Here is a 57159-nt window from a genome sequence, read left to right on the forward strand (position 1 = left end):
GGTTCATCAAACGCGGTTTCCAACAGGTCGACCCGGAATGGCTGCCTGAGGAACGCAAGCGCAAATACAACTGGGATCGGCGCTCGCTGGTGCTGGTCAAACGATTCAACTAAGCCCTCGCCGAGGGCTGCCAATAAGGCCGCGCGCTAAAGTGCCGGCCGTCTTCTTTTCTCGCGTCCGTAGGAGTCCCGCCATGCCCCGCACCGTTCAATGTGCCTATCTGAAGAAGGAAGCCGAAGGCCTGGACTTCCCGCCCTATCCCGCCCACACCGAACTCGGCAAAAAGGTCTGGGAAACCGTCAGCAAGGAAGCCTGGGCGGCCTGGATGAAGCACCAGACCATGCTCGTCAATGAAAACCGCCTCAACCTCGCCGACCTGCGTGCCCGCCAATACCTGATGCGCCAGGCTGAACAGTTTTTCTTCGGCACCGGTGCCGAAGCGGTGGCGGGCTATGTCCCGCCGACGCCCTGAACGACGTCCCGCGTAAAAACTGCGGGCGGCCGCCCGCCATGAATATCGAAGGGCCGGGGCGGAAGTCGCCGGCCCTTTCAGTATCTACAGCGGCACCAAGGACATCCCCTTGGATCGGGCCGGCCCCGGCCGGGCAAATAGGCAATTAGTGCGACGCAAATGGAAACTCGTCGCTGCCCGCCAACGAAAACTCTTGCGCTTAACCCCATTCCCGCGATTTAATCTGAGCACGGAGATACTCATGGGCATCAAGCCCCAAGGCTCCGAGGCCGCAGCGGTCAACGTCGCGAGTCTCAACGCTCAAATCGCAAGAGGAATAGCAGCATGTCCAGTCTCAAAGATCTCCTGGCCCAACGCGCCGCGCTGGATGAACAGATCAGCCAAACCAAGGATCGCGAGCGCAGCGAAGCGATCTCCAAGGTAAAAACCCTGATGAGCGAATATGGCCTGTCGGTGGCCGACCTCAGCGTCCGCACCCCCAAGCCGGTCAAGGTCTCCAAGGTCGCTGCAAAGTATCGCAATCAAGCTACCGGGGAAACCTGGAGCGGCCGCGGCCTGCAGCCCAAATGGCTGAAAGCGGCAGTTGCCGGCGGCGCCAAGCTGACCGATTTCTCGGTTTAGTCCTTCCATCGGGATTCGGCGCCCGTTCATCGGGCGCCCCCGCGAATCAAGGGCCATCTACGGGATGGCCCTTTTCATTTGCGCGACGCTGCGCCCTAAACTCGTGCGCATGTCTTTCGTCACGCCGTCTGCAGCCTCAGGCCCCGGGTTTTGCCCAGGCCTGGCAGGCCACGCATGCGACGAGATTCGCGCCATGCCCGCCGCCCATGCCTCCTACCCGTCTTGCCCACGTCGTTTCGCGGCGCGCAAGCCGGTGCGACGTTGAGTCATGGACCGGAACTCCAGCATTGGCGATGCACTCGACTCCCACAGCTCCAGCGGGTCGGTGGCCGAGCCGCCACCGGCAACCACGCCACCCCTCGGCCCCCGCCGCATCCATGACCGCCGTGGCTGGCGCCGGCTGCGCCGCGTCGGCCTGGCCGCGCTGACCGGCCTCGCGGGCGGCCTGGTGGTCGCCTGGGTGCTGGCAGCCCCCTTGCTGCTGCCGTTGCTGCGCCTGCCCCAACCGGCATCGGCCATCCCCGCGGCCGACCTTTTCATTCCCATGATGCTGACGGCGCTCGGCCTCACGGTGCTGTGGCGGCTCGGCGCCTGGGTGCTGCCGCTGGTCATAGCCGGCTTGCTGCTGGGTTGCGGCCTGCCCTTGCTGCTGGAGCCCGCCACCGACCCGCTGGCGCTGCTCACCAGCAGGCCGCTGCTCAGCGTGCTGGCCCTGCTGCCGCTGGCCGCGCTGCTGAACCGCACGCGGCTGCGCCGCCTGGGCCTGACTGGCCGGCTGGTCACCCGACACGAGATGCTCCGCTTCGGCCTGCTCGCCGGCCTGGCGGCACCGATGCTGGCCGGCCTGGCCTGCTGGGCCCTCCTGCTCGCCACCGGCATGACACGCGGCGGCGCCCTCCTCGCCACGCTGGCCCTGGCCGGCCCGTGGGCGCTTGCGCTGCTGAGCGCCGGCACCGCCCTGCAGGCCGGCATCCAGCGGCCGCGGCGCATCGGGCGCTGGACAGGCCCGCTGATCGGCATCGCCGCCGTCGCCGCCCAGGTCGCCGTGGGTTGGCTGCCGCAGGCCGGCGCCCTGCTGCTGACGCCGCATCTGCTGCTGTGCCTGCATGCGCTGCAGGTCTCGCCGCGCCACAACGCCCGCCTCGGCGTGTTGCTGCTAGCGCTATGGGCCCTGGGCGCGCCGGCCACGCCTCTTGCCTACGCCGCGGGGGCGCTGCTGGCCCTGCTGCCGCTGGCCGTCATCACGCTCAGCCAGCATCAGGTCCGCGACCGCGACGGCTGGCGCAGCGCCCTGGACGCCCAGGGTCTGGCACTGGCTGAATGGCGCTTCCCCGAGGGCCGCCGGCATGCCTCGGCCCGCTGGCTGGCGCTGACCAGCCCGGTCGACCCGAACGCCACCGCCGGGAGCGCCCCGCTGGACTGGGTGCGCGCCGCCCACCCCCGCGACCGCGAGCCGGTACGCCGTGCGCTGCGCGAACTGCTCGCCGCGCCGGGCGAGCAACGACTCGGCCTGTCGCTGCGCCTGGCCGCCGACGGCGGCGACTGGCGCTGGCACGAACTGCAGGCCCATGTGCCGCACCGTGACCGCAAGGGCCGCGCGCGCAACCTCATCCTGATGCTGGCCGACATGAGCTGGCGCCACGCTGCCGAGGAGCGCGAGCGCATGTCCGCGACCCTCTTCCAGCACGCCACCGAGGGCCTGGCCGTCGTCGACCTGCAATGGCGCATCGTCGAGGTCAACCCGGCGTATTGCGACATCCTGCATGCGCCGCGCGAGGCCCTGGTGGGCCGCCTGGCCACGCCGCTGAACACGGCCAACCTGCAGCGCAGCGGCCAGGAGCCGGCCGAACTGCAGCGGCAGTTGAACGCCGGCCAGAGCTGGAGCGGCCAACTGCAGGCCGAGCTGGATGACGGCGGTCGCCACATCTTCGCTGCCCGCTTGAGCCCCGTGCCCGAGCCTGTCGGCGCCAACCCGCGCTGGCGGCTGCTCAGCTTGACCGACCTCGGCGAGAGCCTGCGCCAGCAGGAGCTGCTGCGCCGAAGCCTGCGCTACGACGTCGCCACCGGCCTGCCCAACCGCGACGAGTTCATGCGCCTGATGCACCAGGCCATGTCGGCGGCCAACCGCGACAACTTCAAGCTGGTCATCGCCGTCATCGACCTGGACGACTTCGCCCGCGTCAACGCCGTGCACGGCCAGTTGGTGGCAGACGCGGTGCTGCTGCAGCTCAGCGGCCGGCTGCAGGCCACGCTGCGTGGCGCCCGCGGCGCCTGGCCCGACACCGCCGACCAGCTCGCGCGCCTGCATGGCGACGAATTCGCCGTGCTGCTGCGCGTGCAGACGCCCGAGGAGGCCCAGCGCGCCGTCGACCGCCTGCTGGGCCTGCTGTCCACGCCGGTCGCCATCCGCGAGAGCCGCATCGGCGACGGCCTGGCGCTGGAGATCGGCGCCAGCATGGGCGCGACGCTCTACCCGCTGGACGACGCCGACCCAGAGACCCTGCTGCGTCACGCCGGCCACGCCCTCTACCGCGCCAAGCACGCCGGCCGCAGCGTCGTGCAGTTCCACGACCCGACGCTGGACCAGCGCGACGAAGCCGGCCTCATCGCCCTGGCCCGCCTGCAGCGCGCGCTGGACGGCGGCGAGTTGCTGCTGCACTACCAGCCCCAGATCGACCTGCGCAACGGCCAGGTCATGGGCGTCGAGGCCCTGCTGCGTTGGCAGCACCCCGAGCGCGGTCTGCTCACGCCGGCCCATTTCCTGCCGCTGCTCGAGACTTCGGGGCTGGCCGTGCAGGTCGGCGACTGGGTCATCGAGCAGGCGCTGGCGCAGGCGGCGGCCTGGCGGCGCGACGGCATCAACGGCGGCCGCGGCCTGCCCGTCAGCGTCAACGTCGGCGCGCGCCAACTGAGCCATCCGGACTTCCCCCAGCGCCTCCAGGAGCTGCTGCAGCGCCAGCCGCCCGACGTCGCCGCGCTGCTGCACCTGGATGTCCTCGAGTCCGACGCGCTGGCCGAAACGCCGGCCACCCAGGCCCTCATCCAGCGTTGCATGGCCCTGGGCGTGGGCGTCGCGCTGGACGACTTCGGCGCCGGCTACTCGCACCTGGCCTCGCTGAAGCGCCTGACCGTGGACACCCTCAAGCTGGACCGCAGCTATGTGCAGGGCATGCTGGGCGACGCCCAGGACCTGTCGCTGGTGGAGAGCGTCATCGGCCTGGCCCGCAACATCGGCTGCGCCGTGCTGGCCAAGGGTATCGAGAGCCGCGCGCATTCCCGCGAGCTGCTGCGCCTGGGTTGCCGCCTGGGCCAGGGCAACGGCATTGCCGCGGCCATGCCCCCCGGCAGCCTGCCGGCCTGGATGGACAGCTTCGCCACCAGCAACTGGGCGGCGGGTCAAGTCAAGCTGCCGTCTCAGGCGCATCTTTAAACTGCCGGGGTGATCCCACCTGGCTTTATCCATGACCTGCTGGCCCGCGTCGACGTCGTCGAGGTGGTGGGCCGCCATGTCGAGCTGAAGAAAGCCGGCATCAACCACAAGGGGCTGTGCCCCTTCCACGGCGAAAAGTCGCCCAGCTTCATCGTCAGCCCCAGCCGCCAGACTTACCACTGCTTCGGCTGCGGCGTGCACGGCAACGCCATCGGTTTCCTGATGGAACACACCGCCGCCACCTTCGTCGAGGCCGTGGAAGACTTGGCGCAGCAGGTCGGCATGCAGGTGCCGCAGGACGAGCGATCGCCCGAGCAGCGCGAGCGCGCCAAGGCCGAGAAGGAAAAACAGCACAGCCTGACCGATGTGCTGGCCCGCGCGGCCGACTTCTACAAGGAGAAATTGCGCAAGTCGCCCCGCGCCGTCGAATACCTGAAGGGCCGCGGCCTGACCGGCCAGATCGCCGCCCGCTTTGGCCTCGGCTACTCGCCCGAAGGCTGGCGGTCGCTGGCCAGCGGTTTCCCGGCCTACGACGACCCGCAGCTGGTCGAATCCGGCTTGGTCATCAGCCCGGACGTCGAGCCGGGCGAGGACGCAAAGCGCTACGACCGCTTCCGCGACCGCATCATGTTCCCGATCCGCAACGTGCAGGGCGAGGTCATAGGCTTCGGCGGCCGCGTGCTGGACAAGGGCGAGCCCAAGTATCTGAACTCGCCAGAGACGCCGGTTTTCAGCAAGGGCCGCGAGCTGTACGGCCTGTTCGAAGGCCGCCAGGCGATGCGCCAGCGCGGCTACGCGTTGGTTGTCGAGGGCTATATGGACGTGGTCGCGCTCGCCCAGCACGAATTCGGCAACGCCGTGGCCACGCTGGGCACGGCCTGCACCGCCGAGCACGTCCACAAGCTGTTCCGCTTCACAGAATCGGTCGTTTTCAGCTTCGACGGCGACGCCGCCGGCCGCCGCGCCGCCGTGCGCGCGCTGGAAGCCGCCCTGCCCCACGCGACCGAGACGCGCACCGTCAAGTTCCTCTTCCTGCCGACCGAGCACGACCCGGATTCGTATGTGCGCGAACTCGGCGCCGAGGCCTTCGAGCGCTGCGTCGAGACCGCCGTGCCGCTGTCGCGCCAGCTCTCCACGGTCGCCGCCGACGGCTGCGACCTGAGCACGCCCGAGGGCCGCGCCCGCATGCTCAAACAGGCCCACCCGCTGTGGAACCTGCTGCCCGACGGCCTGCTGCGCCGCCAATTGCTGGGCGAACTGGCCCGCCAGGGTCAGCTGCCCGAAGCCGAGTTGCAATCGCTGTGGCTGGGCGAACCAGCTGCCGCGCCAGCCGCTGCCCCGGCGCCCGCCGAGCGCCCGCGCTGGCAGCCCAAGGCGGAGTGGAAAGCCGGCAAGGGTGACTGGAAAGGCAAGCGGCGCGAGGAAGAGCCTCGCCCCGCCGGCCCGCGCGCAACGCCGACGACCCCCACCGACAACGCCGTGCGTCTGCTGCTCCAGCACAGCGAACTGTGGGAAACACTCACCGACGAAGACCGCGCGCAGCTGCACGATCTGCCCGGCGTGCACGGCGACCTCATCCACTGGTTGGAGCGCCATCTGACCCATCACGGCAGCAGCCCCTGGGCGGCGATACAGGCCGGTTTGGCGGCCGACGGCTTCGGCGACGCACTCAAGCGCCTGGTGAGCCCGCTCCAGGCCCTGGGCATAGACGAACTGGACGCGACCGGAGACCTGGCACGAGCCATCACCGGCCTGCGTTCCCAGGCGTCGACGCCGCTGCCGGCCGGCAGCGGCGCGACCGATGACGAACGTCGGCGCGCGCTGGAAGCCCTGGCGCGGACGCGCGAGCGCCACGGCATTGCGCCGGTCAAACCACCGGAGTTTTGAACTCTGGATGAATTTCGCGGATAATCTCGTGTTTTCCGCGCGCGTCAACAAGAGTGACGGCAGAGAGATGCCGGACCCGGCCACCCAGCGACACTGGGCAACTCATCAAAGAGTTTTGATGGCCAAAATATCCGCCAGCTCTGCACTCCAAACGATCACGCCAGCTTGTTCGCGGCACGCCAGGGTCCCTCGGCCGAATTCCGGTTGATACCTCGGTGACGAAAGCCACCGCCCCCGCCCCGCCGGTTTTGATGACCAGCCCGGGCAGGCCGCGGTGGCTGCTGCATTTCCGAAACTGAATCTAGAACGCCCGCGCCACCCCGCCGAAGGACCTGCATGACCGCCAAGAAGACCGCCGCGACCAAGGCCAGCCCCGCTCCCGCCGAAGAGCTGAAGAAGAAGCCCGCTGCCAAAACGGCCGCTGCCGAGGCACCCGCCAAGGCGACCAAGGCCGCCGCCAAGCCGGCCGCCAAGGCCGCAGCAGCGACCGACGACGACAAGCCCAAGCGCGGTCGCAAGCCCAAGGCGGAGACCGAGTCGAAGAAGGCCGGCGGCAAAAAGGAACTCGAGGAAGACGTGGACCTGTCCGACGTCGACGCCGAGCTCGAGGGCGAGGTGGAAGCCGAGGTCGAGGAAGTCACCGCCGTGGCGGAAGACACGCCCAAGGCCAAGCCGCTGCGCATGAAGGTCAGCCGCGCCAAGGAGCGCGCGCTGATGCGTGAGTTCGGCCTCGAAGAGACCGCGCTGACCGAAGAGGAAGCCCTCAAGCGCCGCAGCGAGCTGAAGACCCTCATCAAGATGGGCAAGACGCGTGGTTTCCTGACGCACCAGGAAATCAACGACCACTTGCCTGAGAAGCTGGTCAGCGAGGAAATCCTCGAAGCCATCGTGTCCATGCTCAACGACATGGGCATCGCCGTCTACGAGCAGGCGCCCGACGCCGCCACGCTGCTGATCCAGGGCAACACGACGGCCACGTCGACCGAAGAAGAAGCCGAAGAAGCCGCCGAAGCCGCGCTGTCGACGGTGGACTCCGAGTTCGGCCGCACGACCGACCCGGTGCGCATGTACATGCGCGAAATGGGCACGGTCGAGCTGCTGACGCGTGAAGGCGAAATCGAGATCGCCAAGCGCATCGAAGGCGGCCTGCAGGCCATGATGCTGGCGATCTCGGCGTCGCCGACGACCATCGCCCACATCCTCGAGTTCTCGACCAAGATCCGCGCCGGCGAGATGCAGATCTCTGAAGTGGTGGACGGCTTCGTCGCCGCGGACGAGGCGGACGACTATGTGGCCGAAGAAGACTTCGACGAGTTCGACGAGGAAGACGACGATGACGGCAATGGCGGCTCCAAGGCGCTGACCAAGAAGCTCGAAGAGCTGAAGAACGCCGCACTGGTAAAGCTGGACACGATGTCCGCCGCCTTCGACAAGATGCGCAAGGCCTTCGAGAAGGACGGCTACAAGTCGGCCCCGTACAACAAGGCCCAGCAGGCCATCAGCGCCGAGCTGATGACCATCCGCTTCACGGTCAAGACCATCGAGAAGCTGTGCGACATCCTGCGCAGTCAGGTCGACGACGTGCGCCGCTACGAGCGCGAACTGCGCAAGATCGTGGTGGACAAGTGCGGCATGCCGCAAGAGCACTTCATCAAGACCTTCCCGCCCAACGCGCTGAACCTGAAGTGGGCCGAGAAGGAAGTCGCCAGCGGCAAGCCCTACGCGGTGATCCTGGCGCGCAACCTGCCGCCCGTGCAGGAACTGCAGCAGAAGCTGACGGACATCCAGGCCAAGGCCGTGGTGCCGCTGGACGACCTGAAGGACATCAACAAGAAGATGAACGAGGGCGAGAAGGCCTCTCGTGATGCGAAGAAGGAAATGATCGAGGCGAACCTGCGCCTCGTGATCTCCATCGCCAAGAAGTACACCAACCGCGGCCTGCAGTTCCTGGACCTGATCCAGGAAGGCAATATCGGCCTGATGAAGGCGGTGGACAAGTTCGAATACCGCCGCGGCTACAAGTTCTCGACGTATGCAACGTGGTGGATCCGCCAGGCCATCACAAGGAGCATTGCCGACCAGGCCCGCACCATCCGCATCCCGGTTCACATGATCGAGACGATCAACAAGATGAACCGCATCTCGCGTCAGCATTTGCAGGAGTTCGGCTTCGAGCCGGACGCGCCGACGCTGGCTGAGAAGATGGAGATCCCGGAAGACAAGATCCGCAAGATCATGAAGATCGCCAAGGAGCCGATCTCCATGGAGACGCCGATCGGCGACGACGACGACAGCCACCTGGGCGACTTCATCGAGGACACTAACAACACCGCGCCCATCGAGGCGGCCATGCAGGCCGGCCTGCGCGACGTGGTGAAGGACATCCTCGACAGCCTGACGCCGCGCGAAGCCAAGGTGCTGCGCATGCGCTTCGGCATCGAGATGCAGAGCGACCACACGCTGGAGGAAGTCGGCAAGCAGTTCGACGTGACGCGTGAGCGCATCCGCCAGATCGAGGCCAAGGCGATTCGCAAGCTGAAGCACCCGAGCCGGTCGGACAAGTTGCGCACGTATCTGGACAATCTGTAAAGGTTGGCTGGAGACGTGGTTCGCGCCAGCGAACTGCCGCGCAGCGGCAACGCAACTTGCGCCCTGACTCGCACCGCGAGACAGGGCACAAGCTGCGCGCGACGCCACAGGCCGGCTTCCCCCGGCCTTTTTTGCGCCTATAAACTTCTGACATGACAGCGATCCGCGAGCGCACTGTCCTCTTCGCCGACCTGCGCGGCAGTACCGGGCTGTACGAATCCCTAGGCAACGCCGAAGCGAGCGGCATGGTCACGCAGACCGTCGGCCAGATCAGCGAGGCCGTGCTGGAAAGCGGCGGCCAGCTCATCAAGACGCTCGGCGACGGCTTGATGGCCGCCTTCGAGACGCCGCGCGATGGCGTGCGCGCAGCCCAGCGCATGCAGGAGATGCTGGATCGCACCGTGCAGCGTGCGCGCCGCCTGAACAACCCGGCGATGCTGGCCCTGCGCCTGCAGGTGGCGTTGGCGCGCGGCGAGGTGGTGGAACTGAACGGCGACTGCTTCGGTGACGCCGTCAATGTCGCGGCCCGCCTCATCGACCACGCTGGCGACGGCGAGATCCTCATCACCACCGAGGTGCTGGCCGGCCTGCACCACGCCTCCAAGGCGCGCTTTCGCAGCCTGGACCGCATCTCCGTGCGCGGTCGCATCGAGCCCGTGCATGTCTACCGCATGGACGCTGCAGTGCTGCTCGGCGCCGATGACACGGCGACCCAGTTCGGTGAGCCGATGCGCTCGGTCGACCCCGACGGCATGCGCCTCGTCTGGCAAGACCTGGACCGTGTCTTCGACATCGGCGCCATGCCCATTGTGCTGGGCCGCAGCGTGCAGGCCACCTACTGCATCACCGACGCCCGCGTGTCGCGCTCGCATGCCCGCATCGACTGGCAAGGCAGCAGCTTCGAGCTGACCGACCTCTCCTACAACGGCACCTACGTGCGCTTCGGCGAGTCGGGCGAGTTGCTGAGCCTCAAGCGCGGCAGCTGCACGCTGCACGGCAGCGGCGTCATCGGCCTGGGCGGCCTGCCGGGCGACGAGCAGTCGCCCACCGTGCGCTTCGAGGTGCTGCACTTTGCCGATACCGAACCGCAAGGTTTCGGCGGCCCCCGCTCACGCCGCTGATGCCGTTCCTGCCTGAACCGCCGCATCGACACGGCGCTGCTCCCACGAGCCCTGACACGGCGGTGCTGCTGTGCAACCTCGGCACACCCGAGGCGCCGACCGCGCCCGCACTGCGCCGCTATCTCGCGCAGTTCCTCGCCGACCCGCGCGTCGTCGAGATCCCGCGCCTGATCTGGCTGGCCATCCTGCACGGCATCATCCTGCGCCTGCGGCCGGCCAAGTCGGCGGCCAAGTACGCCACGGTCTGGACGCCCGAGGGCTCGCCGCTCAAGGTCTGGACCGACAAGCAGGCCAAGCTGCTGCAGGGGGCGCTGGGCGAACGCGGACTGTGCGTGCGCGTGGCCTATGCGATGCGCTACGGCCAGCCGGACATAGCCGCGACGCTGGACGCACTGAAGCGCGAGGGCGTGCGCCGCGTGCTGGTGCTGCCGGCCTACCCGCAGTACTCGGGGGCGACGACGGCCAGCGTCATCGACGACGTGGCGCGCTGGGCGCTGCAGACCCGCCATCTGCCCGAGCTGCGCTTCGTCAACCACTACCACGACGACCCCGCCTACATCGGCGCGCTGGCCCAGACCGTGCGCGAGCACTGGCAGCGCGACGGCCGCGCCGAGAAGCTGGTCATGAGCTTTCACGGCATGCCCGAGCGCACGCTGCACCTGGGCGACCCCTATCACTGCGAATGCCTGAAGACCGGCCGCCTGCTCGCCGAAGCACTGGGGTTGCAGGACGGCGAGTGGCTCGTGACCTTCCAGAGCCGCTTCGGCAAGGCCAAATGGCTGGAGCCCTACACCGAGCCCAGCCTCGTCAAACTGGCCAAGGGCGGCCTCAAGTCCGTGGACGTCATCTGCCCCGGCTTTGCGGTCGACTGCCTGGAGACGCTGGAAGAGATCAACCAGGAGGCGCGTGCCGCCTTCCTCGCGGCCGGTGGCCAGCGCTTTGGCTACATCCCCTGCCTGAACGACCACCCGGCCGGCATGCGGGCGCTGGCCAGGCTGGCCGAGCGCCATCTGCAAGGCTGGCCGACAGAGGCGCCTCATCCCGACACGCTGGCGCTGCAACGCCAGCGCGCGCTGGCCGCAGGAGCGAACGAGTGAGCGAAGCCCCGACCAGCATGCGCCTGGACAAATGGCTCTGGGCCGCGCGCTTCTACAAGACCCGCGCGCTGGCCGTCGACGAGATCAACCTGGGCCGGGTGCGCGTCGGCGGCGTGCCGGTCAAGCCGGCGCGGGACGTGAAGGTCGGTGACCTGCTCAGCATCCGCATCGGCACGCTCTCGCGCGAGGTCGAGGTGAAAGGCCTGTCCAGCCAGCGCGGACCGGCACCGGCCGCCCAGGCGCTCTACGCCGAGACCCCCGCCAGCATCACTGCCCGGGAGGCGGCCGCCGAGGCGCGCCGGCTGGCGCCTGAGCCGGCCGACAGCATCGAGCAAGGCCGCCCGACCAAGCAGGACCGCCGCCGGCTGGCGGACTGGGACCGGTGGTCGGCGTCGGTGGATGACCTCGACGACGCGGCCGATCCGGGTTGACCCGGATAATTCCTTCCTAATTCCCCCTCTTGAAACCAGGGCATCGCGCCTCATGTCGATGCGGTTACCCCTTTTTCTGCCATGACGACCGAACATCCCCTGCCCGAAGACGCCGCCGGCGCTGCCGACCCCACGGCCGCCGAGCTGAACCCTGAAATCAAGATCGCCGACCTGGAAGGCCGCCTCGCAGAGATGAGCGACGCCTACCTGCGCGCCAAGGCCGAGGCCGAGAACGTGCGACGCCGTGCCGAGGAGGACATCTCCAAGGCCCGCAAATTCGCGGTCGAGAGCTTTGCCGAAGCCATGCTGCCGGTGATGGACAGCCTGGAAGGCGCCATCGCCACGCCCAGCGCGAGTGTCGACACCGTGCTGGAAGGCGTGCACGCCACGCGCCGCCAGCTGTCCAGCGCGCTGGAGCGCAACCGGGTGGTCGAGATCAACCCGGGTCAGGGCGCCAAGTTCGACCCGCACCAGCACCAGGCCATCTCCGTGGTGCCGGCACCGACCCAGGACCCCAACACGGTGGTCGCCGTGCTGCAAAAGGGCTTCCTGATCGCCGACCGCGTGCTGCGCCCGGCACTCGTGACAGTTTCGGCACCGAAATGACCTGCGTTACGCCGTGCTCTTGAAGCGCGGCGACTGATCCGCAAATCGAATACATCCAACAAATCTTCAGGAGTTCCACATGGGAAAGATCATCGGCATTGACTTGGGCACCACGAATTCGTGCGTGTCGGTCATGGAAGGCAACACCACCCGCGTCATCGAGAACGCGGAAGGCGCCCGCACCACGCCGTCCATCATTGCCTACCAGGAAGACGGCGAGATCCTCGTCGGCGCGTCGGCCAAGCGCCAGTCGGTCACCAACCCGAAGAACACGATTTACGCGGTGAAGCGCCTGATCGGCCGCAAGTTCTCCGAGAAGGAAGTGCAGAAGGACATCGATCTGATGCCCTACGCCATCACCGCCGCCGACAACGGCGACGCGTGGGTGGAAGTGCGCGGCAAGAAGCTGGCACCGCAGCAGGTCTCGGCCGAGATCCTGCGCAAGATGAAGAAGACGGCCGAGGACTACCTCGGCGAAGAAGTGACCGAGGCCGTCATCACGGTGCCGGCCTACTTCAACGACGCCCAGCGCCAGGCGACCAAGGACGCCGGCCGCATCGCCGGCTTGGACGTCAAGCGCATCATCAACGAGCCCACCGCCGCAGCCCTGGCCTTCGGCCTGGACAAGCACGGCAAGGGCGACCGCAAGATCGCCGTCTATGACCTGGGTGGCGGCACGTTCGACGTGTCCATCATCGAGATCGCCGATGTCGACGGCGAGAAGCAGTTCGAAGTGCTGTCGACCAACGGCGACACCTTCCTGGGCGGCGAAGACTTTGACCAGCGCATCATTGACTACATCGTCACCGAGTTCAAAAAGGAACAAGGCGTCGACCTGACCAAGGACGTGCTTGCCCTGCAACGCCTGAAGGAAGCCGCCGAGAAGGCCAAGATCGAGCTGTCCAACTCGTCGCAGACCGACGTCAACCTGCCCTACATCACGGCAGACGCGACCGGCCCGAAGCACCTGAACGTCAAGCTGACCCGCGCCAAGCTGGAGTCGCTGGTGGACGAGCTGATCGAGCGCACGATGGCGCCCTGCCGCATCGCCATCAAGGATGCCGGCGTGTCGGTCAGCGACATCGACGACATCATCCTGGTCGGCGGCATGAGCCGCATGCCCAAGGTGCAGGAGAAGGTCAAGGAGTTCTTCGGCAAGGAGCCGCGCAAGGACGTGAACCCCGACGAGGCCGTGGCCGTCGGTGCCGCCATCCAGGGCCAGGTCCTGGGCGGCGAGCGCAAGGATGTGCTGCTGCTGGACGTCACCCCGCTGTCGCTCGGCATCGAGACGCTGGGCGGCGTGATGACGAAGATGATCAAGAAGAACACGACCATCCCGACCAAGTTCGCGCAGACCTTCTCGACCGCTGACGACAACCAGCCGGCCGTGACGATCAAGGTCTACCAGGGTGAGCGCGAGCTGGCCCAGGCCAACAAGTCGCTGGGCGAGTTCAACCTCGAAGGCATCGCGCCGGCTGCACGCGGCACGCCGCAGATCGAGGTCAGCTTCGACATCGACGCCAACGGCATCCTGCACGTCGGCGCCAAGGACAAGGGCACCGGCAAGGAAAACAAGATCACCATCAAGGCGAACTCGGGCCTGAGCGAGGCCGAGATCGAGAAGATGGTGAAGGACGCCGAAGCCAACGCGGCCGACGACAAGAAGAAGGTCGAGCTGGTGCAGGCCCGCAACCAGGCCGACGGCCTGGTGCACAGCGTGCGCAAGTCGCTGAGCGAGCATGGCGACAAGCTCGAAGCGGCCGAGAAGGACGCGATCGAGGCTGCCGCCAAGGACGTGGAAGAAGCCATCAAGGGCGACGACCAGGCCGCCATCGAGGCCAAGACCGAGGCGCTGATGACGGCCAGCCAGAAGCTGGGCGAGAAGATCTACGCCGACCAGCAAGGTGCGCAAGCAGCCGCGGCCGCAGCCGGTGCGGGCGCTGCCGAGCAGCCCCAGGCTGCACCGCAGAGCGAGGCCAAGCGCCCGGCCGACGACAACGTCGTGGATGCCGAGTTCAAGGAAGTCAAGGACGGCAAGTAAGTCCTCGATGACCCGGCCCGGCGGTGCTGCGAAGCGCCGCCGGGCCTTTGCCCTTCAAAGAACACAGCATGGCTTCCAAGCGCGATTACTACGAAATCCTCGGCCTCGCGAAGAACGCGACCGAGGAGGACATCAAGAAGGCCTACCGCAAGCTGGCCATGAAGCACCACCCCGACCGCAACCAGGGCGACGGGGCGAAGAAGTCCGAGGAACAGTTCAAGGAGGTCAAGGAGGCCTACGAGATGCTGTCCGACGCGCAGAAGCGCGCGGCCTATGACCAGTACGGCCACGCCGGCGTCGATCCCAACATGGGCGGCGGGCGCGGCGGCCCGGGCACGGAAGGCTTTGGCGGCTTTGCCGAGGCCTTCGGCGACATCTTTGGCGACATCTTCGGCGGCCAGGGCGGCGGCCGTCGCCCGGGCGCGGGTGGCCAGCAGGTCTACCGCGGCAGCGACCTCAGCTACGCGATGGAGATCACGCTCGAAGAGGCCGCACGCGGCAAGGAAACGCAGATCCGCATTCCCAGCTGGGAAGGCTGCGAGACCTGCGGCGGCTCGGGCGCCAAGCCCGGCACGTCGGCCAAGACCTGCGGCTCCTGCCAGGGCTCGGGCACGGTGCACATGCGCCAGGGCTTCTTCAGCATCCAGCAGACCTGCCCGCACTGCCACGGCAGTGGCAAGATCATCCCGGACCCCTGCACGACCTGCAACGGCCAGGGCAAGGTCAAGAAGCAGAAGACGCTGGAGGTCAAGATCCCGGCCGGCATCAACGAGGGCATGCGCATCCGCTCGGCGGGCAATGGCGAGCCCGGCGTGAACGGCGGCCCGGCGGGTGACCTCTACATCGAGATCCGCATCAAGCAGCACGACCTCTTCGAGCGCGATGGCGACGACCTGCATTGCACGATGCCGGTCTCGATGGTCACGGCCACGCTGGGCGGCAGCATCGAGGTGCCCACGCTGGGCGGCAAGGCCGAGATCGAACTGCCCGAGGGCACGCAGCACGGCAAGACCTTCCGCCTGCGCGGCAAGGGCATCAAGGGCGTGCGCTCCAGCTACCCGGGCGACCTCTACTGCCACATCGCCATCGAGACGCCGGTCAAGCTCACCGAGCACCAGAAGAAGCTGCTCAAGGAACTGGACGAGTCGCTCAAGAAGGGCGGCGAGCGGCACTCGCCGAACGCCAAGAGCTGGACGGATCGGGTCAAGGACTTGTTCAAGTAAGCGCGCGTCACCTCACGCAGCCGCAGCGCCCGCAAGGGCCCTGCGGCTTTTTCTCGCCCAGCGGTATTGCGTAACCAGAAATGACCGCGCGTCGGAAATCACGGAATGCCCCGATAGCGCGCGTTAACCAGCTCACCAGTCTTGACTGGCAACGCCTAAAGTCATCCGACTGTCACTCGATGACTCATAAGTGATGCTTCGCACGCGATTTCCGATCAAAACCCATGGCTCGGTGCCGGGGAAGGACGTCGCATGTTCCTGATGGATCAGACCATCCAGGCCGCGTCGGCGCTGATCATCGACAGCAATGCCAACTCGCGCAGCCTGATGTCGGCCCAACTGCGTGACCTGGGCGTGGGCACCGTGCGCCAGACACCGCGCGTGAAGGATGCGCGCGTGATGCTGGAGCACCAGAGCTTCGACATCGTGCTGTGCGACTACCACTTCGACGCCAGTGACACGTCCGGCCAGGACCTGCTGGACGAGTTGCGCCGCGAAGGCTTGCTGCCCTACTCCACCGTGTTCGTCATGGTGACCAGTGAGGCCACCTACGCCAAGGTGGCCGAGGCTGCCGAGGCCGCGCTGGACGCCTACCTCATCAAGCCCTACACCAGCGCCAACCTGGCCGAGCGGCTGGCCAGCGCGCGCCAGCGCAAGCGCTTGATGAAGGACATCTTCGAGGCCATCGAGAACCAGGACTTCGAGACCGCCGCCAACCTGTGCCTGGCGCGCTTCGAGGCCAAGGAGAAATACTGGCTTTACGCCGCGCGCATCGGCGCCGAGTTGCTGCTGCGCCTGAAGCGCTTCCCCGACGCCAAGGTCCTCTACGAGGCCATCATCGCCGCCAAGACCGTGCCCTGGGCGCGGCTGGGCGTGGCGCGCACCGAGGTGGCCAGCGGCAACCTGCAGGCGGCACGGCGCACGCTTGAGAACCTCATCGGCGAACTGCCCGACTACGCCGACTCGCACGACCTGATGGGCCATGTGCAGATGGAGCAAGGCGACCTGCGCGAGGCGCTGAAGACCTACCAGACCGCCGCCACCCTGACGCCCGGCTGCCTGCTGCGCCTGCAACGCTGCGGCTCGCTGGGCTTTTACGCTGGCCAGCGCGCCGAGGCGCTGAAGATGCTGGAGCGCGCCATGTCGCAAGGCCTGCGCTCCAAGCTCTTCGACATGCTCAGCCTGGTGCTCATCGGCCTGATGCGCTTCGACAACAAGGACCACAAGGGTTTCAAGTACGCCCACGACTCCCTGGCCGCCGCGCTGGAGCGCGCGCCTGGCTCCATCCGGCTGCAGCGCTTCGACCTGGTCTTCCGCGGCCTGGCCTTCCTGCTGGAGCGGCGCGTGGGCCAGGCTCTCGTCGTCGCACGCGAGTTCACCGGCCACGCCGACGCCGGCAACTTCGACCTCGAAGCCGCCTCGCTGCTGACGGCGCTGTGGATTCGCCTGTCCAGCCAGGAGGTGGAGCTGGAAGAGATGATGCCCATCTTGCAAGGCCTCGGCATGCGGCACTGCACGGCCAAGGCCAGCACCGAGATCCTCGTCGCCATCGTCGAGGTCCACCAGGGCGCGGCCGACCAGTTCCGCGACTGCCACCAGAAGATCTTCAATGTCGCCGAGACGGCCATGCGCCACTCGATGCGCGGCAGTCCCAAGGTGGCCGTGGAGTTGCTGATCCAGCAGGGCGAGACGACGCGCAACGCCAAGCTCATCGACATGGCGGCCCTGGTGCTGAAGCGCCACACCGACAAGATCGAGGATGCCGACCAACTGGCCGTGCGGATTGACGACCTGTTCGGCCGCTTCGTGAAGCCCATGGCCGCCGGCTCGTCCAAGCCCCGCGCAGCGGGTGGCATGGCACTGCGCACCGCAGCTGCTGCCACGGCCGAAGCCACCGCCTGAGCTCGCCCGCGTATCACCCGAGGGCCGCCGTCATGCGGGGCCGCGAGAATGCGCGCCGAAGCTGCTTCCTGCCCTCTCTCCGATGTCCCTGTTCAAGCGCCTGCTGGCCTGGTTTCGCCCCGACACCTCGCGTCCCCTGACCCAGGCCTGGCTGGCCGCCCTGTGGATGGGCCTGTTGGCCAACTGGCCGCTGTGGCAGCAACTGCACGGCATGGCCGATGTGCGCCCTCTCTTCACGCTGGCATTCGCCGGCATGGTCACCGCCGCCACCGGCGCGCTGCTGAGCCTGCTGGCCTGGCCGCGCCTCATCAAGGGCGTGCTCGTCGTGCTGCTGTTGAGCGCCGGCGCGCTGGCCTATTTCATCGGCAGCTACGGCATCGTCTTCGACCCCACCATGGTCGTGAACATGGCGCAGACCGATGTGCGCGAGACGCGCGACCTGCTGAGCTGGCGCCTGCTTGCCAGCATCGCGCTGCTGGGCGCCCTGCCCGCCTGGTGGCTGCTGCGCCGGCCTGCCGCGCCCAAGCAGGCGCTGGTGAAGCGCCTGAGCGGCAACGTTGCGGCCTTTGCGCTGGGCATAGGCGTGATGGTGCTGCTGGCGTTGAGTGTGTTTGCCGACCTGTCGTCGACGATGCGCAACTACAAGACCATCCGCTACATGGTCACGCCGCTGAACGCGGTCTATTCGATCAGCAGCGCCGCGCTGCGCCGCCAGGCCGCGCCGAGCGGCCCGCCGGCCGTCATCGGCGCGGACGCCCGCCTGCTGCCGCGCGCTGCAGGGTCCAAGCCGCCGCTGTTGCTGCTCGTCGTCGGCGAAACGGCGCGGGCCATGAACTTCAGCCTCAACGGCTATGCACGACCCACCAACCCGGAGCTGGGCAAGCTGCCAGTGTTGAGCTTCACGCAGGTCTCGTCCTGCGGCACGAGCACGGCGGCGTCCCTGCCCTGCATGTTCTCGCCGCTGGGCCGCGAGGCCTTTGGCGACGTCAAGGGCACGCAGGAAAACCTGCTCGACGTGCTACAGCGCGCCGGGCTGGCCGTGCTGTGGCTGGACAACCAGAGCGGCTGCAAGGGCCTGTGCGACCGCGTGCCGAACAGCTTCACGGCCAAGCTGCCCGACGGCGCGGCACAGCTGCCGCCGGGCCTGTGCGACGGTGAAGAGTGCTTCGACGAGTCGCTTCTGCACGAGCTGGACAAGCGCATCGCCGCGCTGGACCCGGAGCGCGTCAAGCGCGGCCTCGTGCTCGTCATGCACCAGATGGGCAGCCACGGTCCGGCCTACTTCAAGCGCTCGCCGCCCGACCTGAAACCCTTCCAGCCCGAGTGCAGGAGCAACGCGCTGCAGCAGTGCCCGCGCGAGCAGGTCGTCAACGGCTACGACAACACCCTTGCGACGACCGACCGCCTGCTGGCCCGGTCCATCGCCTGGCTGCAGACGCAGAGCAGCCGCTTCGACGCCGGCATGCTCTACGTGTCCGACCACGGCGAGTCGCTGGGCGAGAACGGCCTCTACCTGCACGGCATGCCCTATGCGATGGCACCGGCCGAGCAGACGCACGTGCCGATGGTGCTGTGGGTGCCCGAGGATGGCGGCGTGGCCGCATCACTGAAGCCGGGCTGCCTGGCCGCGCTGCGCGACAAGCCGGCCTCACATGACAACCTCTTCCACACCGCCATGGGCTGGGTGGGCGCGCGGGCGGATGTCTACAAGGCGGAGTGGGATCTGCTGGCGGGCTGTCGAAACTGAAGACCTTGCGGGACAGACCGCTCGATCGCAGCGAGTAGCTCTGTCCCCAACTGGCTAGAAAAGGTCGCCCTGCGCCGACGCCTTGCGCGGCCGTTTGAACAGCGCCAGTTGCACCGGCCGCCGCTCGGTGCGCAGCCCCAGCTTGGTGACCATCCGCCGCAACCGCGCGCGCAGCAGGTCGGCCCAGATGCCCTCGCCACTGAAGCGCGTACCGAAGCGCGCGTCGTTGTCCTTGCCACCACGCATGTCGCGGATGCGCGCCATCACGCGCTCGGCACGGTCGGGGAAGTGGCGTTGCAGCCAGTCCTGGAACAACGGGTTCACCTCCCAGGGCAGGCGCACCGGGATGCTGAAGGCGCTGCTCGCACCGGCCGCCACGGCGGCCTCCAGGATGCGCTCCAGCTCCGGCTCGTTGATGAAGGGAATGATGGGCGACACGCTGACGCCGACCGGCACGCCAGCCTCGGCCAGCGCCTGAATCGTGCGCAGCCGCCGTGCCGGTGCGGCGGCACGCGGCTCCAGGATGCGGGCGAGATCGTTGTCCAGCGTGGTGATGGACAGGTAGACCGACACCAGGCCCTGCGCCGCCATCGGCGCGATGAGGTCCAGGTCGCGCTCGATGCCGCTGCTCTTGGTGACGACCGAGAACGGATGGCTGCACTCGGCGAGCACCTCGACGATGCGCCGCGTGATGCCCAGCCTGCGCTCGACAGGCTGGTAGGCGTCCGTGGCCGTGCCCAGCACCAGCGAGCGCGGCTCGTAGCGCGGCGAAGCCAGCGTCTCGCGCAGGCGCTCCGCCGCGTTGACCTTGGCGACGATGCGGGTCTCGAAGTCCAGGCCCGGCGACATGTTCAGGTAGCTGTGCGTGGGCCGGGCAAAACAGTAGACGCAGCCATGTTCGCAGCCGCGGTAGGGGTTGATGGAGTAGTCGAAGGAGATGTCCGGCGACTGGTTGCTGGTGACGATCTTCTTGGCGTGTTCCTCGATGACCTGGGTGGCGACCGGCAGATGCTCCTCGGCGGCGTCCTGGTCCAGCGATCCCCAGCCGTCGTCGTACTGCTCGCGCTCGCGCTGCTCGAAGCGATGCGGCATGGCTGTCGCCGTGCCGCGGCCCTTGATGGAGTCCACGGGCACGAGTCCCGGCTGAGCGGCGGCAATGCGGATCGGTGCGGGCGACATACTGTAAATATATACAGTATTTCGCTGTGATCCAGCTCATTTTTTGAGGCCCTGACGACCGGTGCAGTCGTCGACAACCGGTTTTTTCCTGACCCCATTTCATGGCGGCTGCTAGGTAGTTATCAGCAGGCTAACCGATGAAGGTTCGGTGGACAGTCGAGTCATGACCCAGGCGGCCCACCCCGAACTCAAGCTGCTCGTCGTCGACGATGACCAGGAATCGGCAGAGTCCCTGGCGTTCTGCCTTCAGCTCGAAGGCCGCAGGGTCCAGTACGCCACATGCGGCGAAGGGGCCCTCAGGCTGGCAGAGACGTTCACGCCCGACGTCGCCTTGATCGACATCTTCATGCCTGGGGTGGACGGCCACGCGCTCGCGGCGGAGCTGCGCAGGCGCTTCGGCAGCAAGATCGTCGTCATCGCCGTCACCGGCGCGCTCAAGAGCGTCGAACTGGACGCCTTCGACGCCCATCTGATGAAGCCTATCAACTTCAGCCAGCTGGATGCGCTGCTCACGCAGCACCGCCCCAGCGCCTGATCAGTACTCGTCCCGCTCGACGCCGACATAGCCAGGCGCGAGGTTTTCGAACTTGGTGTGCATGCGCTGGAACATCAGCTTCACCGTGCCCACCGGGCCGTTACGCTGCTTGGCGATGATGATCTCCGCCACGCCGGGTTCCTTGCACTCTTCCTTGGTGTAGTACTCGTCGCGGTAGATGAACATGATGATGTCGGCATCCTGCTCGATGGCGCCGGACTCGCGCAGGTCGGACATCATGGGCCGCTTGTCGGGCCGCTGCTCCACCGAGCGGTTCAGCTGCGACAGCGCGATGACGGGGCACTTCAGCTCCTTGGCCAGCGCCTTCAGGCCGCGCGAGATCTCGCCGATCACCGTCGCGCGGTTCTCCTCGCTGGCGCCGCCGTTGCCGCTCATCAGCTGCAGGTAGTCGACGACGATCAGGCCAAGCTGGCCGCAGATGCGCGCCTGGCGCCGCGCGCGGGCACGCACCTCGGACGGGCTCAGGCCCGGGCTCTCGTCGATGAAGATGCTGGCTTTGCCGAGCTTGTCGACCGCTTCGGAGAGCCGCCCCCATTCGTCATCCGCCAGCTTGCCGGTGCGCAGATGGCTCTGGTCGATGCGGCCGATAGAACCCACCATCCGCAAGGCCAGCTGGGCAGCGCCCATTTCCATCGAGTAGATGACGACGGGCAGGCCCTCGTTGATGGCCACGTTCTCGGCGATGTTGACGGCGAACGCCGTCTTGCCCATGGACGGGCGCGCGGCCAGCACGATGAGGTCGCCGGGTTGCAGGCCGGCCGTCTGCTTGTCCAGGTCATAGAAGCCGGTGCGCACACCGGTCACGTCCTGGGCGCCGCTCTCGGCCAGCTCGTTGACGCGGTCGATCAGCGCCACCACCAGGTTGTCCATGCTTTGGAAGCCCTGGCGGTTGCGCGAGCCTTCCTCGCCAATGCGGAAGATCTTGCCCTCGGCCTCATCAAGGATCTGCGTGACCGCGCGGCCCTGCGGGTTCATCGCGGCGGTGGCAATCTCGTCGCTGGTGGCCACCAGCTTGCGCAGGATGGCGCGCTCCCGGACGATCTCCGCATAACGACGCAGATTGGCGGCACTGGGCACGCTTTGCGCGATCGAGTTCAAGTACGACAGGCCGCCGCACTCCTCGGCGCGGCCGACCGAAGTCAGCTCGTCGAAGACCGTGACGACGTCCGCCGGCTTGCCCGCGTTGATGAGCTTGCCGATGGCGGCAAAGATGTGCTTGTGCTCGAAGCGGTAGAAATCGCTGTCGGTCAGCAGATCGCCCGCGCGGTCCCAGGCGGAGTTGTCGATCAGCAGGCCACCAAGCACGCTGTACTCGGCCTCGACCGAGTGCGGCGGCACGCGCAGTCGTGCGACTTCGTCGTCATGGGGTGCGGAGGAAGAGGTCGGGAAGATCGCTGACATCGCTTGTGGATAAAGCTGTGGACGAACTGGGAGCAGGCGGTGGATCGGGCGGGAAAACTCGATCCGGAAAGACAGAAGGCCGAAACCCTGAGGTTTCGGCCTTCGTTAGGTTGTAGCCCTGTTGGGCTACTTCACCATTAGGGCGATTACTCGACCGCGGCCACGACCTGGACGTTGATCTCGACGACCACGTCGGTGTGCGCAGCCACGCCAACCGAGAACTCGCCCACGTTCTTCAGCGGGCCGTTCGGCAGGCGCACTTGCGACTTGGCGATGGCCGTGCCGGCCTTCGTCAGCGCCTCGGCGATGTCGGCATTGGTCACCGAACCGAACAGACGGCCGTCAACGCCAGCCTTCTGGGCGATGCGAACGGTGCTGCCAGCCAGCTTCTCGCCGAGCTTCTGGGCTTCCGCCAGCTTTGCAGCGGCGATCTTTTCCAGTTCGGCGCGCTTGACTGCGAATTCCTTGATCGCGGCTTCGGTCGCACGGCGTGCGGCCTTGGTCGGGATCAGGAAGTTGCGGGCGTAACCGTCCTTGACCTTGACGACGTCGCCGAGGTTGCCGAGGTTGGACACTTTTTCGAGCAGGATCACTTGCATGTCGTCAGCTCCTTAGACCTTGTGCTGGTCGCTGTACGGCAGGAAGGCCAGGAAGCGCGCGCGCTTGATGGACACCGTCAGCTGACGCTGGAAGAAAGCGCGCGTGCCGGTCAGGCGAGCGGGCGTGATCTTGCCGTTTTCGGAGACGAAATCGCGCAGCGTGTCGATGTCCTTGTAGTCGATCTTTTCGACACCGGCGACGGTGAAGCGGCAGAAACGCTTACGACGGAACAGCAACGATTGTTGGTTGCGCTTGGGCTTCTTGTCTTTGGAGAAGCGACCTTTACCACGTGGCGGGGGCATAGAGGACCTCTGTTAAATCTATCCGGATTCAATGATTTCCGGGTTCTTGTGGAGCAGCGGGTTCGATCACGGTGACATGGGCGATGAAGCCCCGACCGTTGCGCTGGTGGGTCAGGAAGCCACGGAACACCGCGACACCACCGACTCCCAACGCCTGCAACTGCTTGGCCAATTCGCCCACCGCGACCGCTTTGATCTCCAGGGAGACCTTGCGCGGCTTGCCGGCTTCGATGACTTCGGACTCGGCCTTGAGGCTTGCGTCCAGGGCCATCAGCCCGGCGGGTGTGTAGCGAACTTGTCCGAGTTGCTGGATCTGCGCCTTCAGGTGAAGTTGGTTCACGCCGTTGGCACGCTGCTCGAAAAACCTGGTTCTTTAGCGATGAGCGTCAGCTCAGGCCGCTTCTTGCTGTTGCGGCGCCTTGCGGGCTTCTTCGCGCTCGACGGCCTTCATCATGACCGAGGGGGTCGTGACGGCCTTGTCCTGGACCACGGTGAGGTGGCGCAGCACGGCGTCGTTGAAGCGGAAGCCGGTCTCGAGCTCAGCCAGGATTTCCTTGCTGACTTCGATGTTCAGGCACAGGTAATGGGCCTTGGCGAGCTTCTGGATCTGGTAGGCCAGCTGACGGCGGCCCCAATCTTCGACCCGGTGCACGACACCACCACCGGTGGTGATCAGGCCCTTGTAGCGCTCCAGCATGGCCGGAACTTGTTCGCTTTGATCCGGATGGATCAGCAGAACGATTTCATAGTGACGCATGTGTACTCCTTGTGGGTTCCAGCCAGGCGTGTTCGAAAGTGAACTCCCGGCTGAGGAAGCCGCGCCACGGCGTCGACGCGTGGTTACGGCAAGGGGGAACCAAGGATTCTAGCCCGGAAGGGGCGAATGGCCTAATCGGCCTTTTGCGGGCCGAGCGCCGGGCCGCTCCCAAGCCGGCCCGCCTTTGGCGATGTGATTGCCGATCAAACCGGCAAGCATCGCCTTCCCCTCGGGGGAACGGCCAAGGTACTCCGTGGACGAGGGGCTTCAGGGTCTGCTGCGCAGCGCGTCGACAAACTCGCGGTCGCGCTGCGTGGGTGCAGCGGTCAAAAGGCTGACCAATACCAGGGCCAGCGCACCGGCCGGCACGCCGAATAGGCCGGCCGAGGCGGGATGGATGCCCCAGACCAGCGTCGCCGGCCCGGGCAGGCCGATCAGTGCCCGCAGCGACGGGTGGGCAATGAACAGATAGACCAGGCAGACGATCAGGCCGGTCAGCATGCCGGCCAGAGCACCGGCGCGGTTGGCACGTCGCCAGAAGACGCCGGCGACAAGCGCCGGGAAGAAGGTCGACCCGGCGATGGAGAAGGCCGCCGTGACGACGGCCAGGATGTCTGCCGGCCGGCTGGACGCCACCGCCGCCGCCGCCAGCGCCGCCGCCAGCAGCAGCGCCTTGGACAGCGTCACCCGCCGTGTGCGCGAGGCCTCGGGGTTGATGGCCTTGTAGTAGAGGTCGTGCGACAGCGCACTGGAGATGGCCAGCAGCAGGCCGTCGGCCGTGGACAGCGCCGCCGCCAAGCCGCCAGCCGCCACCATGCCCGAGATGACATAGGGCAGCCCGCCCAGCTCGGGCATCACGAGCATGACGAGGTCGGGGTGCAGGCGCAGCTCGCCCAGTTGCAGCCGGCCGTCGCCGTTCAGGTCTACGGCCGATAGCAGGGCCGGGTCGACGCGCTGCCACTGGCGTATCCAGGCCGGCAACTGGTCGAAGCTCGTGCCGACCAGGCTGTTGAACACCTCGGTCTTGACCATCACGGCCAGGGCCGGCGCGGTCAGGTAGAGCAGGCAGATGAAGACCAGCGACCAGGCCACCGACTGGCGCGCCGTCGCGACCGAGGTGGTCGTGTAGTAGCGCGTCAGCAGATGCGGCAGGCCGGCCGTGCCGACCATCAGGCAGAGCACGAGGGCGATGAAGTTGCGCCGGCCGGCGCTGGCCTGATCGCGCTCGCTGGGGCTTCCGTCGGGGTTGCCGGCAAAGGGCTGCATATGCGGCGCCAGCCCCGACAGCGGCTGGGCGTACTGGGTCTCGCTGACGAGCTCGCGTCGCCAGCGCTCCTCGGCTTCGGCCGGCGTGGCCGGTAATGCGGCGCGCTGCTTCTCGGCGGCCTGGATGCGGGCCAGGGGCGCGTCGCTGGCCTTCAGGGCCGACACGCTGGCGGCCGCCCTCGCCTGCTCGTCAGCGAGCGCCTTGGGGACATCGGCCAGGCGCTCGGCAGTGGCGTCGGCGCGCCGCTGGTGGATGGCGCGCACTTGCAGCTCGGCCGGATCGCGGATCAGCTCGCGCTCGCGCTCGGCAAGCTGATGCAGCTGCTGGCCATAGACGAGCTGCGGCAGCGGCCAGCCAGTCTGCTTCACGCTCAGCCAGATGACCGGCACCAGGTAGGCCAGGATCATGATGAGGTACTGCGCCACCTGCGTCCACGTGACGGCGCGCATGCCGCCGAGGAACGAGCAGACCAGCACGCCGCCCAGGCCGACGAAGACGCCGACCTCGAAGCCCAGGCCGGTCAGCCGCGTCGTGATGAGGCCGACGCCGTAGATCTGCGCGACCAAGTAGACGAAGGACACCAGGATGGCCGCCGACGCGCCGACCAGGCGCAGCGTGCGGCTCTGGAAGCGCTCGGCGAGGAAGTCGCCGATCGTGTATTGCCCGAAGCGGCGCAGATAGGGCGCGATGCACAACGCCACCAGCACGAAGCCGCCGCTCCAGCCCAGCACATAGGCCAGGCCCGCGTAGCCGCTGGCGTAGAGCGTGCCGGCCAGGCCGATGAAGGTGGCCGCACTCATCCAGTCCGCACCGGCCGCCATGCCGTTGTACATCGGCGGCACGCGGCGGCCGGCGACGAAGTATTCGGCCGGGTCGGTCGTGCGGCAGAGGATGCCGATGACGGCGTAGACCAGCACCGTCGCCCCGAGGAAGGTGTAGCCGATCCAGGCCTTGGGCAGGCCGCGCTGTTCGGCCAGGCCGAGGCCGACCACCAGCGCGATGAAGCTCAGCGCGAAGATGACGTAGCGGCGATGAAGATGGCGGGCGGACACGGCCCGCATCATCGGCAACAAAAAGCCCGGGCTCCCCTGAGGAGAACCCGGGCCGATCTTCAGTGCCGAAGGCTTACTTGGCGGCCAGGCGCTGCCAGGTCTCGATGACCGTGTCGGGGTTCAGCGAGATCGACACGATGCCTTCCTCGGCCAGCCAGTCGGCGAAGTCCGGGTGGTCGCTGGGGCCCTGGCCGCAAATGCCGATGTACTTGCCGGTGGCGCGGCAGGCACGGATGGCGCGCGAGATCATGGCCTTGACGGCCGGGTCGCGTTCGTCGAAGTCGCCGGCCAGTTGCTCCAGGCCCGAGTCGCGGTCCAGGCCCAGCGTCAGCTGCGTCAGGTCGTTGGAGCCGATGCTCATGCCGTCGAAGTGCTCCAGGAACTGCTCGGCCAGGATGGCGTTGCTCGGCACTTCGCACATCATGATGATGCGCAGGCCGTCAACACCGCGCTTGAGGCCGCGCTCGGCCAGCATTTCAACCACGCGCGCGGCCTGCTTCACGGTGCGCACGAAGGGCACCATGATCTCGATGTTGTCCAGGCCCATGTCCTTGCGCACGCGCTTGAGGGCCTCGCATTCCATCGCAAAGGCGTCCTGGAACTCGCCGCTGATGTAGCGAGACGCACCGCGGAAACCCAGCATGGGGTTCTCTTCGTCCGGCTCGTAGCGGCTGCCGCCGATGAGCTTGCGGTACTCGTTGCTCTTGAAGTCCGAGAGGCGAACGATGACCGGGCGCGGGAAGAAGGCAGCCGCGATGGTGGCGATGCCTTCGGCCAGCTTGTCGACGTAGAAAGCACGCGGCGAGGCGTGGCCACGGGCGACAGACTCGACGGCCTTCTTCAGGTCGGCGTCGATGTTCGGATAGTCCAGGATGGCCTTGGGGTGGACGCCGATGTTGTTGTTGATGATGAACTCGAGCCGCGCCAGGCCCACGCCGCCCGAGGGCATCTGCGCGAAGTTGAAGGCCAGTTGCGGGTTGCCCACGTTCATCATGATCTTGATGGGGCAGTACGGCAGTTCGCCGCGATGCACCTCGCTGATCTCGGTCTCCAGCAGGCCGTCGTAGATGTAGCCGGTGTCGCCCTCGGAGCAGGCGACCGTGACGAGCTGGCCGTCCTTCAGCAGATCGGTCGCGTCGCCACAGCCGACCACGGCCGGGATGCCCAGCTCGCGCGCAATGATGGCCGCGTGGCAGGTGCGGCCGCCGCGGTTGGTGACGATGGCCGAGGCGCGCTTCATGACCGGCTCCCAGTTCGGGTCTGTCATGTCCGTGACCAGCACGTCGCCCGGCTGCACGCGGTCCATCTCGGCCACGCTCTCCACCAGCCGCACGGGGCCCGTGCCGATCTTCTGGCCGATGGCGCGGCCCTCGGCCAGCACGGCGCTGTGGGCCTTGAGCTTGTAGGCCAGCTCGACCTGGCCGGCGGACTGGCTCTTCACCGTCTCCGGGCGGGCCTGCAGGATGTAGATCTTGTTGTCCACGCCGTCACGGCCCCACTCGATGTCCATCGCGCGGCCGTAGTGCTTCTCGATGATCAGCGCGTACTGGGCCAGCTCGGTGACCTCGGCGTCGTTCAGCGAGTAGCGGTTGCGGGCTTCAACGGCGGTGTCCACCGTCCTGACCAGCTTGCCGGACGCGGCCTTCTCTTCAGGCGACGCGAACTCCATGCGCAGCAGCTTGGAGCCCAGGTTGCGGCGGATGATGGCCAGCTTGCCGGCCTTCAGCGCGGGCTTGTGGACGTAGAACTCGTCCGGGTTCACGGCACCCTGCACCACCGTCTCGCCCAGGCCGTAGCTGGACGTGATGAAGACGACTTCCTGGAAGCCGCTCTCGGTGTCGATGGTGAACATGACGCCGGCCGAGCCGAGGTCGCTGCGCACCATGCGCTGCACGCCGGCGGACAGCGCCACGTCGTTGTGGGCGAAGCCCTTGTGCACGCGGTAACTGATGGCGCGGTCGTTGTAGAGCGACGCGAACACCTCGCGCATCTTGTGCAGCACCTCGTCGATGCCGACGACGTTCAGGAAGGTTTCCTGCTGGCCGGCGAAAGAGGCGTCGGGGAGGTCCTCGGCGGTGGCGGACGAGCGCACGGCGAAGGACACGCCTGGGTTGTCGGCGGTGAGCTGCGCGAACGACGAGCGCACGCCGGCTTCCAGGTCGGCCGGGAAGGGCTGGTTCTCGATCCAGCCGCGGATCTCGGCACCGACCTCGGCCAGCGCACGGACGTCGTCGGTGTTGAGCGTGCTCAACCGCGCCGCGATGCGCGCGTCGAGCCCCTCGTGCCTGAGGAACTGCCGGAAGGCGTGCGCCGTGGTGGCGAACCCTCCGGGGACGCGCACGCCGCTGGCGGCGAGCTGCGAGATCATTTCGCCGAGGCTGGCGTTCTTGCCGCCAACTGCCTCGACATCGGTCATCCTCAGATTCTCAAACGGTACGACCAGGGCGGTCGCCTCGAACAGGGTGGACATGGGGAAACTCCGGGAGGTTGAAAAACCGGTGTCGTCGCGTCGTCCTGGCCCGGCGCCGAGCAGAGATGCTCAAGGCAGGCGCCGCTCCACCCATTTCTGGATTCTTCTTGGAGGGTGGCGGCGCGCATGGGGCTGATCGCGAGGAATAGCGGCGGATTCTAGGCGGTCCGTACCGGCGTGTAACTCACAGGCCCTGTGCACAATGACCGCGTGCCTGCAAATCCCGAAGTCAACCCGCACTACCTCGAACACGTGATCCACACGTCCGAGACCAAACCCGTCGAAGCCAGCGAGGACATCCTCAGTCACAACGGCATCAAGCTGCTCGCCAAGGGTGCCCAGATCAACGCCAAGGTGCGCGACCGCCTGCTTATGCACAAGCTGCAGAAGCCCCTCGAAAACTGTATCCAGGTCGTCGACGGGGTCATGCCCGAGAGCCTCGGGCCGATCGGCGAGGCGCTGCTGGCCCAGCACCCGCTGCTCAAGGCCCTCTGCGCCCACGACCTCTACCCCAGCGCGCCGACGACGCTGGCCACGCTCAAGCTCAGCGGGCCGATGCAGTCGCTGCTGACCGTCTACGCCGAGCACCAGGGCGACCGGCTCAAGCACACGGTGGGCGTGGCCATGCTGGCCCTGGCGCTGGCGCGACGCATGCTGCCGGGCGAGACCGAGCAGCACCGCATGCTGGGCCTGGCCGGGCTGGTGCACGACATCGGCGAGCTCTACATCGACCCGAACCTGATCCGCGGCGGCACGCCCTTCGGCCCGGCGGAATGGCGCCATGTGGCCTCGCACCCCTTGGTGGGCGAGCGCGTGCTGCGCGGCATGGTCGGCGCCGGCAAGGCCATCGCCCAGGCCGTGCTGCACCACCACGAGCGGCTGGACGGCTTTGGCTACCCGCGCGGCGTGCAGGGCAAGGCGCTGCCGTTAACGGGCCAGATCCTGGCCGCCGCCGAGTGGCTGATGGGCCTCATCGAGACCGGTCTCACGCCGATGACGCGCGCCAGCGTCGCCACCAAGCTCATCCCCGGCGAGTTCAGCCGCGAGCTGACCGGGGCGATCGCCACAGCAGCGGCCTCACTGCCGCAGTCGGTGCCGCGCTCGGAGCCGGATGCCGTCCAGGAGGCCATCCCGCGCGTCGTGCGCATCGCCGCCGTGCTGCGGCGCTTCACCGACGCCCGACTCTGGCTGGACGAGCGCATCAAAGCCGCCCGGCCTGCGCTGCGTGCCGTGCTGGAGGCCGCCCTGAAACGGCTGTTGCGCATCCAGACCGCCTTCTCCAGCACCGGCCTGGACGCGCACGCGCCCGACGATCTTGTGGCCGTGCTGTCCGAGCAGCGCGACGCTGAGTTGCAGACCGAGCTGATAACCGTCGTGGCCGAGCTGGAATGGCGGCTGCGTGAGCTGGAGCGCGAGTCCATGCTGCGTGCCGGCCTGCTGCCTCCCGCCGAGGTGGCCGTCATGCGCGAGCTGATGGACCGCATCAAGGGAGAGGCCTGAATCGGGCGTGGCATCATGGTCTCGCTGTTGAACTCCGCGAGCCGTCACCATGATCGCCAGAACCGTCTACTTCGTCTCTGACGGCACCGGCATCACCGCCGAAACCTTCGGCAACTCCATCCTGGCGCAGTTCACGATCAAGGCCCGCCATGTGCGCCGGCCCTTCGTCGATTCGGCCGAGAAGGCCCATGCCGTCGTCGCCGAGATCAACGAAACGGCTGTGCGCGAGGGCCAGACCCCCATCGTCTTCGCCACCCTCGTGGACCGTGACGTGCTGAAGATCGTGCGCGAGTATTGCCAGGGCCGCGTGATGGACATGTTCGGCACCTTCATCGAGCCGCTGGAGGAAGAGTTCGGCATCAAGAGCAACCACCGCGTGGGCCGCTTCTCCGACGTTGCGCAGAGCCAGGAGTACCACGACCGCATCGAGGCCATCAACTTCTCGCTGGCCCACGACGACGGCCAGAGCAGCAAGAACCTCGACGTGGCCGACGTCATCCTCGTCGGCGTGTCGCGCTCGGGCAAGACGCCGACGTCGCTCTACCTGGCCATGCAGCACGGCATCAAGGCCGCCAACTACCCGCTGATCCCCGAGGACTTCGAACGCCGCAAGCTGCCGCCGTCGCTGGTGCCGCATCGGCGCAAATGCTTCGGTCTGACCATCGACCCGGAGCGCCTGTCCTCCATCCGCAACGAGCGCCGCCCCGGCAGCAAGTACGCCGACGTGCTGAACTGCCGCTACGAGGTCAACGAGGCCGAGGCCATGATGAAGCGCGACGGCATCTCCTGGCTGTCGTCCACGCACAAGTCCATCGAAGAGATCGCGACGACCATCCTGCGCGACATCCGGCCGGATCGGCTGATGTACTGATGCCAGCCTCGGCACTCGCGCTCGTCCTCGTCGCCGCCCTCCTCCACGCGCTCTGGAACCTGGCCGCCAAGAAATGGGGCGGTGGGCCGCATTTCGTGTTCGCCTGCGCCGTCGGCGTCGTGCTGTTCTGGCTACCGGCGGTGCTGTGGATAGGCCTGGGCGAGCTGCCGCACTGGTCGGCGCTGGCCTGGGGCTTCGTCGTCGCCAGCGCCGTCGTCCACCTGCTGTACTTCAACTGCCTGATTGCCGGCTACCGGGCCAGCGACCTCACCGTCGTCTATCCGGTTGCGCGCGGCACCGGGCCGCTGCTGTCCGCCACTGCGGCCGTGTTGCTGCTGGACGAGCACTTGGGCGCACTCGGCGTGCTGGGGCTGGCCGGCGTGGTGGGCGGCATCCTGCTCATCACGATGGGCCCGCGCCTGCTCGGCCGGGGCGTGGACCCCGAGGTCACCGCCGCCCTGCGCCGCCGCAGTGGCGTGTACTGGGGCGTGGCCACCGGCGCGCTGATCGCCGGCTACACGGTGCTGGACGGCTACGCGGTCAAGATCCTGGCCGTGTCGCCGCTGCTGCTGGACTACTGCGGCAACGTGCTGCGCGTGCCGATGCAGCTGCCCGTCGTGCTGCGCAACCGGCACAGCTTCAAGGCCGAGATGCGGCGCACCTGGAAGGGCGTGCTGGCCGTCGCCACCATCAGCCCGCTGGCCTACGTGCTGGTGCTGCTGGCCGTGCGCGATGCGCCGCTGTCGCGCGTGGCGCCGGCGCGCGAGGTGTCGATGCTGTTCGCGGCGCTGCTGGGTGGGCAGTTGCTGGGCGAAAGGGAAAAGGGCTGGCGCATTGCCGGTGCCGCGTTGATCGGCGCAGGCGTCATCGCGCTGGCGGTCTGACTCAGGGAATCCGGTAGAACGGGTTCGGCAACAGGAAGGCCTTCTCGGCGTAGCCACCGGCTAGGTCGCTGGGCTGGTCGCCCACGGTGGCGAGGATCTGGTAGCCCTGCATGACGATGCGGGCGCGCTCACCAGCCTTGAAGCTCGCGGCGGAATAGGCGCTGTGCGAACCGTCCGGGCGCAGCACGACCTGGGCCCAGCCGTCGTAGCCCGCCACGCGCAGGTTGGCCTCCGTGGCGGCGCGCTCGGCCTCCTTGCGGCCGGTGATGAAGAACACGGCCACGCCGGCGCCGCGTGCGGCCTTGTAGAGCTTCAGCGTCGCAGCGATTGCCGGCGCGCGGCCCTGAGCGTCCCAGGCGAGCGCACCGCAGGCCGTGCCGGCCGCCGTCGTGCAGTCGCCGTTGACGATGTAGCCGAAATCGTTCTGGGCCATCTGGCCCCAGTTGTCCAGCGAGGTCTCGTCGATGTCCAGCACCAGCGCCGGCTTGGGCACCTGCTTGGCGCGCGACAGCACCCACGCCGTCGCAGCCTCGTCCACCTCGGCCTGGTCGCGCGCGTAGCCACCGTCGCGGTAGGCCTTGAACTGGGCCTTCAGCTCGCCCAGGTTGGTGGTCGGCTGCAAGCCTTTCTCCGCGCTGGGCCACGGCGTGGAGGCCGCGGGGGCGCTGCATGAGCCCGCCGCGAAGGTCTCGTTGAGCAGGCGGGCCAGGCGCACGCCGCCCAGCGCCAGTTGCTGATCCAGCACCGGCAGCACGGCCGCGTAGTAGGCGTCGTCGATGGTGCCGTCCACCGGGATGAGCTGGTAGTTCCAGATCAGTTCACCGACGGCATGCGACTGGATGGCCCAGTCCGCAGGCTGGTCGCCACCGCTCTTCAGGTCGAAGTCCTGCGTCGCCAGCAGCGTCTTCTCCAGGCGGTCGACATAGGCACCCCAGTCCCAGACCGTGCGGCGGATCAGCCCGGAGTCCCACAACGAGTGCAGATTGCCGCTCTCCAGCGCGCAGGCGCCCTTGCAGGTCTGGCCGTGCAGGCTGCCGTGCACCTTGAAGCCGTTGCCGCCCTCCAGATCGCCCGTGGCATGCAGGGGCTGATGCAGGTCGCCGACGAAGTGAACGACGTAGCGCAGCGCCTCGCGCCGGGCCTGTTCGGTCGGCCCGCAGCGCAGGGCCTGTTGGGCGCGTTGCAGCGCCTTCACGACGCAGTCACCCTTCTCCGATGGTTCGCAGTGGGCCTTCTCGTCGTACTCGTGCACGCCGCGCGGGATGTCGACGAAGTGCAAGTTGAAGTCGCCCTTGCGCTCGCCGCGCACGTCGTCGGCCCAGCTGGCGACCGAGGCCAGGCTGGCGCCGGCCTGCAGCTTGGCGACACCGGCGGCCGCAGCGGGCGTGAGCCGGCGCTGCGCGATCTCGGCCACGATGGAATGGCCCTCTTGCCCCCAGGCGTGGCACAGGGCGGGCGCGAAGGCCAGCGCGGCGATGGCGGCGAGCCGGCGAAGCGTTGGAAGAGTGAAGGCGCGCATGGTCGGTCTAGGCGGCAGCAAGACCAGCGAGTGTCCACCGCCCGCGCCGGCGACCGCGCAAAGAAGTGTGCTCAGCCGCGCAGCTCGACGGCGCGGCGGTTACCGCGAACGGCCAACCCAGCGCCCGCCCCGGCATCCCGCCGACAGGGCTCTCGACAAGCGGTCATCGTTGCCATATATGTCCGGTTGGTAGATCACGTCATCCAGCACTGGCCGCCCGTTTTCCAACACCATCGTTGCCGCCACAAGCCACGTCTCGACAGGGTATCCGGGCTCTCCCGTGCGCAGGCGCAGCACGACTCGAGTCACACCTTTGCCCATCGGCGTGACGCTGTCGATGTCGAACTCGCGCGGCGCCGCCTTCTCGGAATCACCCGAAAAGATGTCCAGCTCCAGCCATGCGAACAGAGGCTTCAGATCGCGGCGGGGGTACTGGCGATACCAATCCTTGCCGCAGCTCAGCCCAAGTTTCAGCCGGCCATGCAATGCCTTGCTGAGATAGGGCGAGAACACCTTCATGTCTTCACCCCAGGGGATGCCGATTGGACGGCGGGCGATCACCTCGGTGTAGAGGTCCGTCACCTTCCTCTTCGCGTCGGCCAATTCCTCCTCGCGCTGCTGCCAGGAGGCGCTGTGTGCCGACGCCAGCAACAGCGTCGACAAGCAAAGCGCTGCGCATTGCCTGATTCCCATTCGTCCTCCTCAGCCCCCGAGCAACGCGCGGTAGACGTCCAGATACCGCCCTACCGCAGCGTCCCAGCCGAAGCGCTGCCGCATCGCCGATGTGCGGACACGCGCCCAATATTCCGGCCGGCTCCACAGCGCGAAGGCGCGGCGCAGCGCGCGGCGGTAGGCGTCGGCGGTGAAGGCGTTGAAGACGAAGCCGGTCGCGGTACCGGCGGCGAGGTCTTCCAGCGTCGTGTCGACAACCGTGTCGCCCAGGCCACCGACGCGGTGGACCAGGGGCAGCGCGCCGTAGCTGAGGCCGTAGAGCTGGGTCAGGCCGCAGGGCTCGAAGCGACTGGGCACCAGCACCACGTCGCTGCCGGCGTAGATGCGGTGGGCCAGGCCTTCGTCCATGCCGGTGCGGCGGGCGATCTGGCTGGGGTGTTTGGCGGCGGCGTCGCCGAATGCGGCGTCCAGCCGGGCGTCGCCGCTGCCGAGGATGACGAGCTGGCCACCGGCGTCGATCAGGTAGCTCAAGGCCTCCAGCACCAGCGGCAGGCCCTTCTGCTCGGTCAGGCGACTGACGATGCCGAAGAGCGGCGCGTCGGGCTTCACGGCCAGGCCGCATTCGCGCTGCAACGCGGCTTTGCAGGCGGCCTTGCCGGCGGCGTCATTGGCGCTGTAGCGGGCGGCGATGGCGTCGTCCTGCTCGGGTGACCACACGTCGTAGTCCACGCCGTTCAGGATGCCGTGCAGCACGCCTGAACGATGGCGCAGCAGGCCGTCCAGGCCGCAGCCTTGCTCAAGCGTCTGGATCTCGCGGGCGTAGCTGGGGCTGACCGTCGTGATCGCGTCGGCGAAGTACAGGCCGGCCTTCATGAAGCTGACCTGGCCATAGAACTCCAGCCCATCGACGGCGTAGTGCGTCGGCCGCAGTCCCAACTCGTTGAACTTGTCGGCAGGGAACAGGCCCTGGTAGGCGAGGTTGTGGACGGTGAAGACCGTTCGCGCCTCGGTGCGGCGGCGCGAGCGGCTGGCGCTCACATGGGCGCAGGCCAGGCCGGCGTGCCAGTCGTGGGCATGGACGATCTCAGGCCGCCAGGTCGGGTCCACGCCCTCGGCCAGTCGGGCGGCGGCCAGCCCAAGCAGCGCGAAGCGGCGGTGGTTGTCGGCGTAGGCCACGCCCGCTGCATCTGCATAGGGGCTGCCGGGTCGGTCGAAGAGGCCGGGGGCGTCCAGAACGTAGACCGGCACATCGAAGCCCGGCAACCGGCCGCGCAGCAGCGCCGCCCTGCCCTCGCTCCATGGCAGCGCGACGGGGGCGACGGCGCATTCGTGGTTCAACGCGTCGCGAATGGCGGGAAAGCCGGGCAGGAGCAGGCGGGGCTCGGCGCCGGCTGCTGCCAATGCTGCGGGCAGCGCGCCGGCCACGTCGGCCAGGCCGCCGGTCTTCAGCAGCGGAAAGAGCTCCGCGCTGACCTGGAGAACACGCGTCACAACCTGGCCAGCATCTGCTTGGTGATGAGCACGACGCCGTTCTCCGTGCGCTCGAAGCGGGCGGCGTCCAGTGCCGCGTCTTCACCGACGACGAGGCCGTCGGGGATCTCGCAGGCGCGGTCGACGATGACCTTGGTGAGGCGGCAGTGGCGGCCCAGGCTGACGCCGGGCAGCAGCACGCTCTGGTGCACGTTGCAGAAGGAGCGGATGCGCACGTTGTTGAACAGCACCGTTGACACGACGTGCGAGCCCGAGACGATGCAGCCGGCGCTGACGATGGCGTTGACGGTCATGCCGTGCATGCCGTTGTGGTCGGGGATGAACTTGGCGGGCGGCAGCTGGCGCTGGTAGGTCCAAATGGGCCAGTCGGTGTCGTAGATGTCGAGCTCTGGGCTGATGGAGGCCAGGTCGAGGTTGGCGGACCAGAAGGCGTCCAGCGTGCCGACGTCGCGCCAGTAGGGCGCGGCGCCGTTGGGGTTGCCGATGCAGCTCATGCTGAAGGGGTGGGCCACGGCGCGGTCTTCGGCCACGATCTTGGGGATCACGTCCTTGCCGAAGTCGTGGCTGGAATTCGGATCGGCCAGGTCCTCCGCCAGCAAGCGGTAGAGGTAGTCGGCGTTGAAGATGTAGATGCCCATGCTGGCCAGGCAGACACTGTCGCGGCCGGGGATGGTGGGCGGGTTGGCGGGCTTTTCCTGGAAGGCGGTGATGCGGCGGTCGCCGTCCACGGCCATGACGCCGAAGGCGCTGGCCTCCGCCTTGGGCACCTCGATGCAGCCGACCGTGCAGCCGGCGCCGGTAGCGGCGTGGTCGGCCAGCATGCTGGAGTAGTCCATCTTGTAGATGTGGTCGCCCGCCAGCACGACGATGTAGTCGGCCTCGGTGCTCTGGATGATGTCGAGGTTCTGGTAGACGGCGTCGGCGGTGCCGCGGTACCAGCTCTCTTCGTCCACGCGCTGCTGGGCGGGCATCAGGTCGACGGTCTCGTTCAGCTCGGCGCGCAGGAAGCTCCAGCCGCGCTGGATGTGGCGCAGCAGCGAGTGGCTCTTGTACTGGGTGACGACGCCGATGCGGCGGATGCCGCTGTTGACGCAGTTGCTCAACGCAAAGTCGATGATGCGGAACTTGCCACCGAAGTAGACCGCCGGCTTGGCGCGCGAATCGGTGAGCTGCTTGAGGCGGGAGCCTCGACCGCCGGCCAGGACGAGGGCGATGGCGCGGCGCGCGAGCTGATGGGGCGAGGCAACGGGGGCCATGGATCGATCTCCACTGAACTGCAAACGCTTGCAGTTTGCACCGCCAAATGTGCCACCTCGCTGCGGGCTTCTCCTCAGGGCGTTGTTTCCGCGCCTTCGTCTGCAGCCGCCTGTGCGAGCGCGCGTTCGAAGGCACTGCGGCTGGGCGTTTCGACGAACACACAGCGCTTGCCATGGCGCTTGCAGTGGTCTTTCACGCGCCAGTAGGCGTCGTGGCTGATGCAGCCGGTCTGGCAGATGACGAGGTCGGCCGCGGCGAGTTGCGGTTCCAGCTGCGCCGGCTTGTGCTCGCTGCCGCCGTCGTGATGCAGGAACTGCCCGCCGCAGCCCTCCACCGCCTGGCGGTACTGCGGCACGCTGCCGCCGCGCCCGCCCACGCAGAGGATGACGCGGTGCACCAGGCTGACCGGCTCGGCCGCAATCTCCTCAGCGATGGGCGCGGGCTCGACGGCCTCGGCCACCACAGCCACACGCGCGCTCAGGCGGTTCACGTCGCGCTGCAGCGCCTGGTTGCGCTCTAGCTGGTCGGCCAGACGCTCGCGCAAGGCCTCGCGCTCGGGCAGGTCCGGCCGCGCTGCTTGCCATTGCTGGAGCTGCTCCTGCGCCTGCGCCAGTTGGGTCTGCAGGCCGATCTGCGCGGCGCGCAGCTGCATGCGCTCCTGCTCCCAGGCCTGCTGCTCGCGGGCGCGCTCCCGGCTCCAGGCCGTCACGCGCTGCTGCACCTCGGCGTAGTCGCGCGCCAGTGCCTGGTGCTCAATGGACAGCTCGCGGTGGGCAGCCAAGTCCACGCGCTGCGCGGCGCCCACCTGGTGCTGCAGCATGTGCACCTGGCCCAGCACGCGCATCTCCAGCCACTCGTCGCAGCGCGCGTGCGTGAGCGTGGCCCACAGCGCGCCGGCAATCTCGCCCTGGGCGGCGCGGTTGCGCCACCAGGTCATCAGCGACTCGCGGCACTTGGCCCGCGCGGCAGCGCGCACGTCGAGGGCGAAACGTTGCTCCAGGTCCTTCTGCAGCGCCTCGGCCAGGGCGTTGCGGCGGGCGCTGGCGGTGACGAGGCTGCAGTGAAGCGTGTAGTCATCCTCATCGCCCTGCAGCACCAACAGCTTCCGAGCGAGCACGCGCACGCGCTCCAGCGGCAGGCAGACACCGACGACCGGGCAATGCGCATGGCTGCCCAGCTCCCAGAGACGGCGGCGGCGCGAGCCGGCGATGAGCGGGGGCGGCGCGGCGTGGACGGCGCAACAGGCTTCAGCCATTCGAGATCTCCGAGAGGGAGGCGCGGGCGGGCGGCGGCTGGCTGGCGCGGGAGCGGGGAAGGGACCTACTTGGTTAGGATCAGCTTGCCCAGGGACGTGACACGCAGGCGGTAGACCTGCTGCTGGTGGACGATGAAGACCTCGCCCTGGGGGCCGAGCAGCGTGGCGCTGTCCACACGGCGGACCGGCGTGGGCGCGGGGGGCGACAGGGCCTGGGACGGCCGGGATCGATCAAGCATGTGGCCACTGTAATGAGAATCATTCTCGATTACAAGCATGGCCTTGCACGGCCGGGGCCGATGGGGTCAGCCCCGCTGTCGCTCGCTCTCGTACAGGCAGATCGCCGCCGCCGCCGCCACGTTCAGCGACTCCTCGCCGCCCGGCTGCGGGATGCCCACGGTCAGCGCGCAGCGGGCCATCAGCGCGGGCGACACGCCCTGCCCTTCATGGCCCATGACCCAGGCGCAAGGGCTGGGCAAGGCCACGCGATGCAGCACGTGCTCGGTGTGGGAGCTGGTCGCGACCAGCGGCACGGTTAGCGCGGCAAGGTCATCTGCCGCCAGACCTTCCACAAGGCGCAGACCGAAGTGCGCCCCCTGCCCTGCGCGCAAGACCTTGGGCGACCACAGCGCCGCCGTGCCCTTGAGCGCCAGCACCTGGCGCACGCCGAAGGCAGCAGCGCTACGCAGGATGGCGCCCACGTTGCCGGCATCCTGCAGGCGGTCCAGCACGACGCTGGCGGCGTTGGCATCGATCTGGGGCGCAACGGGCAAGGTCAGCTCCGCGCCGATCTGCGCGGGCGACTCCAGGCCGCTCAGGCCCTTGAACAGCGCCGTGGGCACGACCAGCGCGCGCGGCGCATGCTCGGCCAGTGCGGCCAGCGCGTGGTCCTGCATCGCGCCTTCGGTCAGCACGACGAGTGCGGGCACCCAACCGCGCTGCAGCGCCGCGCGCAGCAGATGGTCGCCCTCGATCCAGACACTGCCGGTCTTGCGGTAGCCGCCGGCGTCCAGCGTCAGCTTGCGCAGCCGCACCAGGGCCGGGTTGTCACGCGAGGTGATGTGGTCGAGCTTCATGCGAGCGGGTTCGTTGTCACGTCGATGCAGACCTCACGCACCGGCGCAAAGCTGCGGCGGTGCCAGGGGCTGGCGCCGTGTGCCTTCAGCGCCGCCAGGTGCTCCGGCGTGCCATAGCCCTTGTGCGTGGCAAAACCGTACTGCGGATGGCTCTCGTGCATCTGCTCGCAGAACAGGTCGCGCGCCACCTTGGCGAGGATGCTGGCCGCCGAGATGGCCTGTACGGTGGCGTCGCCCTTGACGATGGCCTCGGCCGCCATGGGCAGCACGGGCAGGCGGTTGCCGTCGACACGCACGAGGGCCGGCTTGAGCCGCAGGCCCGTCACCGCGCGCTGCATGGCCAGCATGGTGGCCTGCAGGATGTTGATGCGGTCGATCTCCTCGGTCGAGGCCTGTGCGATGCAGCAGCACAGCGCCTTGGCGCGTATCTCATCAAACAGCCGCGCACGCTTGGCGGCCGTCAGCACCTTGGAGTCGGCCAGCCCTTTGATCGGCTGCAGGTCGTCCAGGATGACGGCGGCCGCGAACACGGGCCCGGCCAGCGGGCCACGCCCGGCCTCGTCCACGCCGGCGATGAGGCCGACGGTCGGCGTCCAGTCCAGGGACACCTGTTCAGGCGTGGAGGAGCGTCGCGATGGCATCACTGGCACGCTGTGCGGTGTCTTGCCGCAGCAGCTCGTGGAGTTGGACAAAGCGCTCATGAAGCGCGGCGCGGCGCGCAGCGTCGGCCAGCAGGGCCTCGGCCTCGCGCGCCAGGTTCTCGGGCGTGCACGCGTGCTGGATCAGCTCGGGCACCAGGAACTCGCGCGCCAGGATGTTGGGCAGGCCCACCCAGGGCAGCAGGCCACGGCCCTTCATGCGCCACCAGTTCAGCGCATTCATGCGGTAGGCGATGACCATGGGGCGCTTGAACAGAGCCGCCTCCAGCGTCGCCGTGCCGCTGGCCACCAGTGTCAGGTCGCAGGCCGCCAGCGCCGCGTGGGATTGGCCGTCGATGAGCTGGATGTCGGCGCCAGCCAGCATCGGTTCTATGAGGCCGCGCAGCCCCGGCACGACGGGCATGACGAAGCGCCGGCCGGGCCGGGCCAGCAGCTTCGCCGCGCCGATCAGCGCCGGCGCGATGTAGTTGATCTCGCTCCTGCGGCTGCCGGGCAGCAGCGCGATGACGGTGTCGCCTTCGGGGAGCCCCAGCGCCTCGCGGGACGCCGCACGCGGCGGCTCCATCGGGATCGCATCGGCCAGCGGGTGGCCCACATAGGTCGCGCCAATGCCGGCCTTGTGCAGGATCTCGGGTTCGAAGGGGAATAGGCACAGCACATGGTCGGCCGCTGCCTTGATCTTCTCGACACGCTCCGGTCGCCAAGCCCAGACGGACGGGCAGACGAAGTGGACCGTCTTGATGCCGGCCTCGCGCAGCCGCGTCTCCAGGCCGAAGTTGAAGTCAGGCGCATCGACGCCAATGAAGACGTCGGGCCGGTTCGAAATGAGCCGCGTGCCCAGCTGCTTGCGGATGGACAGCAGCTCGCGGATGTTCAGCAACGCGTCGACGTAGCCAAAGATCGACAGCTTGCTGTGCGGCCACCAGGTCTTAAAGCCCTGGGCAATCATCTTCGGCCCGCCTATGCCTTCGCTGCTCAGCCCGGGCCAGCGCGCACGCAGGCCTTGCAGCAGCAGGCCGGCCAGCAGATCGCCGCTGGCCTCGCCGGCCACCATGCCGAGGCGGGGCGCGGTCTGCATCAGTTATCGGACAATGCCGCGCGTCGACGCGGCGAGGAAGTTCAGCATCAGGTCGATGTCGCCATCCGCTGCGCCGCCGTCGGAACCACGCAGCGCTGCGATGCCGGCCTTGGCCTCGTCCAGCGTGTGGCCGCTGCGGTAGAGCAGTTTGTAGATCTGGCGGATGACGCCGATGCGTTCGCTGCTGAAGTCGCGGCGCTTCAGGCCGACGATGTTGACGGCGCGCGCCGCCAGCGGATTGCCGTCAACGGTCATGAAGGGCGGCACGTCCTGGGCCACATGGGCCTGGAAGCCGATCATGGCGTGATCGCCGATGCGCATACGCTGCAGGATGCCCGTCAGCCCGCCGACGGTGACCCAATCGCCCACGCGCACATGGCCGGCCAGCGTGGCGTTGTTAGCCAGCACGCATTCGTTGCCGATGACGACGTCGTGGGCCAGGTGGCAGTAGGCCATGATCCAGTTGTCGTTGCCCACCGTCGTCTCGCCACGGTCCTGGACCGTGCCGACATTCAGCGTGCAGAACTCGCGGATGGTGTTGCGGTCGCCGATGACCAGCGTCGTCGGCTCGCCGGCGTACTTCTTGTCCTGGTTCGGCGCGCCGATGGAGCTGAACTGGAAGAACGTGTTGTCGCGGCCGATGGTCGTGTGACCCTCGATGACGACATGCGGGCCGACCTTGGTGCCGGCGGCTATCTTCACATGCGGGCCGATCAGCGAGTAGGCGCCGACCTCGACCGACGAGTCCAACTCGGCGGCCGGGTCGACTATTGCCGTCGGGTGGATGCTCATGCGCTTAGGCTGGAGCTGCGATGCGGCGCATCGTGCACATCAGCTGCGCCTCGGCGGCCAACTGCTCACCCACCAGCGCCCGGCCGCTGAACTTGTAGACGCCAGCCTTGGCGCGGTCCAGCGTCACCTCAAGGATGAGTTGGTCGCCCGGCTCGATAGGGCGCTTGAAACGGGCGTTGTCGATGCCGGCAAAGTACACGACCGAGTTCTCGTCCAGCACCGTGTCCGTGCTGGCCAGCGCCAGCAGCGTCGCGGCCTGGGCCATGGCTTCGAGCACAAGTACGCCAGGCATCACCGGGCGGTGCGGGAAGTGGCCGAGGAAGAAAGGCTCATTGATCGAGACGTTCTTGATCGCTCGGATGCGCTCGCCCTTGACCACCTCGAGAACGCGGTCCACTAGCAGGATGGGGTAGCGGTGCGGCAGGCGTTTGAGGATTTCGTGGATGTCCATCGTGATCGGTTCAGTCATTTGTTCTTCTCCAGCGCACGCACGCGGTCGCGCAGGGTGTGGAGCTGGCGCAGCGTGGCCGCGTTCTTCTGCCAGCTCGAATTCTCTTCGAAGGGATAGGCGCCGCTGTAGGCGCCGGGCTGAGTGATGTCCCGAGTCACCAATGTGCATGCGGTGATGTGCACGCCGTCCACGATGTTCAGGTGGCCGATGATGTTGACCGCCCCTCCGATGGTGCAGTTAGCGCCGACCGTCGTCGAGCCCGCGATGGCCCCGCAACCGGCCATCGCGGTGTTCCGGCCGATGTGAACGTTGTGGGCGATCTGGATCAGGTTGTCGAGCTTGACGCCGTCCTCGATGACCGTGTCGCTCAGGGCGCCGCGGTCGATGCAGGTGTTGGCGCCGATCTCGACGTCGTCGCCGATGACCACGGCACCGAGCTGCTCGATCTTCACGTAGCCGGCCTTGGACGGCGCAAAGCCGAAGCCATCTGCGCCTATGACCACGCCGCTGTGCACGATGCCGCGCGCGCCGATGCGGCAGCCGTAGCCGAGCACGACGCGCGGAGCGAGGCGGGTGTTCTCGCCGATGACGGCATCGCGCTCGATGACGCAGTGCGCGCCGATGCGGGCGCGGTCCTTGATGACGGCACCGGCCTCGATGACAGCCAGCGGGCCAACCTCGACGCCCTGGCCCAGCCGGGCATCAGGCGACACGACGGCGCTCGCATGCACGCCTGCCTGGCGCGCCGGACGCGTGCGCACCGCCCACCACTGCGTCAGCCGGGCGAAGTAGAGATAAGGGTCGGGCGTGACGATGGCCGCGCCGCGGGCGGCAGCCACCTCGGCCAGTGCCGGCGCAACGATGACGCAGGCCGCTTGCGTCGTGCCGAGCTGGGCCTGGTAGCGCGGGTTGGCGAGGAAGCTGATGCTGTGCACATCGGCCTCATCCAACGGCGCAATGCCGGTAATGCGGATGTCGGAGCCCCCAAGCAAATCGCCGCCCAAGGCGGCGATCAGTTCGCTGAGCGCCACATCCGCAGTGCTCTGCGTCGGGCTCATGGGCGAGGCGACTTACTTCTGCGCGTTCAGCGCGTCGATCACCTTCTTGGTGATGTCCACGCGGGCGCTGAAGTGGATCGCGTCCTGCAGGATGAGGTCGTACTTGTCGGCCTCGAAGATCTGCTTGATGACCTTGTTGGCGCGCTCGACGACGACCGACAGCTCTTCGTTCTTGCGCTGGGTCAGGTCTTCCTGCCATTCGCGGCGCTTGCGCTGCAGGTCGCGTTCCTGCTCGACCACGTCGCGCTGGCGGCGGCCACGCTCGGCTTCGGACAGCGTGGGCGCGTCCTTCTCGAGTTTCTCCGCAGCACCGCGCAGTTTGGTTTCCAGGTCGCGCAGGTCCTTCTCGCGCTTTCCGAATTCCGTCTCCAGCTTGATCTGCGCCGTCTTGGCCAGGTTGGCTTCGCGCAGCACTCGTTCGCTGTTGACGTAGCCGATCTTCAGTTCCTGGGCTTGCACGGCCGAGGCGGCCACCATCATCGAAGCGGCCAGGGCCACCGATTGCAAGAGCTTGCTCATCATCAGAATGCAGTCCCGATCTGGAATTGGAATTTCTCGATTCTATCCTTGCCCGATTTGCGAATCGGCTTGCCGTAGCTCAGGCGAAGGGGCCCCATCGGCGATATCCAGCTCAGGCCGATACCTGCGGACATGCGCAGCATGTCCTTGCCGCCATGCTCTTCATCGGCGCTCAATGTCTTCCAGTTCAGTTTGGCCTCGGGGCTCCAGACGCCGCCCATGTCGACGAACCCGAAAATGCGGAAGCTCTTGTCATTGCCGCTACCAGGCACCGGCAGGTAGAGCTCGGCGTTCAGGTTGAAGCGCCGATTGCCGCCGCTGTAGGAGCCGGTGGTGTCGACCGGGCCGAGCGAGCCAGCCTCGAAGACGCGCACCGAGCCCAGGCCGCCGCCGTAGAAGTTCTTGAACACCGGGTAAGGCCGGCCGCTGAGGCCCTCGCCCCAACCCAGCTCGCTGTTGATGCCCAGCGTGATCTTGTTCGTGATCTCGAAGTATTCCTGGTACTGCAGGTTCAGGCGGGCGAAGCGGGCATCGCCTACCGGACTGAGTTCGAAGTTGGCGCGCGTGTAGCGGCCCTTCTGCGGCGTGATGACGCTGTCGCGGCTGTCGCGCTGCCAGCCGATGGTCAGCGGGATGGCGTTGCTGCGCTGGCCGAACTGGTTGACGAACAGCAGATAGCTGTTGGGCAGGCCGCGCGAGGTTGTGATGTCGGTCTGCTCGTAGCCGATGCCGAAGAACACCGTGTCCAGCTCGGAGAACGGCACGCCGAAGCGGACCGCACCGCCCTTGGTGACGTACTCGTACTCCTCACCCAGCGTGTTGATGGGCTTGGTGGTGCGGTAGAACACGTCCAGCGCGCGCGACACGCCGTCGACCGTGAAGTACGGGTCCACGGTGCTGACCTGCAGCTGGCGGCCCGTGCGGGCGGTCGCCACGTCGATGCCGAGGTAGTTGCCCGAGCCGAAGACGTTGTCCTGGCGAATCGAGCCGGTGAAGGACAGCTTGGTCTGGCTGGAGTAGCCGGCGCCGACGGTGATGGCACCGGTGGGGCGCTCGACGACGGTCAGGATGACGTCGACCTGGTCTTGCGCACCCGGCACCTCCTGCGTGTCGATGCTGACTTCCTTGTCCTTGAAGTAGCCCAGGCGCTCGACGCGATCACGCGAGGCCTTGATCTTCTGGCCGTCGTACCAGGCCGCCTCGAACTGGCGGAACTCGCGGCGGATGACCTCGTCGCGGGTACGCGAGTTGCCGGAAATGATGACCTTGCGCACATAGACACGGCGCTGCGGCTCACCGATGAAGGTCACGACGACCTGGCCGGTCTCGCGGTTGATCTCGGGCTTGCTGTCGGCCCGCGCGAAGGCGTAGCCGTAGGTGCCGTACAGGTCGCTGAAGGCACGCGTCGTCTGCGCCACCGCCTCGCCCTGGTAAGCCTGGCCGGGCTTCAGGAAGATGAGGTGCTTGAAGTCTTCCTCGCGGCCGAGGAAATCGCCTTCGAGCTTGACGCCGGTGACCGTGTAGGGCTGGCCTTCGCTGACCGTGACGGCGACGCTGATGCTCTGCTTGTCCGGCGAGATGGTCACCTGCGTGGAGGTGACGGCGAACTCGAGGTAGCCGCGGTTCAGGTAGTGGCTGCGGATGGTTTCCAGGTCCGCGTTCAGCTTGGCGCGCGAGTAGCGGTCGGTCTTGGTGTACCAGGTCAGCCAGCCGCTGGTCGTCTGCTCCAGCAGGCCGAGCAGCGTGCTCTCGGAGAAGACCTTGCTGCCGAGGATGCGGATCTCGGCGATCTTGGCCGGTTCGCCTTCGGTCACGTTGAAGCTGACGTTGACGCGGTTGCGCTCGATAGGCGTGATCGTCGTCGTGACCTCGGCGCCGTAGAGGCTGCGGGTCAGGTACTGACGCTTGAGTTCCTGCTCGGCGCGGTCGGCGAGAGCACGGTCGAAGGGCTTGCCCTCGCCGATGCCGACGTCCTTCAGCGACTTGCTGAGAGCCTCGGTGTCGAACTCCTTCAGTCCGACGAAGTTGACGTTGGCGATGATGGGGCGCTCGTCGATGATGACGACGACGGCGGTGCCGTCGATGCTGATGCGCACGTCCTTGAACAGGCCCGTGGCGAACAGCGCGCGCAGCGCGGCAGCGCCCTTTTCATCGTTGTAGGTGTCGCCGATGCGGAAGGGCAGCGACGCGAAGACGGTGCCCGGGTCGGTGCGTTGCAGGCCTTCGACGCGGATGTCCCGCAGCACGAAGGGGTCGACGGCCCAGGCCAGGCCTGACTGGAACATCCCCGTGACAGCCAGAGCCAGCAAGCCGAGGCGGAAGGGGCGACGTGACGCTCCCGAACTGAAAGGAAAGGACATGGGGGAACGGGAGTTTCAGTGCCAACCCGCATAGCGGGCGACGTCGTTGGAAAGGGCCAAGGCCATCATCAGCATCAGGATCAGCAAGCCAGCTCGCTGCAATTGCTGCTGCCACCACTCGGAGAGGGGGCGGCCACTCAGACCCTCGAAAAGATAATACATGAGGTGCCCGCCATCGAGCATTGGCAGCGGCAGCAGGTTCAGGATCGCCAGGCTCATCGAGAGCGTCGCCAGGGTATTGAGGAACGGCGACAAGCCGGCCTGCGCCGACTTGCCCGCGTAGTCTGCAATCGCCAGCGGTCCGCTGAAATTCTTTACCGAGGCTTCGCCGATGAGGATGCGGCCGATCAGCCTGACGGTTGTCGTCGCCATGTCCCAGCTCTGCTGGACACCGCGCCACAGACCGTCGACGGGGCCATAGCTGACGGAGACCGTTTCCGGTGATGTGCCGACGCCGATCTCCAGCCGCGCGATACGGCCACCTGCGTCGTCGACCATGCGCGGCGTCGGGCTCAACTCGACCACATGCCCGCCACGCTCGACGCGCCAGGCCATCGCGCGCGGCTGCTCGCCGTCGTGGGCGCGCCGGATGGCGTCGCGCAGATACCCGGCATCCGGCACCACCTGGCCGTCTATGGACAGCACTCGGTCGCCGGCTTGCAGGCCCGCTGCATCGCCCGCCCCGCCGGCCGCCACCTGGCGGATCAAGGGCTCGGCCAGCGGCACCAGGCCGATGTCGTTGAACAGCCCGGCGTCCGGCGCGCGTCCGGCCAGGCGTTCGGTCTCCAGACGCAGGCTGCGCGATGCATGGCCCTGAGCGCTGGTGACAGACAGATGAAGGCCCTCACCCAAGGCCTGGGCACGCGCCACGGCGGCCTGAAGGTCGGGCAGGGACTGCACGTCGTCCCACTGCTGACCGTCATCAGAAACGGCGCGCACCCAGTCGCCGGCATGCAGGCCGGCGCGCTCGGCCAGCGAGGCGCTGGGCGGCGTGCCCAGCAGCGCCTTCGGCTGGTCGCTGCCTATCCAGGCCACCACCGCGAACAGCAGGATGGCCAGCAGCCAGTTGGCCGCCGGGCCGGCCGCGAGGATGGCGGCGCGCTGCCCCACCGGGCGGTTCTTGAAGGCTTGGTCGCTCTCGTGGGCGGCGACGGGTTCATCACCCATGCCCAGCATGCGCACATAGCCGCCCAGCGGCACGGCGCTGATCGCGAACTCGGTGCCACCACGGCCGACACGGCTCCACAGCACGCGGCCGAAACCGACGGAGAAACGCAGCACCTTGACGCCGCAGGCCCGTGCAACGCGGTAGTGGCCCCACTCGTGGATGGGCACCAGGATGCCGATGGCGATGAGGAACCAGAAGGCCTTCTGGATCATGTCCATGCGAGCACCTGCTTTTGCGCCAGTTCGCGCACGCGGGCGTCCAGCGCGAGCAGGCCGTCGATGCTCGTGCATTCCCCCGCGTGGGGGCTGACGGCGCCCAGGCAATGGGCGTTGAGCGCATGAATGCGGTCGAAGCGCAGCCGGCCGTTCAGGAAGGCGTCTACGGCGATCTCGTTGGCCGCGTTCAACACCGTCGTGCTGCCTTCGGCGCCGCGCAACGCCTGCCAGGACAGGTGCAGACCGGGGAAGCGCACGGCGTCGGCTTCCTCGAACGTGAGGCTGGGCGTGGTCAGCAGGTCCAGCCGGCTGGCTCCCGAGGTGATGCGCTCCGGGAAGGACAGGCCGTAGGCGATGGGCACGCGCATGTCGGGCGTGCCCAACTGGGCCAGCACGGACTGGTCGCGGCAGACCACCATCGAATGGATGATGCTCTGCGGGTGGATGACCACCTTGATCTGCTCGGGCGTGAGGTTGAACAGCCAGCGCGCCTCGATGACCTCGAGCGCCTTGTTCATCATCGTCGCCGAGTCGACCGAGATCTTGCGGCCCATGACCCAGTTGGGGTGGGCGCAGGCCTGGTCGGGCGTCATGTCAGCCAACGTCTTTGGGTCGCGACTGCGAAACGGGCCGCCGGAGGCCGTCAGCACGATATGGTCGATTCGGTCGTGCCAGGTCCTGCGGTCTTCCGGCAGGCACTGGAAGATGGCCGAGTGCTCGCTGTCTATGGGCAGCAGCGTCGCACCGCCCTGCTCCACCGCCTGCATGAACAGGGCGCCGCCGACGACGATGGCTTCCTTGTTGGCCAGCAGCAGGCGCTTGCCGGCGCGGGCGGCAGCGATGGCCGGTGCGAGGCCGGCAGCGCCGACGATGGCCGCCATGACGGTGTCGACGTCCGGGTGCGCGGCGATGTCGGCCAGCGCCTGGGCGCCGTCCAGCACTTCGGTGCGGCTGCCGGCTTCACGCAGGCGTTCGCGCAGCTTCGCGGCGGCGTCCCGCTCAGGCATGACGGCGTAACGCGGCGCCCAAGTCAGGCATTGCGCCAGCAGTTCGTCGACGCGGCTCATCGCGCTCAGCGCGAGGACTTCATAGCGCTCTGGGTGGCGTGAGAGAACGTCCAGCGTGTTGACGCCGATGGAGCCGGTCGAGCCCAGCACGCAGACGCGTTGGCGGGTCATAGGCTGATCAGCGCAAGTGCCAGCGGGAACACCGGTAGCAGCGCGTCGATGCGGTCCAGCACACCGCCATGGCCGGGTAGCAGGTTGCTGCTGTCCTTGGCCCCGGCGGCACGCTTGACGAGGGATTCGAACAGGTCGCCGACGACGCTCATCGCGCCGAGGAAGACCAAGGCCAACAACGAGACGATGCCGTGGCGCTGCACCAGCAGCGTGTAGAGGCTGGGCGAGTCGACGGCGACCTGCACGTCGATGACGTGGACCCAGACGAAGCCGAGCAGGATGACGCCGGCCAGGCCACCCCAGACGCCTTCCCAGCTCTTGCCCGGGCTGATGGCCGGCGCCAGCTTGCGCTTGCCGAAGGCGCGGCCGCAGAAGTAGGCGGCGATGTCGGCCATCCACACCAGGCAGAAGACGGACAGGATGAAGTTGATGCCATGCACCTTGGCCTGCACGATGGCCAGCCAGGCGCCCCACAGCAGCACGGCGCCAAGCGCCAACCGCGCGCCGCGGGCGATGCGCGGCCAGCCTGCCGGCCCGGCGTGCAGCGCGTAGGCGCCGCCAAGCACCCAGACAAGGCTGGCCAGGTACCAGACCCAGGCCGGCGGCGCGTTCAGCCCGCCGATGAGCAGCGTCCAGACGCAGGCCAGCGCGAGGCCCACGCCGGCCGCGATGGCGCCCGTGCCGGGGAGGCCGTTCAGCCGCGCCCACTCCCAGCCGGCCGCGCCGATCATGGCGACAGCGACCCAGGCGAAAGGCCAGGGCGACGCCACGAACAGCACCGGCAGCAGGATGGCCAGCAGCACGACGGCGGTGATGACACGGGTCTTGAGCATGGCTGCACCTTACGCCGCAGGCGGCGTTTCCTTCACGCCGCCGAAGCGGCGGTCGCGCTCGTGGAAGGCGGCAATCGCCGCATCCAGTTCACGCTCGCCGAACTCGGGCCAGAGGCATTCCGAGAACACGAACTCGGTGTACGCCGCCTGCCAGAGCAGGAAGTTGCTGATGCGAACCTCGCCACCGGTGCGGATGAAGAGGTCGGGGTCGGGCGCATAGCTCATGGCCATGAACTCCGACAGCCGGGCCTCGGTCAGCTCATGCGCGGGCACGCCGGCTTCGATGGCCTTGCGGCAGGCCTGGACGATGTCCCAGCGGCCACCGTAGTTGAAGGCAACGTTCAGCGTCAGCTTGGTGTTGTGCGCCGTGGTCGTTTCGGCCTCGTTCCAGGCATTGCGCAGCTTGTCGGAGACAGCTTCGCGGTCACCGACGATGCGGATGCGCACGCCCATCGCGCCCATCTTGGCGAGGTAGCGGCTCACGGCCGCCAGCACCAGGCCCATCAGGCCGGAGACCTCGTCGCTCGGCCGCTTCCAGTTCTCGCTGGAGAACGCGAAGACTGTGACGTGCTCGATATCGCGGTCTATACAGGCCTGGACGATCTTGACCAGGCTATCCACACCGGCCTTGTGGCCGAAGAAGCGCGGCAAAAAGCGCTTCTTAGCCCAACGGCCGTTGCCATCCATGACGATGGCGACGTGGCGCGGCGGCGCCGGGCGGTCTTGCGACACGTTGGCGGATGTGCTCAAGACGGCGCTCAAACCGCCAGGATCTCAGCTTCCTTGCCCGAGATCAGCTTGTCGATCTCGGCGATCACGCGGTCGGTGAGCTTCTGCACTTCGTCGAGGCTGCGGCGTTCGTCGTCCTCGCCGATTTCCTTGTCCTTGAGCATCTTCTTGGCCTGCTCGTTGGCATCACGGCGCAGATTGCGCACGGCGATCTTGGCGTCCTCGCCGGCGTTGCGCACTACCTTGGTCAGGTCACGGCGCCGCTCCTCGGTCAGCGGCGGCATCGGCACGCGGATCAGGTCGCCCTGGCTGGCCGGGTTCAGGCCCAGGTCGCTCTCGCGGATGGCCTTTTCGATCTTGGCGCCCATGCCCTTTTCCCAGGGCTGGACGGAGATGGTGCGGGCATCCAGCAGCGTCACGTTGGCCACCTGCGAGATGGGCACCAGCGAACCGTAGTAGTCGACGTTGACCTGATCCAGCAGGCCGGGGTGAGCACGGCCGGTGCGGATCTTGTGCAGGTCGTTCTTCAGTGCCTCGATCGACTTGGCCATCTTGGCCTCGGCGTTCTTCTTGATGTCGGCAATGCTCATGATCGATACCTATGAATTTGCGGGACAGACCGCCCGAGCGTCAGCGAGTAGCTCTGTCCCCAACTGATTAAGGTTTTAGACGTGCACCAGCGTGCCTTCGTCCTCGCCCTGCACGACACGCTTGAGCGCGCCGGTCTTGAAGATGCTGAACACCTTGATCGGCAGCTTCTGGTCGCGGCACAGCGCGAAGGCGGCGCCGTCCATCACCTGCAGGTTCTTCGAGATGGCCTCATCGAAGGTGATGCTGGTATAGCGCGTCGCGCTCGGATCTTTCTTGGGGTCGGCCGTGTAGACGCCGTCGACCTTGGTGGCCTTCAGCACGATCTCGGCACCGATCTCCGCGCCGCGCAGCGCGGCGGCCGTGTCGGTCGTGAAGAAGGGGTTGCCGGTGCCTGCGGCGAAGACGACGACCTTGCCCTCTTCGAGGTATTGCAGCGCCTTGGGGCGCACATAGGGCTCGACGACCTGCTCGATGGCGATCGCGGACATGACCCGGGCGATCATGCCTTCCTGACGCATCGTGTCGGCCAGGGCCAGCGAGTTCATGACCGTGGCCAGCATGCCCATGTAATCGGCCGTGGCGCGGTCCATGCCGACCGAGCCGCCAGCCACGCCGCGGAAGATGTTGCCGCCACCGATGACGACGGCGACTTCTACACCCATCTGCGTGATCTCGCGGACTTCCTGCACCATGCGCACGATGGTCGCGCGGTTGATGCCGTAGGCGTCGTCACCCATCAGGGCTTCGCCGGAGAGTTTGAGCAGAATGCGCTTGTACGCGGGCATGGTGTCCTCTGGAGTCTGGAAGGCTGGAAACAGGCTGGCAGTGGCCCGGAAGTTTAAAGGGCGCCAACTTGGCGCCCTTTCATTTCACAAGGGTCTTTACTGACCCTTGGCAGCCGCGACCTGCGCAGCCACTTCGGCGGCGAAGTCGTCGACCTTCTTCTCGATGCCTTCACCGACGACGTAGAGCGTGAAGCCCTTGACCGTCGTGTTGGCCGCCTTAAGGTGGGCGCCCACGGTCTGCTTGCCGTCGGCGGCCTTCACGAAGACCTGGTCCAGCAGCGAGACTTCCTTCAGGAACTTCTGCACCGAGCCTTCGACCATCTTGGCGATGATGTCGGCGGGCTTGCCGGATTCGGCAGCCTTCTCGGTGGCGATGCGGCGCTCCTTCTCGACCAGCTCGGCCGAGACGTCGGCGCTGGACAGGGCGGCGGGCTTCATCGCGGCGATGTGCATGGCCACGTCCTTGGCGGCCACGTCGTCACCTTCGAACTCGACGACCACGCCGATGCGAGTGCCGTGCAGGTAGGTGGCCAGCTTGCTGCCGGTGTAGCGCTGGAAGCGGCGGATCGACAGGTTCTCGCCGATCTTGCCGATCAGGCCCTTGCGCACGTCTTCCACCGTCGGGCCGAAGCCTTCTTGCGACAGCGGCAGCGCCGACAGGGCGGCCACGTCAGCGGGGGCCGCTTCAGCGACCAGGCCAGCCAGTGCAGCCACGAAAGCCAGGAAGGCGTCGTTCTTCGAGACGAAGTCGGTCTCGCAGTTCACTTCGATCAGCGCGCCGTTGCCGCCGACGACGGCGGAGGCGACGATGCCTTCGGCGGTGATGCGCGAGGCGGCCTTGCCGGCCTTGTTGCCGAGCTTGACGCGCAGGATTTCCTCAGCGCGACCCAGGTCGCCGTCGGCCTCGGTCAGTGCTTTCTTGCACTCCATCATCGGGGCGTCGGTGCGGGCACGCAGTTCGCCCACCATGCTTGCGGTGATAGCAGCCATTTCGTTTCTCCAGATTTCGGTTGGCAAAAGGGGCCTCGCGGCCCCTTTCAGATGCGGGGTCGAAAGGGCTTAAGCCTCTTCGGAGACCTCGACGAACTCGTCGCCGGCGGGGGCAACCACAGCCAGCACTTCGTTCGTGGCGTTGGCACGGCCTTCGAGCACGGCGTCAGCGATGGCACGGGCGTACAGGGCCACGGCCTTGGCCGAGTCGTCGTTGCCGGGAATGACGTAGTCGATGCCCACGGGCGAGTGGTTGGTGTCCACGACGCCGATGACGGGGATGCCGAGCTTCTTGGCTTCGGCGACGGCAATCTTGTGATAGCCGACGTCGATGACGAAGATGGCGTCGGGCAGCGAGGTCATGTCCTGGATGCCGCCGATGTTCTTCTCGAGCTTGGTGATGTCACGCTGGAACATCAGCGCTTCCTTCTTGATCGCGGGCTGGGTGCCGGCGTCAACCTGGGCTTGCATGTCCTTCAGGTTCTTCAGCGAGGTCTTGACCGTCTTGAAGTTGGTCATCATGCCGCCGAGCCAACGGGCGTCGACGTAGGGCATGCCGGCGCGCAGGGCTTCCGAGGCGATCACTTCACGGGCCTGACGCTTCGTGCCGACCATCAGGATGGTGCCGCGCTTGGCAGCCAGCGAACGCACGAACTTCAACGCATCGTTGAACGCGGGCAGCGTCTTCTCGAGGTTGATGATGTGGATCTTGTTGCGATGGCCGTAGATATACGGGGCCATCTTGGGGTTCCAGAAGCGGGTTTGGTGGCCGAAATGGACGCCGGCTTCCAGCATCTCGCGCATCGTGACAGACATGGGTCTTACTCCGAAGGTTGTGTCTAAAATCCGGCCCGAATTGCGTTGCAGCACCTGGATACAGCCGTTTCAGCTGACTCACAAGAGCCGCAAACCACAACACCTTTGTGGGCCGGTTTGCGATTTGTTGCGACGAGTGGCGCTGAATTCATCAGCCACACACCCCTCACAACCGTCTTGCCAAGGTCTTGCAGCGCTGAAATGCGCTGCCGCCTCCGGCAAAACCCGCAGAGTATACACAAGCCCATGGCCTCTTTCAGCCGACGCCACCCCGCAGTGGCCGCGAGCTCGCCCGTCCGGGCCTCCCATCAGGTGGGCACTTGAGCCGCCGCGTCGCGGTGGTGGGCGCCGGCCTGGCTGGCGTGACCACGGCCTACGAGCTGGCCGCTTTAGGCTGGCAGGTGCGGGTCTTCGAGCGTGGCGGCAGCGTGGCCGAGCAGGCCAGCTTCGCGAGCAGCGCGCTGCTGTCACCCTTCGTGCCTCTTCTGGGTGAGGCCCCAACGCCGGCGCCGCTGGCCTGGCGCTGGCGCCGCTGGCGCGCCGGCCGGCGCGGCGGCGATGCGCCGTCAACACTGGCGGCGCTCAGCCAGCTCGGCCTGGCTCGCACGGACGAGTTGCGCCGCAGCCTGGGCCTGGACGACGAGGCTGCGGATGGCCTGCTCGTCGCGCTCGTCGATGCCAGGCGTGTCGCAGCGGCGCAAGCCCGGCTCGACAGCTGGAAGGCGATCGGCCTGGCCATCGAGCTGCTCGACCCCGAACAGACGCGCCGTCGCGAGCCGGGGCTGAATGCCGAGGCGCCGCTCGCCGGTGCGCTGGCCCTCGCCCACGGCGGCGCCGGCAATGCGCGCCTCTTCGCCCAGCAACTGCGCCAGCAGGCCCAGCACCTGGGCGCAGCCTTTCGCTTCCACACCACCGTGCGCGCCATCGCCGCCGATGGCGCCGGTCTGACGCTGCGCCACGAGTACACGCCGCCGCCGGAGGCGCCGACACGCGCCGCCGAGCGCGACGCCGGCGACACCTTGCCGCAGCTGCTTGGCGCCCAGGACGAACGCTTCGATGCCGTCGTGCTGTGCAACGGCCTCGACGCGCCGGCCCTGCTCGGCCGGCGCTTGCCGCTGGCGGCCCGGCACGAAGCCTCGGTCACGGCGCCGCTGCGCCTGCTCGAAGCCCACCCCGACCTCGGCCCCAAGGCCGGCTGGGTCGACCCCTCGCGTGGCCTGGCCGTCACACGCATCGGTCAGCGCGTGCGCGTGACCGGCGACCTCGCAGTGACTGGCCGCAAGGACAAGCACACAGCGGACTTCGAGGCCCTGCATCGCAGCCTGCAGCACTGGTTCCCCGGCTCGGTCCTGCATAGCCAGGTGCAGCACAGCACAAGCCGGCGCGCGTTGGCGGCCGACGGCCTGCCCCTGCTCGGCGCCAGTGGCCGGGCGGGCCTGTGGCTCAACCTGTCGCCCGGCGGCCATGGCTGGGGGCTGGCCTGCGGCGCGGCCCTGTTGCTGGCCCAGCAGATTGCCGGACAGACATCAACGCTCGACATCGGCCCGCTGGGTCCGCAGCGACTGGCCTAAGCTCGTGGGCATGCGCGCGCTGCTGCCCACTGCCACTGCCCTGCCCTTGTTCGACGTCGTCGCCAGCCGGCACATCGAGGCGCGCGCGTTGCTGCACTCACCTGACCTGATGGAGCGCGCCGGCCTGGCCGCAGCCAAGCTCGCGCTGGCGCTGCGGCGCGGCGCGGGCCCGGTGTGGGTGGTCTGCGGCCAGGGCAACAACGGCGGCGATGGCTACGTCGCGGCGCGGCGGCTGGCCGATGCTGGCGTTGCCGTTCACGTCGGCCACGACTCCCCGGAGCGCCCGGCCCTCGTCATCGATGCACTGCTCGGCCTGGGGCTGAACCGCGCGCCCTCCACCGAACTGCTTGCGACCATCGCCGCGATGCAGGCCTGCGGCGCGCCCATCCTGGCCGTCGACCTGCCCAGCGGGCTGCTTGCCGACACCGGCCAGCCCGCCGGCGAACGGGCGGTGCGCGCCGACCACACGCTGACGCTGCTGACGCTCAAACCCGGCCTCTTCACCGGCGAGGGCCGCGCGCATGCCGGGCGGATCTGGTTTGATGACCTGGGCATCGCGACCGATGAAGCACCCACGGCGGAGTTACTCGGCCCGGCGCCTCGGCCCGAACGCAGCGCCACCAGCCACAAGGGCAGCCACGGCCAGGTGCTGGTCGTTGGTGGTGCGCCGGGCATGCAGGGCGCGGCCCGGCTGGCGGCGCGGGCGGCCCTGGCCTGTGGCGCGGGGCGCGTCTACATGGACCTGTTGGGTTTGGCCGCCGAAGAAGCTGCCGATCCCGGCCGGCTCGAACTGATGCGCGGCCGGCTGGCAGACGTGCCGCAGGCCGTTGGCGTCATCGGCTGTGGCGCCGGGGCAGCCATCGCAAATGGCCTGCCCGCACTGCTGCAAATGCTGCCGCGCGTGGTGCTGGACGCCGACGCGCTGAATGCCATCGCCGCCGATGCGGCCCTGCAGGATCTGCTGCGCGCGCGGCCGCCCGGCTCATCGCTGCTGACGCCGCATCCGCTCGAAGCTGCCCGGCTGCTGGGGCGCGACACGGGCAGCGTGCAGGCCGACCGCCTTGCGGCGGCGCGCGAACTGGCGGCGCGCTTCAACTGCACCGCGGTGCTGAAGGGCTCGGGCAGCGTCATCGCTTCAACGAATGAGCGCCCAGCCCTCTGCGCCAGCGGCGGGCCGGCGCTGGCCACGGCCGGCAGCGGCGACGTGCTGGCCGGCTGGCTGGGTGGCCTGTGGGCTCAGCAGCCGGGCGCCAGTGCCCACCGCATCGCCTGCACCGGTGTGGAAGCGCACGGCCGGGCCGGCGAGGTGAGCGGCGTGCTGCGCGCCAGCGATCTCATAGAACGCCTGGCCGCGCAGCACTGACGCTCAACGCACTCAGCGGCGCTTGCGTGGCGCCGGCTTGGGCGCGGTCTTCTTGGCAGCGCGGCTGGACGCCCGTTTCGCGGCCTGCTGCGCCGCCTTGACCGGGTGCAGCGATGCGACGACGGCCTTGCGGCTCTGCTTCACGTCGCGGTCGGTCTGCTGCACATCATCGAGCGCCTCCACTGCGGTCTTGGGCGCACGCTTCTTCGCGGGCGCCCTGCCGGAAGGCTTGCCTTGAGGCTTGCCTGCCGCACCTCGGCTGGACCCCCGCGCCTCGTCCGAATCACGCACGAGGCGGAAGTCGATGCGGCGCCCGTCCAGGTCGACGCGGCTGACCTGCACCTGCACGCGCGCGCCGGTGGCGTAGCGGATGCCGGTGCGCTCGCCGCGCAGCTCCTGGCGCACGTCGTCGAACTTGAAGTACTCGCCGCCCAGCTCGGTGATGTGCACGAGACCTTCGACGTAGAGCGCGTCCAGCTGCACAAACAGGCCGAACGACGTGACGGCCGAGACCGTGCCGGCGAACTCCTCGCCGAGGCGGTCGCGCATGTAGCGGCATTTCAGCCAGGCCTCGACATCGCGGCTGGCCTCGTCGGCACGGCGCTCGTTGGCACTGCAATGCGCGCCAACGACTTCCCAGCGCTCGGCCTCGTTGCGGGCCTCTGCAGGGTTGGGCGGCGCCGCACGACCAGGGCGCTTGGGCGCCTGTGGCACGTTCATCTTGGCT

The 57159-nt window shown here is 67.7% G+C and carries 51 protein-coding genes (2 of these 51 cut by a window edge); 20 read left to right on the top strand and 31 right to left on the bottom strand.

Translation table 11 applies throughout. From position 1 onward, the window contains the following. From argA to ACXRVZ_RS00340, 14 genes are all read left to right on the top strand, one after another. On the top strand, positions 1-113 hold the 3' portion of the coding sequence (gene argA / locus ACXRVZ_RS00275; protein WP_457421600.1) for an amino-acid N-acetyltransferase. Its footprint begins 1231 nt before the window's first position; only the last 113 of its 1344 coding nucleotides appear in the window; its start codon lies beyond the left edge, outside the window; the stop codon is at positions 111-113. Positions 114-193: 80 nt separating this feature from the next. Beyond that, positions 194-472 carry an oxidative damage protection protein gene (locus ACXRVZ_RS00280; protein WP_457421598.1) on the top strand — a complete coding sequence of 93 codons (279 nt, stop codon included), beginning with the start codon at positions 194-196 and terminating at the stop codon, positions 470-472. Positions 473-796: 324 nt separating this feature from the next. Further along, positions 797-1093: an H-NS histone family protein gene (locus ACXRVZ_RS00285; protein ID WP_457421596.1), complete on the top strand. Its 297-nt coding sequence runs from the start codon at positions 797-799 to the stop codon at positions 1091-1093. 268 nt (positions 1094-1361) lie between these two features. Beyond that, positions 1362-4523, top strand: coding sequence for a putative bifunctional diguanylate cyclase/phosphodiesterase (locus ACXRVZ_RS00290; RefSeq protein WP_457421594.1), 3162 nt, complete (start codon positions 1362-1364; stop codon positions 4521-4523). Positions 4524-4532: 9 nt separating this feature from the next. Continuing rightward, the gene (gene dnaG / locus ACXRVZ_RS00295) at positions 4533-6410 is read left to right on the top strand and encodes a DNA primase (RefSeq protein ID WP_457421592.1); all 1878 of its coding nucleotides are present in this window, start codon (positions 4533-4535) and stop codon (positions 6408-6410) included. A gap of 336 nt (positions 6411-6746) precedes the next feature. After that, on the top strand, positions 6747-8999 hold the full coding sequence (gene rpoD, locus ACXRVZ_RS00300) for an RNA polymerase sigma factor RpoD (protein WP_457421590.1): 2253 nt from the start codon (positions 6747-6749) through the stop codon (positions 8997-8999). A gap of 152 nt (positions 9000-9151) precedes the next feature. Then, on the top strand, positions 9152-10120 hold the full coding sequence (locus tag ACXRVZ_RS00305; protein WP_457421588.1) for an adenylate/guanylate cyclase domain-containing protein: 969 nt from the start codon (positions 9152-9154) through the stop codon (positions 10118-10120). Further along, positions 10120-11217 (top strand): ferrochelatase, encoded by a 1098-nt coding sequence (gene hemH, locus ACXRVZ_RS00310; protein WP_457421586.1) that lies wholly within the window; start codon positions 10120-10122, stop codon positions 11215-11217. The genes ACXRVZ_RS00305 and hemH overlap by 1 nt, the downstream gene beginning before the upstream one ends. Before the next feature lie 17 nt (positions 11218-11234). Then, complete coding sequence (locus ACXRVZ_RS00315; protein WP_457421703.1) at positions 11235-11648, top strand: RNA-binding S4 domain-containing protein; 414 nt, start codon at positions 11235-11237, stop codon at positions 11646-11648. A gap of 81 nt (positions 11649-11729) precedes the next feature. Next, on the top strand, positions 11730-12254 hold the full coding sequence (gene grpE / locus ACXRVZ_RS00320; RefSeq protein ID WP_457421584.1) for a nucleotide exchange factor GrpE: 525 nt from the start codon (positions 11730-11732) through the stop codon (positions 12252-12254). Between the two features lie 79 nt (positions 12255-12333). Continuing rightward, complete coding sequence (gene dnaK, locus ACXRVZ_RS00325) at positions 12334-14295, top strand: molecular chaperone DnaK (RefSeq protein ID WP_457421582.1); 1962 nt, start codon at positions 12334-12336, stop codon at positions 14293-14295. Between the two features lie 68 nt (positions 14296-14363). Continuing rightward, positions 14364-15518, top strand: coding sequence for a molecular chaperone DnaJ (gene dnaJ / locus ACXRVZ_RS00330; protein WP_457421580.1), 1155 nt, complete (start codon positions 14364-14366; stop codon positions 15516-15518). A 252-nt stretch (positions 15519-15770) separates the two neighbouring features. After that, positions 15771-17420, top strand: a complete 1650-nt coding sequence (locus ACXRVZ_RS00335) for a response regulator (protein ID WP_457421578.1) — start codon at positions 15771-15773, stop codon at positions 17418-17420. 82 nt (positions 17421-17502) lie between these two features. Then, positions 17503-19167 (top strand): phosphoethanolamine transferase, encoded by a 1665-nt coding sequence (locus ACXRVZ_RS00340; protein ID WP_457421576.1) that lies wholly within the window; start codon positions 17503-17505, stop codon positions 19165-19167. Positions 19168-19221: 54 nt separating this feature from the next. Here ACXRVZ_RS00340 and ACXRVZ_RS00345 read toward each other — a convergent pair whose 3' ends face one another. Further along, complete coding sequence (locus ACXRVZ_RS00345; protein ID WP_457421574.1) at positions 19222-20346, bottom strand: PA0069 family radical SAM protein; 1125 nt, start codon at positions 20344-20346, stop codon at positions 19222-19224. Between the two features lie 148 nt (positions 20347-20494). Here ACXRVZ_RS00345 and ACXRVZ_RS00350 point away from each other — a divergent pair, with 148 nt between their 5' ends. Beyond that, the gene (locus tag ACXRVZ_RS00350) at positions 20495-20881 is read left to right on the top strand and encodes a response regulator (RefSeq protein ID WP_457421572.1); all 387 of its coding nucleotides are present in this window, start codon (positions 20495-20497) and stop codon (positions 20879-20881) included. Here ACXRVZ_RS00350 and dnaB read toward each other — a convergent pair whose 3' ends face one another. The 7 genes from dnaB to ppsA all read right to left on the bottom strand — a co-directional run bounded on the left by dnaB (position 20882) and on the right by ppsA (position 28751). Continuing rightward, positions 20882-22303: a replicative DNA helicase gene (gene dnaB / locus ACXRVZ_RS00355; RefSeq protein WP_457421570.1), complete on the bottom strand. Its 1422-nt coding sequence runs from the start codon at positions 22301-22303 to the stop codon at positions 20882-20884. A 146-nt stretch (positions 22304-22449) separates the two neighbouring features. After that, complete coding sequence (rplI, locus tag ACXRVZ_RS00360) at positions 22450-22902, bottom strand: 50S ribosomal protein L9 (RefSeq protein WP_457421568.1); 453 nt, start codon at positions 22900-22902, stop codon at positions 22450-22452. A gap of 12 nt (positions 22903-22914) precedes the next feature. Next, entirely contained in the window at positions 22915-23205 is a 291-nt protein-coding gene (gene rpsR, locus ACXRVZ_RS00365; RefSeq protein ID WP_348011635.1) for a 30S ribosomal protein S18, read from the bottom strand. A 28-nt stretch (positions 23206-23233) separates the two neighbouring features. After that, positions 23234-23545: a primosomal replication protein N gene (priB, locus tag ACXRVZ_RS00370; RefSeq protein WP_457421566.1), complete on the bottom strand. Its 312-nt coding sequence runs from the start codon at positions 23543-23545 to the stop codon at positions 23234-23236. A gap of 51 nt (positions 23546-23596) precedes the next feature. Beyond that, entirely contained in the window at positions 23597-23962 is a 366-nt protein-coding gene (gene rpsF / locus ACXRVZ_RS00375) for a 30S ribosomal protein S6 (RefSeq protein ID WP_457421564.1), read from the bottom strand. A gap of 267 nt (positions 23963-24229) precedes the next feature. Then, a complete protein-coding gene (locus tag ACXRVZ_RS00380) occupies positions 24230-26290 on the bottom strand; it encodes a VC_2705 family sodium/solute symporter (RefSeq protein WP_457421562.1) in 2061 nt (686 codons plus the stop codon). Between the two features lie 64 nt (positions 26291-26354). Beyond that, positions 26355-28751, bottom strand: a complete 2397-nt coding sequence (gene ppsA, locus ACXRVZ_RS00385) for a phosphoenolpyruvate synthase (RefSeq protein WP_457421560.1) — start codon at positions 28749-28751, stop codon at positions 26355-26357. Positions 28752-28961: 210 nt separating this feature from the next. Here ppsA and ACXRVZ_RS00390 point away from each other — a divergent pair, with 210 nt between their 5' ends. From ACXRVZ_RS00390 to ACXRVZ_RS00400, 3 genes are read left to right on the top strand one after another with little or no spacing between them, the layout of a single operon-like run. Further along, on the top strand, positions 28962-30251 hold the full coding sequence (locus ACXRVZ_RS00390) for an HD-GYP domain-containing protein (protein WP_457421558.1): 1290 nt from the start codon (positions 28962-28964) through the stop codon (positions 30249-30251). Positions 30252-30300: 49 nt separating this feature from the next. Next, positions 30301-31122, top strand: a complete 822-nt coding sequence (ppsR, locus tag ACXRVZ_RS00395) for a posphoenolpyruvate synthetase regulatory kinase/phosphorylase PpsR (protein ID WP_457421556.1) — start codon at positions 30301-30303, stop codon at positions 31120-31122. Then, complete coding sequence (locus ACXRVZ_RS00400) at positions 31122-32006, top strand: EamA family transporter (RefSeq protein ID WP_457421554.1); 885 nt, start codon at positions 31122-31124, stop codon at positions 32004-32006. The genes ppsR and ACXRVZ_RS00400 overlap by 1 nt, the downstream gene beginning before the upstream one ends. A 1-nt stretch (position 32007) precedes the next feature. On the opposite strand, the gene ACXRVZ_RS00405 is transcribed toward ACXRVZ_RS00400, so the two are convergent. The 22 genes from ACXRVZ_RS00405 to rpsB form a co-directional block, all read right to left on the bottom strand. After that, complete coding sequence (locus tag ACXRVZ_RS00405) at positions 32008-33525, bottom strand: S1/P1 nuclease (protein WP_457421552.1); 1518 nt, start codon at positions 33523-33525, stop codon at positions 32008-32010. A gap of 99 nt (positions 33526-33624) precedes the next feature. Beyond that, positions 33625-34188 carry a hypothetical protein gene (locus ACXRVZ_RS00410; RefSeq protein ID WP_457421550.1) on the bottom strand — a complete coding sequence of 188 codons (564 nt, stop codon included), beginning with the start codon at positions 34186-34188 and terminating at the stop codon, positions 33625-33627. Between the two features lie 39 nt (positions 34189-34227). Beyond that, a complete protein-coding gene (gene glgA / locus ACXRVZ_RS00415; RefSeq protein ID WP_457421548.1) occupies positions 34228-35688 on the bottom strand; it encodes a glycogen synthase GlgA in 1461 nt (486 codons plus the stop codon). Beyond that, entirely contained in the window at positions 35685-36944 is a 1260-nt protein-coding gene (glgC, locus tag ACXRVZ_RS00420) for a glucose-1-phosphate adenylyltransferase (protein WP_457421546.1), read from the bottom strand. Before glgC ends, glgA begins: the two co-directional genes overlap by 4 nt. A 74-nt stretch (positions 36945-37018) precedes the next feature. Beyond that, entirely contained in the window at positions 37019-38200 is a 1182-nt protein-coding gene (locus ACXRVZ_RS00425) for a DUF2325 domain-containing protein (RefSeq protein WP_457421544.1), read from the bottom strand. Between the two features lie 65 nt (positions 38201-38265). Next, complete coding sequence (gene hemP, locus ACXRVZ_RS00430; RefSeq protein ID WP_457421542.1) at positions 38266-38439, bottom strand: hemin uptake protein HemP; 174 nt, start codon at positions 38437-38439, stop codon at positions 38266-38268. Between the two features lie 66 nt (positions 38440-38505). Continuing rightward, positions 38506-39276: a TrmH family RNA methyltransferase gene (locus ACXRVZ_RS00435; protein WP_457421540.1), complete on the bottom strand. Its 771-nt coding sequence runs from the start codon at positions 39274-39276 to the stop codon at positions 38506-38508. Then, entirely contained in the window at positions 39273-39917 is a 645-nt protein-coding gene (gene rnhB, locus ACXRVZ_RS00440) for a ribonuclease HII (protein ID WP_457421538.1), read from the bottom strand. The genes ACXRVZ_RS00435 and rnhB overlap by 4 nt, the downstream gene beginning before the upstream one ends. Continuing rightward, positions 39889-41013: a lipid-A-disaccharide synthase gene (gene lpxB, locus ACXRVZ_RS00445; RefSeq protein ID WP_457421536.1), complete on the bottom strand. Its 1125-nt coding sequence runs from the start codon at positions 41011-41013 to the stop codon at positions 39889-39891. The genes rnhB and lpxB overlap by 29 nt, the downstream gene beginning before the upstream one ends. A 3-nt stretch (positions 41014-41016) precedes the next feature. Next, positions 41017-41805: an acyl-ACP--UDP-N-acetylglucosamine O-acyltransferase gene (gene lpxA / locus ACXRVZ_RS00450; protein ID WP_457421534.1), complete on the bottom strand. Its 789-nt coding sequence runs from the start codon at positions 41803-41805 to the stop codon at positions 41017-41019. A 4-nt stretch (positions 41806-41809) separates the two neighbouring features. Then, complete coding sequence (fabZ, locus tag ACXRVZ_RS00455) at positions 41810-42274, bottom strand: 3-hydroxyacyl-ACP dehydratase FabZ (RefSeq protein ID WP_457421532.1); 465 nt, start codon at positions 42272-42274, stop codon at positions 41810-41812. Then, positions 42271-43314, bottom strand: a complete 1044-nt coding sequence (gene lpxD, locus ACXRVZ_RS00460) for a UDP-3-O-(3-hydroxymyristoyl)glucosamine N-acyltransferase (RefSeq protein ID WP_457421530.1) — start codon at positions 43312-43314, stop codon at positions 42271-42273. Before lpxD ends, fabZ begins: the two co-directional genes overlap by 4 nt. Before the next feature lie 12 nt (positions 43315-43326). Further along, positions 43327-43836, bottom strand: coding sequence for an OmpH family outer membrane protein (locus tag ACXRVZ_RS00465; RefSeq protein WP_457421528.1), 510 nt, complete (start codon positions 43834-43836; stop codon positions 43327-43329). Next, positions 43836-46193: an outer membrane protein assembly factor BamA gene (gene bamA / locus ACXRVZ_RS00470; RefSeq protein WP_457421526.1), complete on the bottom strand. Its 2358-nt coding sequence runs from the start codon at positions 46191-46193 to the stop codon at positions 43836-43838. Before bamA ends, ACXRVZ_RS00465 begins: the two co-directional genes overlap by 1 nt. Positions 46194-46208: 15 nt before the next feature. Then, positions 46209-47579, bottom strand: a complete 1371-nt coding sequence (rseP, locus tag ACXRVZ_RS00475) for an RIP metalloprotease RseP (RefSeq protein ID WP_457421524.1) — start codon at positions 47577-47579, stop codon at positions 46209-46211. Continuing rightward, positions 47570-48754, bottom strand: a complete 1185-nt coding sequence (gene ispC, locus ACXRVZ_RS00480) for a 1-deoxy-D-xylulose-5-phosphate reductoisomerase (protein WP_457421522.1) — start codon at positions 48752-48754, stop codon at positions 47570-47572. Before ispC ends, rseP begins: the two co-directional genes overlap by 10 nt. After that, positions 48751-49587, bottom strand: a complete 837-nt coding sequence (locus ACXRVZ_RS00485; protein ID WP_457421520.1) for a phosphatidate cytidylyltransferase — start codon at positions 49585-49587, stop codon at positions 48751-48753. The genes ispC and ACXRVZ_RS00485 overlap by 4 nt, the downstream gene beginning before the upstream one ends. 9 nt (positions 49588-49596) lie before the next feature. Next, the gene (gene uppS, locus ACXRVZ_RS00490; RefSeq protein WP_457421518.1) at positions 49597-50337 is read right to left on the bottom strand and encodes a polyprenyl diphosphate synthase; all 741 of its coding nucleotides are present in this window, start codon (positions 50335-50337) and stop codon (positions 49597-49599) included. Positions 50338-50345: 8 nt separating this feature from the next. Continuing rightward, positions 50346-50906, bottom strand: coding sequence for a ribosome recycling factor (gene frr, locus ACXRVZ_RS00495; RefSeq protein ID WP_457421516.1), 561 nt, complete (start codon positions 50904-50906; stop codon positions 50346-50348). A gap of 75 nt (positions 50907-50981) precedes the next feature. After that, on the bottom strand, positions 50982-51692 hold the full coding sequence (pyrH, locus tag ACXRVZ_RS00500) for a UMP kinase (protein WP_394483787.1): 711 nt from the start codon (positions 51690-51692) through the stop codon (positions 50982-50984). Between the two features lie 96 nt (positions 51693-51788). Then, on the bottom strand, positions 51789-52682 hold the full coding sequence (tsf, locus tag ACXRVZ_RS00505) for a translation elongation factor Ts (protein ID WP_457421514.1): 894 nt from the start codon (positions 52680-52682) through the stop codon (positions 51789-51791). A 69-nt stretch (positions 52683-52751) separates the two neighbouring features. Further along, on the bottom strand, positions 52752-53498 hold the full coding sequence (rpsB, locus tag ACXRVZ_RS00510; RefSeq protein WP_457421512.1) for a 30S ribosomal protein S2: 747 nt from the start codon (positions 53496-53498) through the stop codon (positions 52752-52754). A gap of 320 nt (positions 53499-53818) precedes the next feature. Between rpsB and ACXRVZ_RS00515 the strand changes: the two genes are divergently transcribed. Together ACXRVZ_RS00515 and ACXRVZ_RS00520 are read left to right on the top strand one after the other, a co-directional pair. Then, entirely contained in the window at positions 53819-55069 is a 1251-nt protein-coding gene (locus ACXRVZ_RS00515; RefSeq protein WP_457421510.1) for an NAD(P)/FAD-dependent oxidoreductase, read from the top strand. Positions 55070-55079: 10 nt separating this feature from the next. Then, positions 55080-56432, top strand: coding sequence for an NAD(P)H-hydrate dehydratase (locus ACXRVZ_RS00520; protein ID WP_457421509.1), 1353 nt, complete (start codon positions 55080-55082; stop codon positions 56430-56432). Positions 56433-56444: 12 nt separating this feature from the next. Here the strand turns inward: ACXRVZ_RS00520 and rnr are convergent, their stop codons facing one another. Further along, positions 56445-57159 carry the final stretch of a ribonuclease R gene (gene rnr / locus ACXRVZ_RS00525; protein ID WP_457421507.1) on the bottom strand. 1610 nt of this gene lie beyond the right edge of the window, so the window shows 715 of its 2325 coding nt (coding positions 1611-2325); the start codon falls outside the window, past its right edge — the gene reads right to left on this strand; it ends in the stop codon at positions 56445-56447.

It is taken from the genome of Roseateles sp. P5_E8 (assembly GCF_054177665.1).

Bases quoted from the DNA above. Each gene is read 5' to 3' on its own strand.
- lpxA (WP_457421534.1), bottom strand. From the start codon at position 41,805: ATGAGCATCCACCCGACGGCAATAGTCGACCCGGCCGCCGAGTTGGAC.
- rnhB (WP_457421538.1), bottom strand. From the start codon at position 39,917: ATGCCATCGCGACGCTCCTCCACGCCTGAACAGGTGTCCCTGGACTGG.
- ACXRVZ_RS00405 (WP_457421552.1), bottom strand. From the start codon at position 33,525: ATGCGCGCCTTCACTCTTCCAACGCTTCGCCGGCTCGCCGCCATCGCC.
- ACXRVZ_RS00340 (WP_457421576.1), top strand. From the start codon at position 17,503: ATGTCCCTGTTCAAGCGCCTGCTGGCCTGGTTTCGCCCCGACACCTCG.
- lpxD (WP_457421530.1), bottom strand. From the start codon at position 43,314: ATGAGCCCGACGCAGAGCACTGCGGATGTGGCGCTCAGCGAACTGATC.
- ACXRVZ_RS00285 (WP_457421596.1), top strand. From the start codon at position 797: ATGTCCAGTCTCAAAGATCTCCTGGCCCAACGCGCCGCGCTGGATGAA.
- ppsR (WP_457421556.1), top strand. From the start codon at position 30,301: ATGATCGCCAGAACCGTCTACTTCGTCTCTGACGGCACCGGCATCACC.
- ACXRVZ_RS00335 (WP_457421578.1), top strand. From the start codon at position 15,771: ATGTTCCTGATGGATCAGACCATCCAGGCCGCGTCGGCGCTGATCATC.
- ACXRVZ_RS00290 (WP_457421594.1), top strand. From the start codon at position 1,362: ATGGACCGGAACTCCAGCATTGGCGATGCACTCGACTCCCACAGCTCC.
- ACXRVZ_RS00305 (WP_457421588.1), top strand. From the start codon at position 9,152: ATGACAGCGATCCGCGAGCGCACTGTCCTCTTCGCCGACCTGCGCGGC.
- fabZ (WP_457421532.1), bottom strand. From the start codon at position 42,274: ATGACTGAACCGATCACGATGGACATCCACGAAATCCTCAAACGCCTG.
- ACXRVZ_RS00380 (WP_457421562.1), bottom strand. From the start codon at position 26,290: ATGCGGGCCGTGTCCGCCCGCCATCTTCATCGCCGCTACGTCATCTTC.
- rseP (WP_457421524.1), bottom strand. From the start codon at position 47,579: ATGGACATGATCCAGAAGGCCTTCTGGTTCCTCATCGCCATCGGCATC.
- rpsR (WP_348011635.1), bottom strand. From the start codon at position 23,205: ATGCCCCCGCCACGTGGTAAAGGTCGCTTCTCCAAAGACAAGAAGCCC.
- dnaB (WP_457421570.1), bottom strand. From the start codon at position 22,303: ATGTCAGCGATCTTCCCGACCTCTTCCTCCGCACCCCATGACGACGAA.
- ppsA (WP_457421560.1), bottom strand. From the start codon at position 28,751: ATGTCCACCCTGTTCGAGGCGACCGCCCTGGTCGTACCGTTTGAGAAT.
- ACXRVZ_RS00345 (WP_457421574.1), bottom strand. From the start codon at position 20,346: ATGTCGCCCGCACCGATCCGCATTGCCGCCGCTCAGCCGGGACTCGTG.
- tsf (WP_457421514.1), bottom strand. From the start codon at position 52,682: ATGGCTGCTATCACCGCAAGCATGGTGGGCGAACTGCGTGCCCGCACC.
- glgC (WP_457421546.1), bottom strand. From the start codon at position 36,944: ATGGCCCCCGTTGCCTCGCCCCATCAGCTCGCGCGCCGCGCCATCGCC.
- frr (WP_457421516.1), bottom strand. From the start codon at position 50,906: ATGAGCATTGCCGACATCAAGAAGAACGCCGAGGCCAAGATGGCCAAG.
- rpsF (WP_457421564.1), bottom strand. From the start codon at position 23,962: ATGCGTCACTATGAAATCGTTCTGCTGATCCATCCGGATCAAAGCGAA.
- dnaK (WP_457421582.1), top strand. From the start codon at position 12,334: ATGGGAAAGATCATCGGCATTGACTTGGGCACCACGAATTCGTGCGTG.
- rplI (WP_457421568.1), bottom strand. From the start codon at position 22,902: ATGCAAGTGATCCTGCTCGAAAAAGTGTCCAACCTCGGCAACCTCGGC.
- ACXRVZ_RS00485 (WP_457421520.1), bottom strand. From the start codon at position 49,587: ATGCTCAAGACCCGTGTCATCACCGCCGTCGTGCTGCTGGCCATCCTG.
- ACXRVZ_RS00315 (WP_457421703.1), top strand. From the start codon at position 11,235: ATGCGCCTGGACAAATGGCTCTGGGCCGCGCGCTTCTACAAGACCCGC.
- rpoD (WP_457421590.1), top strand. From the start codon at position 6,747: ATGACCGCCAAGAAGACCGCCGCGACCAAGGCCAGCCCCGCTCCCGCC.
- ACXRVZ_RS00280 (WP_457421598.1), top strand. From the start codon at position 194: ATGCCCCGCACCGTTCAATGTGCCTATCTGAAGAAGGAAGCCGAAGGC.
- grpE (WP_457421584.1), top strand. From the start codon at position 11,730: ATGACGACCGAACATCCCCTGCCCGAAGACGCCGCCGGCGCTGCCGAC.
- pyrH (WP_394483787.1), bottom strand. From the start codon at position 51,692: ATGCCCGCGTACAAGCGCATTCTGCTCAAACTCTCCGGCGAAGCCCTG.
- ACXRVZ_RS00465 (WP_457421528.1), bottom strand. From the start codon at position 43,836: ATGATGAGCAAGCTCTTGCAATCGGTGGCCCTGGCCGCTTCGATGATG.
- lpxB (WP_457421536.1), bottom strand. From the start codon at position 41,013: ATGCAGACCGCGCCCCGCCTCGGCATGGTGGCCGGCGAGGCCAGCGGC.
- hemH (WP_457421586.1), top strand. From the start codon at position 10,120: ATGCCGTTCCTGCCTGAACCGCCGCATCGACACGGCGCTGCTCCCACG.
- hemP (WP_457421542.1), bottom strand. From the start codon at position 38,439: ATGCTTGATCGATCCCGGCCGTCCCAGGCCCTGTCGCCCCCCGCGCCC.
- ACXRVZ_RS00425 (WP_457421544.1), bottom strand. From the start codon at position 38,200: ATGGCTGAAGCCTGTTGCGCCGTCCACGCCGCGCCGCCCCCGCTCATC.
- dnaJ (WP_457421580.1), top strand. From the start codon at position 14,364: ATGGCTTCCAAGCGCGATTACTACGAAATCCTCGGCCTCGCGAAGAAC.
- ispC (WP_457421522.1), bottom strand. From the start codon at position 48,754: ATGACCCGCCAACGCGTCTGCGTGCTGGGCTCGACCGGCTCCATCGGC.
- ACXRVZ_RS00400 (WP_457421554.1), top strand. From the start codon at position 31,122: ATGCCAGCCTCGGCACTCGCGCTCGTCCTCGTCGCCGCCCTCCTCCAC.
- bamA (WP_457421526.1), bottom strand. From the start codon at position 46,193: ATGTCCTTTCCTTTCAGTTCGGGAGCGTCACGTCGCCCCTTCCGCCTC.
- ACXRVZ_RS00435 (WP_457421540.1), bottom strand. From the start codon at position 39,276: ATGAAGCTCGACCACATCACCTCGCGTGACAACCCGGCCCTGGTGCGG.
- ACXRVZ_RS00520 (WP_457421509.1), top strand. From the start codon at position 55,080: ATGCGCGCGCTGCTGCCCACTGCCACTGCCCTGCCCTTGTTCGACGTC.
- rpsB (WP_457421512.1), bottom strand. From the start codon at position 53,498: ATGTCTGTCACGATGCGCGAGATGCTGGAAGCCGGCGTCCATTTCGGC.